The sequence below is a fragment of the Kitasatospora sp. NPDC091207 genome (assembly GCF_044768625.1).
Taxonomy (GTDB): domain Bacteria; phylum Actinomycetota; class Actinomycetes; order Streptomycetales; family Streptomycetaceae; genus Kitasatospora.
Genome location: NZ_JBIVVS010000011.1, coordinates 55114 through 112784, shown reverse-complemented (window position 1 = coordinate 112784; position 57671 = coordinate 55114). Strand labels below are relative to the sequence as shown.

The following is a 57671-nucleotide window of genomic DNA, read 5'->3' as shown; positions in this document are numbered from 1 at the left end:
GAACTCCAGGCTCATCCGGCAACTCCCGTTCCGAAGTGGCGTCCGACCTGGGCGACCGTACCGCATCCGGGTGGGCAGTCGAAGGGAGCTTGCACGGCAACTACGCCGTGGCCGGGGCACGTTCGCGCGGGGTGCGGCTCGCTCCCGCCAACGTCCCGGGTCACCGCGGCGGAGAACAGGTGGCCGCCCCAGCGCTTGGCCCGCGCCGACCACAGGTGGACGTTGCCGCCCGTCCTTGACCACCTGCCGGTGACTGGCGATCACGGCGTCCACCTCGGCGCGCACCACGTCGATCAGGCCAGCGGCCGGCCGAGCTGCCTCACCCGCTGAGCGGGCGGTCGCACCGAGAGGGCGGTCTGTGAGCTTGTGGCCGTTTCGGCCAGCAGATCGCGTCAGCCGGGCAGGACACTTGGCCGATGGTTCACCCGCCGATTTGGAAAGGCAGTCCGCGATCGTTGCCCAGCGACCGTCGTATGCCGTTGACGAGTCGTATCTCTGCCTGGGCCGGTTCTTGTCTGGCCGCGTGGAACTCCTCGGGGCTCAACGGATTCCTCAGCGGATCGGCCCGCCTCGCTACTTGCTCCAGGAAGCCATCGACGGCGTGGCCGAACTCGTCGATCGCTGTCGCCACATCGTTGGGGGCTACCAGGCTCACGCGTGTCAGGGCCGAACTCCACTCTCCCCAGTCGTCATCCCAGCCCCGGCGGTCGGCATGCGCCCGGCCGATCTCCATCGTGAACTTGGCGTAGTGGCTGAACAGCTCCTGGTAGGCGGCCAACTGTCGATCGCGGAACCACTGCCGGTCCTGTGCACACCGCGTGACGATGCCCCCGACCATGACGCCGATCGTGGCGGAGAGAGCCCCGGCCGCAGTTGTCACCAGCGTATCGAGTACTGCACCCCCGCCGTTCCGCGTCAGCGACTCAACCATTGATGGCGACCGTAGTGGTGATCAGCGTTCCGCGGCAGCGATATGTGCTGTGAGCAGGGTGTTCTGTGATGGGTCATCAATGTCGGTTCGAGCTGGTGTCGGGTGCCGCCGACATCGGCTGGGGCAGGATGACCAGGCCGGGTTCGGGTTCGGGCTCGGGCTCGGATTCGGGTTCGGTGAGGATGCTGCGGTTTCACGAGGCGCTTCAGCTTGGCGCGGATGCCCACGGTGCGCCGCGGTTCCAGCCCGATGCCGAGAGCCTGGCCAACATCCCTGGCCCGCAGGCTCACCCGTCCTGCTCGAAGGCGGCGAGGACTTCGCGATAGCCGGGCGGCAGCAGATCGGGCAGCGAGGTACCGTCCTCGGCCGCCGGCTCCAGCACGGTCTCGCGAGTGACCTGAAGGCGTTGCAAGGCGCGCTCGGCTGCGGCGAGTTGCTCACTGGGCAGGGTGATCTGCTCACGCGGTCGGTCGACCGTGTCCTGGACCAGCTGCTGCCGGGCCTCGACCTTGTCCAGGAGGTCCCTCATCGATACTCCCGCTCCTTGAAGGTGTCGGGCCCCGCTGACGCCCGGGTCGAGCCCTCCGACCGTCAGCAGCAGCCAGACCTAGACAACAGGGCCTCCGACAGGCCCAGCCGCGGCCGGTGCATCGGGCAGGCACAACAACACCCGCCCGGTCTCGCGGGGCACCGTCGTGCTGCCACGGCCGCGGTCGGCAACAGGGGACGTCTCCGGGCCCTGGGCCCGGTCGGCCGGGGCATACGGCCGCGTCCCCGCCCCGGAGCGGTGCGATCACCGGTCCGGGGCGGGGATGCGCGGGCTACGGATGCCAGCGGAGGACTTCCGGCCTGCCGTAGCCCGCGAGGCCGCGGAGCATGAGCTCACCCACGACGATCCCGCTGTCGGTGATGAAGTAGGCCGTGGAGTAGGGGTACACCGACGCCCACTCGGGAAGCGCGGTGACGGACCCGTCCGGTTCCCAGCGCTGCGCGTAGAACTGGGCGCGGGCCGGCGGCGGGTCGCTGGTGTACCCGACGATGGCGCCCTGGTCGTTGATGCCGGTGGCAACGCTGGTGAGCGTGCTCGGCGCGAGCGGCAGAGGCGTGCCATCGGCGGACCACCGCGCGGCCTGTCCCCCGAGGTTGCCCACCACCGTGCCACCGTTGTTCACGGCCCGCGCCCGACTTCCCGCCCCCAGGTCGGCGACGGCGCCGGCGGCGTTCCAGACCAGGGCGTGGTCCGCACCCGTCGGAGCGCCCGGCCGCCCGGTCCCGATGATGATGCCGGAGTCGGTGATACGGGTCGCGCTGCTCGTCACGTACCCCGCCGGCGCGGCGAGCGCGGTGACGGTGCCGTCGGGGCCCCACACCACCGCCCGTTCGGAGCCGATACCACCGGCCGGATACGAATACCCGACCGCCGCACCCGAGCTGTTGACGGCCACGGCCACGCTCTCGGTGTCACCCGGCAGCGGCGGCAGGGCGACGGGTGCGCCACTCGCCGGCCACGCCACGGCGTGCACCGAGGCCGCGCCCCGGGAAGAGCCCACCGCGGTGCCGTTGTCACTGATCGCGGCTGCAGTCGCCGCCGTGTCCCCGGGCAGCGGAAGCAGTTCGCTCGGCGTGGACGGCGAACTCCATCGCACCGCGTGCCCCTGGGTTCCGGCGCCCGGCGAAGTGGATGTCCCCACCACGGTGCGGGCGTTGTTGATCCCGGTCGGGCTCCCACCGACGTCCCCGGGCAGCAGGGTCAGCTCGGAAGCCCGCCCGTCCACCGGCCAGAGCATGGCGAACGTCCTGATGTACTCACCACGGGAGAGGTCCCCCACGATGACCTCGGAAACGCTGTCCCCGTTGGCGTTGGCAGCCTTGAACTCACTGGAGTACACGCCGGGTTCGAGGGACGGGAACTGGATTGAGGCACTGCCCGGGTACGGGGCAGCCGCCGCCGGGACCGAACTCGTGGCCAACGCCGCAGCCGTGGAAACGGCGACGGCAAGGACCACGGAAACCGTGCGAGAGGTGCGCTTGCTCATGAGATGTGCAGCTCCTGTCTCTCGTTGACGTCGCGGAGGCTCCAGCGAGCCGATGGCACGCCGCTTCCCCGCCCCCGCGCCGCGCACCAGTCTCCGTCAGCCCGGTGGGGGCGCGCAGCCCGACCGATGATTTGCCCCCGTCCGATTCGCCGCCGAACCAAGGTCACCTCACCGAGAGGAAGCGAGGACGGTCGAACCAGGCCTCCCGCCGACCGGCGGCCCGTCCCACGGACGCCCGACCTTCACGCACCACAACGGCACGTCGTCGGCGATCTGGTAGTCACGCGACGGCACGGGGAGCAGACCACCAAGGTCGTCGTACCTGGGGTGTCCGGGACCATCCCCGCTGACGCGGGGAGCAGGGTGCCGATCAGCGGGCGAACGGCGGCGAGGTGGGACCATCCCCGCTGGCGCGGGGAGCAGTCGAAGCTCAAGGGCGTCGAGGAGCCGCAGCTGGGACCATCCCCGCTGGCGCGGGGAGCAGTGTTGTATCTCCGGAACCTGTCGTGAAGCGCAGGGACCATCCCCGCTGGCGCGGGGAGCAGTCAGGGACCGGCTCCCTGCCGGGGAGCACTACGGGACCATCCCCGCTGGCGCGGGGAGCAGTAGCAGATGCCCGCGGACAGGGACACGGTCATGGGACCATCCCCGCTGGGGCGGGGAGCAGGCTCGATGAACTCAAGGTCGAACTTCGCCGTGGGGACCATCCCCGCTGGCGCGGGGAGCAGGAGAACGTCGTCGATGCCCGCAACTGGGCCCTGGGACCATCCCCGCTGGCGCGGGGAGCAGCCGGGTCCTTCTCGACGACGAGGGTGTGGCTGGGGACCATCCCCGCTGGCGCGGGGAGCAGCCGGGTCCTTCTCGACGACGAGGGTGTGGCTGGGGACCATCCCCGCTGGCGCGGGGAGCAGGGGTTCGTTGAGACGGATCGGCACGCGACTGGGGGACCATCCCCGCTGGCGCGGGGAGCAGTACGAGAGGGCCGCCCACACCGAGGCCGGCCTGGGACCATCCCCGCTGGCGCGGGGAGCAGCAACGATTCTTTATCGGGCGGGCGAGCAGCAGGGGACCATCCCCGCTGGCGCGGGGAGCAGAGCCACTAGAACGGAGGCTCCTCCGCGTACTTGGGACCATCCCCGCTGGCGCGGGGAGCAGTCTGCGCGGAGCCGCAGGCGGTCCACGTCCGGGGGACCATCCCCGCTGGCGCGGGGAGCAGCGGGCCGGCGGCTCGGTCGGGGAATCGACGGGGGGACCATCCCCGCTGGCGCGGGGAGCAGGCCTCGCCGGCCTGGGCCTGGGCGGCGGCCGCGGGACCATCCCCGCTGGCGCGGGGAGCAGCCACATTCCATGGACGGGTACTCGCGCGAGCGGGGACCATCCCCGCTGGCGCGGGGAGCAGCGCATCAGCGCGAGGGCCTCGGCCGCGTGCCGGGGACCATCCCCGCTGGCGCGGGGAGCAGGCAACTCCTTCAGGAGGTCCAGCAGATGAGGGACCATCCCCGCTGGCGCGGGGAGCAGGGCTCGGCCCGCAAGCGGGGTCTCGTGGCGCAGGGACCATCCCCGCTGGCGCGGGGAGCAGCCTCCGCAGCCCGGCCAGCAGGACGGCGCGCTGGGACCATCCCCGCTGGCGCGGGGAGCAGACGAGCTGCTGCCCGAGCTGGAGGATCGCGTCGGGACCATCCCCGCTGGCGCGGGGAGCAGACTGCGTGACCTGGGGTTTTAGCCGGCTGCGGCGTAGAACTCAGCCACTTCCACTGATTCGGACAAAAGCAACATAGCCGCTGTTCCTCTCTTGAATGTGGCCTTGTCCATCGCTGGAGCAGTATCGGGCACTATCGTCGATCATCCATCCTGCCGCTGACAACAACCAGCCCCTTCGGCCCGGTAGCCGATCAACTGCCGTGGTGCGGCTGGTCCGGAATGTTGGCGGAACGGGTCCGTCCACCCCCGGTGGCAGTTTCCCTGGCCAGCATGCACCGTCAGCGCGGAAACATGTCGGGCACAGGGGTCCGGTCCGCCGGCGGCCGGGTCGAGGCCGGCTTCCAGCCGCCTTACTCGACCCGCCATAGGACGAAGGTCGGTGGTGACGCAGTTCGCCGGCGATACCGACAGGCGCGATCGATGGCGGAGAATCCACCTCACGGGCTCCGCAGTCGGCCTGGACGTAGACGCCGGCCCCGCGCCCGGTCACCTCGAACGTCCCGTCGTCGGCGACCTGCAGCACTCCGGCAGCGCGTCCCAGCACCGGGCCAGGGCTTCCGCTCAGCTCGAACGACGACCGCCCACCACCACCCCCAACCGCCCACCACCAGTCCCCGGCGGCCCACCACATCCGACGCGCGGGAGCGCTCCCACAGATATCCGCCCAACGCCTTGACGCCCCCGAGCGTTCATGGGTTGATAGCGAAGAGCCCGAGGCTCACACTCATCTCACCGTTACAGCAGCTGAATTGAAGGCCCTAATAGCCTCACTCGGCCGCTTCGACCGCCCACTGGAGAAGCCGCACGAGGATCGTCTCCCGACCACAAGTGGGAGCGATCCCACGCTCCGGCTGGGCCGACACACTTCCCTTGGGTCCCCCACCCGAAAGGACTCCCCCATGCCTTCCGGCCACCACAGCAGCGGGCGCCCCCGCCGCAGGCCTCTGCCTCTGCTCCACCGGCTGCGCGCCCTCGCCGCGGTCGCGGCGCTCGGCGCCGCCACGCTCCTGCCCGTCGCCACCGCCGCCCCGGCACAGGCAGCCGCCCGCGTCGACAACCCCTACGCCGGCGCGGGCGTCTACGTGAACCCCGAGTGGGCCGCGAACGCCGCCGCCGAACCCGGCGGCAGCGCCGTGGCCGGCCAGCCCACCGCCGTCTGGCTCGACCGCATCTCGGCCATCAGCGGCACCTCCGGCCACCTGGGGCTGCGCGGCCATCTGGACAACGCCGTCCGGCAGGCCGCGGGCAAGCCCTTCGTGGTCCAGCTCGTCGTCTACGACCTGCCCGGCCGCGACTGCGCCGCCCTCGCCTCCAACGGCGAGCTGGGCCCGACCGAGATCGGCCGCTACCGGACCGAGTTCATCGACCCGATCGCCGCCGTGCTGGCCGACCCCGCCTACGCCGGCCTGCGGATCGTCACCACCGTCGAGATCGACTCGCTGCCGAACCTGGTGACCAACGCGGGTGGCACCGCCACCGCCACCCCGCAGTGCGACACCATGAAGGCCAACGGCAACTACGTCAACGGCGTCGGCTACGCGCTGGCCAAGCTGGGCGCCATTCCGAACGTCTACAACTACGTCGACGCCGGCCACCACGGCTGGCTCGGCTGGGACTCCAACCTCGGCCCCGCCGTCGACGTGCTCCACCAGGCCGCGACGGCCGCCGGCTCCACCACCGCCAACGTGCACGGCTTCATCGTGAACACCGCCAACTACTCGGCCCTGAAGGAGCCCTACTACACGGTGGACGACTCCGTGAACGGCACCTCGGTGCGTCAGAGCGCCTGGGTGGACTGGAACCGCTACGTCGACGAGCTCTCCTACGCCCAGGCGTTCCGGCAGAAGGCCGTCGCCGCGGGCTTCGACCCGGCCATCGGCATGCTGATCGACACCTCGCGCAACGGCTGGGGCGGCGCGGCCCGCCCGACCGGCCCCGGCGCCCGGACCAGCGTCGACAGCTACGTGGACGGCGGCCGGACCGACCGCCGGTTCCAGACCGGCAACTGGTGCAACCAGTCCGGGGCCGGCCTCGGCGAGCGCCCGCGGACCGCACCCGAACCGGGCATCGACGCCTACGTCTGGGTGAAGCCCCCGGGCGAGTCGGACGGCGCCAGCCGGCTCATCCCCAACGACGAGGGGAAGGGCTTCGACCGGATGTGCGACCCGACGTACACCGGCAACGCCCGCAACAACTTCCACCTCTCCGGCGCGCTGCCGAACGCACCGCTGGCCGGCGCCTGGTTCTCCGCCCAGTTCCAGGAGTTGCTGAAGAACGCCTACCCGCCGGTGACCGGTGACGGCACCGGCGACACCACGCCGCCGAGCACCCCGGCCGGGCTCCGCTCCACCGGCGCCACGGCCGCCACCGTCTCACTCGCGTGGACGGCCTCGACCGACGACGTCGGGGTCACCGGGTACGACGTCCGCCGCAACGGCACCCTGGTCGGCTCGACCTCGGGCGCCGCCGCCATCTCCTACACCGACAACGGGCTGACCGCCTCGACCGCGTACGGCTACACCGTGGCGGCGCGTGACGCGGCGGGCAACTCCTCGGCCGCCTCACCGGTCCTCACCGTCACGACGGCCGCCGGTGGCGGTGGCGGTGGCGGGAACACCGGCTGCACCGCGACCTACCGGGTCGGCAGCGACTGGGGCGGCGGCTTCAACGCCGATGTCACCGTCACCAACACGGGCACCGCCGCCGCCACGGGCTGGAAGGTCACCTGGACCTGGGGTGGCACCCAGCAGATCACCAACCTGTGGAACGGTGTCCTCACCCAGTCCGGCACCGGCGTGAGCGTCGCCAACGCCCCGTACAACGGCGCACTGGCGGCGGGCGCGAGCACCGGCTTCGGGTTCGGCGCCGGCTACTCCGGAAGCAACCCCGCGCCGACGCTGAGCTGCACCGCGAGCTGACACCCCGGCCGGCCGGTGTCGGCCCCGCCACGACGGCGGGGCCGGCACCGACGGCTGCGTTCAACGCTCATCCCACACAGTGACTCTGACGCCAGTTCAGCATCAGGCGGAGTCGCGTACCACCAGCTCCGTCGCCAGCACCACCTGTCGGCTGCCCCGGTGCCGGCCGGCGATCTCCTCCAGAAGGAGCCGGGCCATCGTCCGCCCCATCTCCTCGATGGGCTGACGGACACTGGTCATCGGCGGCTCGGTGTGCCGGGCCACGATCGAGTCGTCGAAGCCGATCACCGCGACCTGGTCCGGCACCCGCCGACCGGCGGCACGGAGCACCTGCATGGCCCCGGCGGCCATCACGTCCGAGGCGCAGAACACCGCGTCCAGGTCGGGCCGTCGCTCCAACAGGGCCCGCATCGCCTGCCGCCCGCCCTCCTCGGTGAAGTCGGCCGGCCCGACGAGGTCCTCCTCGTAGGTGTAGCCGGCCTCCTCCAGGGCGCGCCGGTAGCCGTCCAGCCTCGCCAGCGCCACCTCCATGTCCGGCGGGCCGGTGATGGTGGCGATCCGGGCGCAGCCGCGCCGCAGCAGATGCCGAACGGCCATCCGCGCGCCACCCGCGTTGTCGGCGTGCACATAGCTGAGGACCTCGTGGTCGTTGCGCCGGCCGGCCAGTACGGAGGGGATCTCCAGGCTTTCCAGCAGACCGGGCAGCGGGTCGTCCCGGTGCACCGCGACGAGCAGCACGCCGTCGACCCGCTGGGCTGCCAGGTAGGCGGCCAGCCGGTCCCGCTCGCGCTGGTTGCGGACCAGGATCAGCAGCAACTGCATGTCGGTCTCGCTGAGTTCGGCCGCGACGCCGCTGATGATGTCGGAGAAGTAGGGCTCGGAGAAGAGCCTGGTCTCGGCCTCCGGGACGACCAGGGCGACGGCGTCGGTCCGGGAGGTGACCAGGGCGCGCGCCGCCCGGTTCGGCACATAGCCGAGTTCGGCGATCGCCGCCTGGACGGCCTCACGGGCTTTGTCGCTCACCCGGGGCGAGCCGTTGACCACCCGGGAGACCGTGCCCCGGCCCACGCCCGCGAGGGCGGCCACCTCCTCCAGGGTCGGCCGTGCCGAGCCCCGCGGGCCACCGCCCGACGCGCCGGCCGTCCCGCTCGCCGTCTGTCCCATCGTCCACCTCTCCAAGACCTCGCCGCCCGGGACCGCCGCGCAGGGCGGGCACCCCGGGGACCATCCTCCTCCACCGCGACAACCGCGACACGACGCGGGTGCGAGGGGCGGAAGACCGCCCCGGCGGGCCATCGGCCGCAGGACACGTTCCCGCAACGGATGGCGCGATCCGCCTTGACACTCGGCCCGATCACCCAGCAACCTTCCTCTAGTGCTTGGGAGCGCTCCCACGGAGGTGCGTTCACCCTAGCGGCCCGCCGCGACCGGGGCCAGGGACCGGGCCTCCGACCCTCGCCGGAGACCCGAACGGTCCACCGGAGGGTCCGGCAACCCATCAGTGACTGATCGTCAAGTACCTGACAGCGCAGTCGAAACAGGCATCGGGGCCCGCGCCGGGCCGGCACCGAAGAACCCCGGCCAGCCCCACAGCCAGACGCCCCACAGCCCGATCCCCCAGGGCGCAGGACCCGAGCTTCAGCAGGACCCGAGCCCGGCGAACCAGAGCCCCGAAGCTCCGGCCACAGCACTTAGCCACCGAGCCCCCAACGCACCAAGCCACCAAGGCACCAAGGCACCAAGGCCCACAACACCGAAGCCCACAGCACCGACCACGTAAAGGCACCGAGGAGAACCCCATGCGTCCCACCACCCGCGCACGCCACCGGGCCGTCCCCGTCACCACCGCCCTGGCCCTCTCCGCCCTCCTGCTCACCGCCTGCGCCGGCGGCTCGGGCGCCGATCCGGCCGCCGGACCGTCCGCCGCGGGCGGCGGCAAGACCACGCTCTCCGTGGGCGACTTCGGCACCTTCGGCTACCGCGAGGCCGGCCTCTACGACGAGTACATGGCCGCCCACCCGGAGATCACCATCCGGTACGAGACCGTCCAGGACGGCCAGAAGTACTGGGACGCCCTGGCTACCCATCTGGCCTCCGGCAGCGGCCTCAACGACATCCAGGCCGTCGAGGTCGGCTACATCGCCCAGGCCACCGGCACGCTCGGCGACAAGTTCACGGACCTCTCCAAGGTGGAGGGCGTGCGGGCCGACGCCTGGCTGCCGTGGAAGGCCAAGCAGGCCACCACCGCCAAGGGCGCCCTGATCGGTCTGGGGACGGACATCGGCCCGATGGCCGTCTGCTACCGCAAGGACCTCTTCGAGCAGGCCGGCCTGCCCACCGACCGCGAGGCCGTCGGCAAGCTGTGGAACGGGGACTGGACGAAGTTCGTCGATGCCGGGAAGCAGTACCAGGCGAAGGCCCCGGCCGGCACCTTCTTCACCGACTCGGCGAGCGGCCTGTTCAACGCGGCCCTCTCCGCGGAGGCCCAGCAGTACTCGGACGCCTCCGGCAAGCTCGTCTACCGGGACAGTCCCGGCGTGAAGAAGGCCTGGACGACCGCCGTGGACGCGTCGCATGCCGGAATCAGCGCCGGGCTGCGGCAGTTCCAGGACGACTGGAACACCGCCTTCACCAACGCCAAGTTCGCCACCGTGGTCTGCCCCTCCTGGATGACCGGCATCATCAGCAAGTACTCCGGTGAATCCGGCCGCGGCAAGTGGGACATCGCGCAGGCCCCGGTGGCCTCCAACTGGGGCGGCGCCTTCCTGACCGTGCCCAAGGCCGGCAAGCACCAGAGGGAGGCGGCCGCCCTGGCCGCCTGGCTGACCGCGCCCGAGCAGCAGGCCAAGGTCTTCGCGAAGGTCGGCAACCTGCCCTCGACCACCGCGGCGCTCGCCCAACCCGCCGTCCAGAACGCCACCTTGGACTACTTCGGCACCACGCCGACCGGCCGGATCTTCGCCGCCACCGCGCAGAACATCGCGACGGCGCCGATCGGCGAACACGACGGCACGGTCAAGACCGCCATCACGGACAACGGGATCCTCGACATCGAGCAGCACGGCACCGACCCGGCCAAGGCCTGGGCCAACGTCACCAAGCTGATCGACGACAAGGTCAACGGCTGAGCGCCACCCCGTCCGGCCGTCCCGGCTCCGGACCCGTCGAGGGTCCGGACCGGCCCGGTCAGTCACTCCCGGAAGGACTCCCCGTGGCCACCACCCACCGGCCCGCGACCGACAGCGGCCCGCCCCCGCCGGCACCCGCGGGCCGCCGCGACGCCGCACCGCCCCGCCCGGCCTGGCGCTCACGCCTGCACCACCTCGACCTCAAGGCCTCCCCCTACGCGTACATCGCGCCCTTCTTCCTCTGCTTCGCGGCCTTCGGCCTGTTCCCCCTGCTGTGGACCGGCTGGCTCTCCCTGCACCGGGTCGACCTGCTCGACCCGGGCGTGATGGAGTGGCGCGGGCTGGGCAACTACACCCGGCTCTGGGGAACGGAGCAGTTCCGCACCGCCCTGCTCAACACCTTCACCATCGGGGTGCTCTCCACCGTGCCGCAGCTGCTGATGGCGCTCGGTCTGGCGCATCTGCTCAACTACCGCCTGCGCGGCCGGGGCTTCCTGCGGGTGGCGGTCCTGGCGCCGTACGCCACCTCGATCGCGGCGGCGACCCTGGTGTTCGTCCAACTGTTCAACCCCGACTACGGGTTGGTGAACTGGCTGCTCTCCCTGGTGGGCGTCGGCCGGACGGACTGGTACGCCGACACCTGGCCCGCGCAGATCGCCGTCTCCACCATCGTCACCTGGCGCTGGACGGGCTACAACACGCTGATCTACCTGGCCGCGATGCAGGCCGTCCCGAAGGACCTCTACGAGGCCGCCAACCTGGACGGCGCCTCCCGCCGCCAGCAGTTCACCCGGATCACCGTGCCGTCGATCCGCCCCACCATCCTGTTCACCGTGATCGTCTCGACCATCGGGGCCACTCAACTCTTCGGCGAGCCGCTGCTGTTCGGCGGCGGCGTCGGGGTCAGCGGCGGCTCGGCCCACCAGTTCCAGACGCTCGGTCTCTACATGTACGAACTCGGCTGGCCGAGCCGCCAGTTGGGCCGGGCGGCCGCGGTCGCCTGGACGATGCTGCTGATCCTGTTGCTGATCGGCGCCGTACAACTGCTGATCGCCCGCCGCAACCGTGCCAAGCAGGGGAGCTGACATGACCGTCACCCTCGACCCCACGCCGGCGGCGCGGCCGTCCCGTTCTGCCGGGCAGCCGTCCCCTCCTGCCGGGCAGCCGTCCAGCAGCCTCGCCGGGGCGTTCCGGGCCGCCCGGCGCCGGCTGCTCCCCGGCGCCGGGGAGCAGGACAAGGCCGGGCCGCTGACCTACGCGGTGCTGATCGCCGCCGCCGTGCTCTCGCTGTTCCCGCTGTACTGGACCTTCGTCGCCGCCTCCTCCACGGGGGAGCGGGTGGCCCAGGCACCGCCGCCGCTCCTGCCCGGCGGATCGCTGTGGTCCAACATCGCCACCGCCTGGGAGCAGGCCGACCTCGGCCGGGCGCTGCTCAACTCCACGGTCGTGGCGGGCTGCGTCGCGCTGAGCACCGTCGCGTTCTCCACCCTGGCCGGCTTCGCCTTCGCCAAGCTGGCGTTCCGCGGCCGGGGCGCGTTGCTGACCCTCGTCGTCGCCACCATGACCATTCCCCCGCAGCTCAGTGTCATCCCGCTGTACCGGATCATCACCGAGCTGGGCTGGGGCAACCAGTTGAAGGCCGTCGTGCTGCCGTCCCTGGTGGCCGCCTTCGGGGTGTTCTTCATGCGGCAGTACCTCGCCGAGGCGCTGCCGGTGGAGCTGATCGAGGCGGCCCGGGTGGACGGCGCCCACAGCCTGCGGATCGTCTGGCACGTCGTGCTGCCAGTGGCCCGGCCCGCGATGGCGGTCCTGGGGATGCTCGTCTTCGTGCAGTCCTGGAACGACTTCTTCTGGCCGTTCGTGGTGCTGACCCAGCGGAACCCGACCGTCCAGGTCGCCCTGTCCGCCATCGGCGGCGGCAGCGCCTACGAGGTCAACCAGGCCGTCATCATGACCGGCGCCCTGATCGGCACGCTGCCGCTGTTGCTGCTCTTCGCCGTCCTGGGCCGGCACATCGTCGGGGGCATCACCGCCGGCGCCGTCAAGAGTTGAGCCGCCCCGCCCACCCCACCCCCACCTCCCGGGAGCATCACGCCATGACCTCCACCGTGCCGCCCGCCCGCACCGCGACCAGCCCCTCCGCCGCCCGCACCCCCTCCGCCGCCCGCACCGCGACTACCGCCCGCACCGCGTCCGCAACGGCACCGACCGCCCGCGCCACCGCCGAATCCCCCTCGCCCGCCCACGCCTTCCCGCCCGCCTTCCGCTGGGGCGCCGCCACCGCCGCCTACCAGGTCGAGGGCGCCGTCCGCGAGGGCGGCCGGACGGCGTCGATCTGGGACACCTTCAGCCACACGCCCGGCCGGACCGCCGGCGGCCAGACCGGCGATCTGGCGGTCGACCACTTCCACCGGTTCCGCGAGGACGTCCGGCTGATGGCCCGGCTCGGCCTCACCTCCTACCGGTTCTCGCTCTCCTGGCCCCGCGTCCAGCCCACCGGCCGCGGCCCCGCCCTCGAAAGCGGCCTGGACTTCTACCGCGCCCTGGCCGACGAGCTCCGGGAACACGGCATCCGGCCGGTCGCCACGCTCTACCACTGGGACCTCCCGCAGCACCTGGAGGACGCCGGCGGCTGGCCCGCGCGCGACAACGCCGAACGCTTCGCCGAGTACGCCTCACTCGCGGCGCGGGCCCTGGGCGACCGGATCGACACCTGGGTCACCCTCAACGAGCCCTGGTGCAGCGCCTTCCTGGGCTACGGCTCCGGTGTGCACGCGCCCGGCCGCACCGACCCCGCCGACGCGCTCCGGGCCGCCCATCACCTCAACCTCGCCCACGGTCTCGCCGTCGGCGCCCTGCGTGCCGCGCTCCCGTCCGCCGCCGAGATCGCCGTCTCCCTCAACCTGCACGCCGTCCGCTCCCTCAGCGGCCACCCCGACGACCTGGCGGCGGCCCGCCGGATCGACGCGGTGGGCAACCGGATCTTCACCGGCCCGCTGTTCACCGGCGCCTACCCGGCGGACCTGCTCGCCGACACCGCCCACCTGGTCGACTGGGAGGCCCTGGTGCGCGACGGCGACCTCGCCGAGATCTCCCGCCCGATCGACCTGCTCGGGCTGAACTACTACACACCCACGGTCGTGTCCGCCACCCGGGACACCGAGGGGGCGACCCGCCACGACGGTCACGGCGAGAGCCGGCACTCCCCCTGGCCGGGCGCCGACGGCGTCGCCTTCCACCGCGCGCCCGGCGAACTCACCGCCATGGGGTGGCCGATCGATCCGACGGGCCTCACCGATCTGCTGACCTCACTGCACCGGGAGCACGGGCTGCCGCTGCTCGTCACCGAGAACGGCGCCGCCTTCGAGGACGTGGTCGGCCCCGACGGCAGCGTCGACGATCCCGAGCGGATCGCCTACCTCAGCGCCCACCTCGCCGCCGTCCACCACGCGATCGAGGCCGGTGCCGACGTCCGCGGCTACTACCTCTGGTCGCTGCTCGACAACTTCGAGTGGGCCTACGGGTACGCCAAGCGCTTCGGCGCCGTCCACGTGGACTACGACACGCTCGCCCGCACCCCGAAGGCCAGCGCCCACTGGTACGCCGAGGTGATCCGCCGGGGCGGCATCGACTGAGCACCGGACGGGCCCGGCCGGTGCGCAAGCCGGCCACCGCCGGCCCGGTTCACGCCCCGCCGGCCCGCTTCACGCCCCCCGGCCCACCGATCCGGCCCAGGACCCGAGGGCACTCCGGTGCACCAGGGCGACGGCCCGGCCGTCGGCCAGCACCAGTGCGGCGTCCTGGCCGGGCCCGAGCGCCTCCCGGGCCTCCGAGAGCGGCTGACCGACCCCGACCGTCGGCAGCGCGGGGCCCAGCACCGAGGTGACCGGGCCGTCCGGGGCGGCCCGGCCCTCGGCGACCGCACGCTCGACGGCGGCCGCGGAGAGGGAGCCGAGCACCTCCGTGGCGCTGATGCCGTACGGCCGGGCCGGGCGGGCCAGCACGACGGGCGCGATGCCGCCGGGCACCGCGCGCAGCACGGCCAGGGCCTCGGCCAGCGAGGCGTCCGAGGCCACCGTGACCGGCCCGCCGGGCCGACCCGCACCGGGCCCGGTACCGACACCGGCCACTGCCCCGGCGTGGAATCCCGCGGCGTCGAGCACGGCCCGGACGGTGGGTTCGGTGTCCTCGGCGCCGCGCGGCTCCTCCAGGAACCCCCACCGACGCAGCCAGTCGTCGCTGTACAGCTTGGAGAGGTAGGACCGGCCGGAGTCCGGCAGCAGCACCACCACGAGGTCCTCCGGCCCGAGCCGGCGCGCCACCCGGAGCGCGGCCGCCACCGCCGTGCCCGAGGACGGGCCGGCCAGCAGTCCCTCCTCCCGGGCCAGCCGCCGGGCGGTCAGCAGCGACTCCCGGTCCGGGATCCGCTCGAACCGGTCGACGGCCTCACGGTGGTAGGACTCCGGCCAGCGGTCCTCGGCCGTGTCCGGGTGGAGGAAGTGGCCGATGCTCTCAACGAAGTACGGGCTGCCGTCGCCCCCGGCGTAGCTGGAGGACTCCGGGTCCGCGCCGATCACCGTGACGCCGCCGCCGGAGGCCTTCTTGAGGAAGGCGCCGGTGCCGCTGATCGTGCCGCCGGTCCCGACCCCCGCCACGAAGTGGGTCACCCGGCCCCCGGTCTGCTCCCAGACCTCGGGCCCGGTGGTCCGCACATGCGCGTCGGGGTTGGCAGGATTGTCGTACTGGTTGGCCAGCCAGGCGCCGGGGATCTCCTCGGCGAGCCGCCGCACCACGTTGAACAGGTGGTCCGGGTCCTCCGCGGGCACCGCGGTCGGGGCGAGCACCACCTCCGCGCCGTAGGCCCGCAGGATGTCCGACTTCTCCGCGGCGGACCGGTCGGAGACGCAGGCGATCACCCGGTAGCCGCGCTGTCGCCCGACGATGGTGAGGCCGATCCCGGTGTTGCCGGAGGTCGCCTCGATGATCGTCCCGCCGGGGCGCAGCAGGCCGTCCCGCTCGGCCGCCAGCACCATGGACAGCGCGGCCCGGTCCTTCACGCTCCCGCCGATGTTCAGGAACTCCGCCTTGGCGTAGACGGGGGCGGCGAGGCCGGCACCGAGCCGGGCCAGCCGGAACAGCGGTGTCCCGCCGATCGCGTCGACCACCGATTCGTGGACCGTCATGCGACTCCTTGTCCCGTTACCCCGCCCCGCGCGACCGTCGCCGTGGCGGCCGCCACGAACGCTGCGGTCATGGCGAACGCTGGGGTCGTGACGAACGCTGCGGCCGTCGCGGCCGCCGGGAGGAAAGGCTTCCACCGGACGCTCGCCCGCCGCAAGAGGACCCGCTGGCGCCCCGGTGGGCCGGGTCACGCCTCCTGGGTGTCCAGCCAGTGCAGCAGGACGGCGCGCTCGGCGACGGTTCCGGTGGGGTTCCCGGGGTCCAGCGCCCAGTGCCGGATCCGCCGGACGGTCTCCAGGTCGAGGTCGAGGTAGAGCCGCCAGTGCGCGCGGGGGTGGTAGTCGGGGTCGTGCGGGTCGTCACAGCGGTGGCAGTGGGTGAAGAAGGCGTCCACCATCCGGTGCGCGATCAGCTCGTCGGACATGGAAGCCGCGTTCCCTCGCTCGATGCGTGACGCCGGCCTCCACGGGCCGGCGCTTCCCCTCCAGGGTGCGTGGCGGCCTGCCCCGGACGGGAGGGACGAACGTCCCGCGGACCACCCCGGACACGCCGAAGGCCCGGTACCCGTGGGGGTGGGTACCGGGCCGGTTCCGGGGCCAGGGGGGTGGCGGTCAGCCGCGGCCCGAGGACCGCTGGGTGCGGCGGGAGACCGAGTCCAGGACGACGGCGGCCAGCAGCACGGCGCCGGTGATCATGTACTGGATCGCCTGGGCGGCGTGCACCATGTCCAGGCCCGTGGTGATGGACTGGATGACCAGGATGCCGAGCAGGGCCGACCAGGTCTTGCCGCGTCCGCCGAAGAGGCTGGTGCCGCCGATGACGGCGGCCGCGATGGCGCTCATCAGCACGTTGCCGCCGCCCAGCGTCTTGTCCGCCGAGCCCTGCTGGGAGGCGATGAACAGACCGCCGAGACCGGCCAGGCCGGCCGAGATCATGAAGACCGAGATCCGGACCCGGGCGACGTTGATGCCCGCCCGGCGGGCGGCCTCGATGCCACCGCCGACCGCGAAGATCTGCCGGCCGTAGGAGGTGCGGCGCAGCACGAAGTCGGTCAGCACGACGACGCCCAGCAGGATCACCAGCGGCAGCGGCAGGCCGCTGTCCTGGTTGAGGGTGTAGGCACCGGCCAGGGCGAGCACCGCGAGGGCGCCGGTGCGCAGCGCTATCTCGCCGGTGGTGCGGGCGGGCAGGCCGGCGGCGGTGCGGCGGCGGGCGTCCAGGAGCTGGCCACCGAGGAACAGGACGATCGCGAGGACGGCGGCCAGCCAGGCGAAGGCGATGTCGCCGTCGCCGAGGAAGTAGTTGTCCAGGTTGGCGACGACCCCGTCGTTGATGTTGTTGACGGTGCCGAGCTTGCCGAGCACGTAGTCCTGCAGACCGCTCCAGGCGAGCATGCCGGCCAGGGTGACGACGAAGGCCGGCACGCCGATCCTGGCGAAGAAGAAGCCGTGCAGCGCGCCCATGGCCACCGCGGCGGCGATGGCGAGCAGGATCGCCAGCCCCTCGTTGAGCCCCTGGCGCACCGCCAGGACGGAGGTGATGGCCGAGCAGACGCCCGCGATGGAGCCCAGCGAGAGGTCGATCTCGCCGAGCAGCAGGACGAAGACCACACCGACCGCGATCAGGCCCGGTCCGGCGATCCACTTGGTGATGTTGGTCAGGTTGTCGGCCTGGAGGAAGTGGCCGGTGACGCTCTGGAAGATGACGGCGATGAGGACCAGGCCGATGACGACGGGCAGCGAGCCGAGGTCGCCGCTCTTGATCCTGCGGCGGAACTCCTCCAGGTAGCCGGCGACGCCGCCCTGGCGGACCAGCAGGCGCGGGTCCACCGCCGGTGCCGGGGCGTTGGTGGGGGTGGTCTGGCTGGTGCTCACTTCGCTTCCTCCGCGATACGTGCCTGGCGCCGGGTGACGGCGTTGTCGGTGGCGCCGGTGATGGCGGAGATGATCTCCTCGGGCGAGGTGCCGGCGACCGGGAAGACCCCGTTGTTGCGGCCCAGGCGCAGGACGGCCACGGTGTCGGCCACCGCCCGGACGTCCGCCATGTTGTGGCTGATCAGGATCACGCCGAGGCCGCGCCGGCGCAGCCGCTCGACCAGGTCGAGGACCTGGGCGGTCTGCTCGACGCCGAGCGCCGCGGTCGGCTCGTCGAGGATCACGACCTTCGGGTCGCCGACCAGGGCGCGGGCGATCGCCACGACCTGGCGCTGGCCCCCGGAGAGGGCGGCGATCGGGATCCGCACGCTGGGGATCCGGATCGAGAGGGTGTCCAGCAGCTCCTTGGCGCGCCGTTCCATGGCGACCTCGTCCAGCGTGCCGAAGCGGCGCAGCTCGCGGCCCAGGAAGAGGTTGGCGACGACGTCGAGGTTGTCGCAGAGCGCGAGGTCCTGGTAGACGGTGGCGACGCCGAGTGCCTGGGCGTCCTGGGGGCGGGTGACGCGCACCGCGCGCCCCTCCCAGGTGATTTCACCCTCGTCGATCGGGTGAACTCCTGCGATCGTCTTCACCAGGGTGGACTTGCCGGCGCCGTTGTCGCCGACCAGCGCGACGACTTCGCCGGCATGGACGTCGAGGTCGACATCGGTGAGCGCCTGGACAGCGCCGAAGCGCTTGGAGACCGCGCGCAGCGCCAGTACGGGTGCGCCTGTCACGTGAACCATCTCCTGCGGGGTAGTGCGTGGGGTGGGGTGGGGTTCCGGCGCGGGCAGGAGGGCCGGCGCTCCCCGGGTGGGTCGGGGAGCGCCGTGGCCGTCGTGCCCGGCGGGCGCGCTACTTGACGCCGGCGGCGGTGCAGGCGGCGGCGAAGTCCGCGGTGCAGATGTCGGCGGCCTTGTAGAGGCCGTCGGCGATGACGGTGTCGTTGATGTTGGTCTTGGTGACGACCTTGGGCTCCAGCAGCTTGGCCGGGATGCCCTTGTCGGTGTCGCTGTCCACCGTGGTCGGCGCCGCGGCCTTGAGGTCCTTGCCCTGCAGGAGGTTCACGGCGAGCTCGGCGGCGCTGTCGGCGAGCGGCTTGTAGGCCTTGTAGATGGTGTACGCCTGGTCACCGGCGACGATCCGCTGGACGGCGTCGAGACCGGCGTCCTGGCCGCCGACCGGCACGGAGACGCCCGCGGCCTTCAGCTGGGTGATGATGGCGCCCGCCATGCCGTCGTTGGCGGAGTAGACGGCCTGGAAGCCGTCCTTGCCCAGCTGGGTGATGGCGGCACCGGTCTTCTGGCCGGCGACGGTGGGCTTCCACTCGCCGGACTGCTCGTAGACCACCTTCTTGACCTTGCCGTCGAGCACCTTGTGCGCGCCGGACTTGAACTTGGCCGCGTTCGGGTCGGCCTCGTCGCCGTTGATCATGACGATGTTGGCGTCGGCGGCCTTGGCGCCGAGCGCGTCCAGCAGCGCCTGGCCCTGCAACTCGCCGACCTTCTCGTTGTCGAAGGAGACGTAGGCCGAGACCGGGCCGGTGGCGAGCCGGTCGTAGGCGATGACCTTGACGCCCTTGTCCGCCGCCTCCTTCACCCAGGACTGGGTGGACTTGGCGTCGAAGGCGTCCAGGATGATCACCTTCACGCCCTGGGCGATCAGGGTGTCGAACTGCTGCTTCTGCTTGGCGGCGCTGCCCTCGGCGTTGCTGTACTGCACCTTGCAGTCCGGGCAGAGCGCGGTGACCTTGGCCTCGATGAACGGCCGGTCGAAGGACTCGTAGCGGGTGGAGGAGGCGTTCTCCGGGAGCAGCAGGCCGATGGACTTGCTGTCCCCGGAGCTCGCGCTGTCCTTCTTGTCACTGCCGGCCTTGCCGCAGGCGGCCAGCGAAAGGGCCATCGAGACCGCGGCGGTGCCAATGACGACGCGACGCACAGTTGCGTTCATGTGGGGAGTGCCTCCGTGACGGTGCCGCAGCGCTGCGGCGGGGTGGGAGGAGTTAATCCGGCTTCGGCATATGACGTCAATAAGTAAATCCAAGCCCTCACGAATCAGATCTGTTCGTTATCTTCATGAACGCCAACTCGTCATTGACGCTTGGAGGAACCTCCGAGTATCAATCTGGCAGGACATGACAGAACGGACAAATGACTACGGCCTGATGGCTTTCACCTGGTGCGAACCTCAGAAGTGGCCAGAGAACCCAGCCAGCCACTCGTCCACCCCTTGACCGCTGCACTCTTGACAAGAACAGAGCAAAGTGCCCTGTGTGTTCAAGAGTTAGATCAACAGGGGCGGAAGACTGCGGATCTGACGCCCAGTCGGCGGCAACCGGGAGCGGCGACCGGGCCCGGAACCGCCCGGGCGCGGTGCCGGACAGGCGGTGGAAGGCGCCGCGAGCGCGCACGGGGTGCTGTCACCGGCCCGCCGACCCCTTGGCGACGGCCGGGCCGGGCGCCCCGGAGAGGCCCCCTATCCCCGGCCGTCCCCCGCCGGCCGGGCCGGGCCCCCCTCGGCCGGCTCCGGACGTCCGGTCGGCAGGTCACGCACGGCGGTCAGCACGCGGACCTCGCCGCCCGGACGGCGAGGTCCGCGACGGCGAGGTCCGCAGCGAGAAGGTCCGCGACGAGAAAGGCGGCGATGAGAGAGGCGGCGGCGAGAAAGGCGGCGATGAGAAGGTGCGCGACGGCGGGGTCCGCGACGCGGCGGCGGTCAGCCCTCAGCCCTCAGCCCCACCACTGCTCCGGAACGGCGGCCGCCCCCGGCGGGCCGTCCGGCCGCGCCGCCTCCTCCCCCGCCCCCGGCCCGGCCGTCACCAGCAGCTCGCCGGCCCCGGCCTCGGCCACCCGGTAGCCGGACTCCCGGAGCACCACGGCGACCGCTCCGGTCATCGCCGAACGGATGCCCTCGGCCGGCGGGGACCCGGCACCCTCCCCCCGGTCCGTGCCCTCGGCCGCGCCGGGCTCCGCGTCCCGGCCGGCGTCCTGGTCCGCGCCCGGTGACCAGCCGACCACCACACCCTGGGGCCGGTGGCCGATCCGCAGGCCCGAGGGGCCCCGCTCGGTGTCGAACCCGGCACGGGCCAGGGCCGCTGTCACGTCCTCGAAGAGTTCCCGGTGATCCACCATTGGCGCAGCGTAGGCCGGGGACCGCGCCCTCCCCACGTACGGCGCGCGCCGAAACGGTTCACCGCCCCGGCAACAGCACCCGAGCGCACCATTCCCGGCCCTCCGACGGCCGGTCAGCGGCCCGGTCACCCCCGGACGCGCCGACACGAGCGGCCGTCCGGGCCGATGGACGTGCACAGTCGGCCCCCTGCCGACAGCATGACAGAGTAAGCGCTCCATCACTTTGAGCAACGGGGCCAGCGGGTCGGCGGATCCGCGCGCCGGCGACCCCGGCGGCCCCGTATCGAGAGGTCCCATGATCACATCACTCCGCCGGCCGGCAGCTCCGCAGGCGGGCTCCCCGGACGGTACGCAGCGGACGCCGGGGAGCCCGTCGTGAGAGCCGACCAGCAGTCGCGCCCGGGACCGGTCACCAGCACACGCTCGGCACCCGCGAACAAGGCCGAGGCCCTCGCCGACTGGGCCGACGGCCGGCTGGGCATCTACGCCCTGTCCAAGTCCAACCTGCGCAAGATCTTCCCGGACCACTGGTCCTTCATGCTGGGCGAGATCTGCCTGTACACCTTCGTCATCATCATCCTGACCGGCGTCTGGCTGACCTTCTTCTTCCAGCCGTCGATGGCCGAGGTGACCTACGAGGGCTCGTACATCCCGCTCCGGGGCATCCTGATGTCCGAGGCGTACGCGTCGACGGTCGACATCAGCTTCGACATCCGGGGCGGCCTGCTGATCCGGCAGATCCACCACTGGGCGGCGATCGTGTTCGTCGCCGCGATGCTGGTGCACATGATGCGCGTCTTCTTCACCGGCGCGTTCCGCAAGCCGCGCGAGATCAACTGGATCTTCGGCGCGCTGCTGCTGTTCCTCGGCATGTTCGACGGCTTCATGGGCTACTCGCTGCCCGACGACCTGCTCTCCGGCACCGGCATCCGGTTCATGGAGGGCGCGGTGCTGGCCGTCCCGCTGGTCGGCACGTACCTGCAGTTCTTCATCTTCGGCGGCCAGTTCCCGGGCTTCGTGATCGTGCCCCGGCTGTTCACCGTGCACATCCTGCTGATCCCGGGGATCATGCTGGGCCTGCTGGTGGCCCACCTGATCCTGGTCTTCTACCACAAGCACACCCAGTTCTCCGGGCCCGGCCGGAAGGAGGAGAACGTCGTCGGCATGCCGCTGATGCCGGTCTACATGGCCAAGGCGGGCGGCTTCTTCTTCCTGGTGTTCGGCATCATCAGCGCGATGGCGGCGATCGCCACCGTCAACCCGATCTGGGCCTACGGCCCGTACCGGCCGGACCAGGTCTCCACCGACGCCCAGCCGGACTGGTACATGGGCTTCTCCGAGGGCCTGATCCGAATCATGCCCGGCTGGGAGATCGGCCTCTGGGGCCACACCCTCAACATGGGTGTCTTCGTGCCACTGATGATCTTCCCCATGGTCCTGGTCGCCATCTGGTCCTACCCGTTCCTGGAGGCCTGGGTCACCGGTGACAGACGCGAGCACCACATCGCGGACCGCCCGCGCAACGCGCCCGTGCGGACGGGCTTCGGCGCCGCCTGGATCAGCCTCTACGTGATCCTGCTGATCGGTGGCGGCAACGACCTGATCGCCACCCACTTCCACCTGTCGATCAACGCCATCACCAACGCGGTGCGGATCGGCTTCTTCGTCGTCCCGGTGGTGGTCTTCGTGATCACCAAGCGGTGGTGCCTGGGCCTCCAGCGGCGCGACAAGGAGAAGGTGCTGCACGGCCGCGAGACCGGCGTCATCAAGCGGCTGCAGCACGGCGAGTTCATCGAGGTGCACGCGCCGCTCCCGCAGGGCCGGCTGTACACGCTCACCTCGCACGAGCAGCCGCAGCCGATGGAACTGCCGACCGAGGTGGACGAGAACGGGGTGGCCCGCCGGGCCGGCCTGCTCACCCGCACCCGGGCGAAGTTCTCGCGCGGCTTCTTCGGCCGGGGCAGCCAGATCGCCAAGCCGACCGCCGAGGAGCACGAGGAGATCACCAGCGGCCACGGCCACCACTGACCTCCGGCACCCCGTACGACCGGGCCCGCCACGCCGTCCAGCGCGTGGCGGGCCCGTCCCGTGCGCTCACCCCGGGCGGGCGCAGGGTCCGGGCACCCCGGACGGCCCGGGAGCGCGGTCGGATCAGGCCCGGGCGCGCGGCCGGGGCGGTCGGATCAGGCCCGCAGCGCGGCCGGCACCGCCGCGAGCAGGGCGGCGGCGAGCGCCACCGAGACACAGAGGGCCGCCCAGCGCGCGCAGATCCGCCGGCACTCGCTGCGGTAGCGGGCCGCCAACTGGCGGCACCGCTCCACCGCCCGGTCGACGACGTCCTCGGCATAGCGCAACCGGTCCGCCGCGTAGGCCCGTTCGAGGTCCTCCCGTTCGCCGGGCGACAGCCAGGGGAACCGGCCCGCGAAGGCCTGCGCGTCCCGCTCGGCCGCCGCCACCTCGGCCTCCCAGGCCAGATAGCCCTCCAGCCGGGCGATCTCCACCCGGGCGTCCACCCGTGGCCGCGCCGGCCCGGCACCCTTGCCCGGCCGAGGGCTCCGCCCTCTCGGCGGGCGCTGTCTGCCACCCATGACCGCTCCTTGTCCAGCACCCGGGCACCGCGGCGAGCAGCACTGCGGCAGCGGCGCGCACCTGTCGATTCGGCCGGCCGACCGCTCCGCCGGGGACGAGACCCGGAAGCCGATCGCGCCGCAACCACGCAACTACTATCAGTGACCTCCCGTGGCCAGCGGGACGACTCGCCGGTCCCGACCGGACGGCGGGGCGCCCGACCGGCGGCCCGCGCCGGGCCGATCGGCACGGCGCCCCCCATGAAGAGAGGCGCGACCCGAGGCATGCGGACCAGGTAGCGCGCACCCCGGGAACGAGCGACACGCTCCGCACATGAACGTGTACCATCAGCGATCACGGCGGCGCTCTGCCCGGCCGCCGGCCCGGCCTGCCCCGGCCCGCCCGGGGCGCGAACCAGGAGGTCAGCCATGCCCGACGCCGGTCGGTTCAGCGAGTTGGGCGAGCAGGGCTCGCGGGCGGTCATGGAGGCGGCCGCGGTGCTGGAGCGCGAGCTGTCCCTCGGGCTGGCGGACGCCAAGGCGGCCGGCGACCGGCTGACCGGTGAACACCGCGTCGACCAGGAGGAGTTCGACCAACTGGTGCGCCGGGTGTCGGAGAACACCCATCAGTTGATCGACGCCGTCAGCACCCGACTGCTCGGCAGCACCACCGGCGACGCGGCCGAGCAGACCCAGCGGCTCGCCACCAACGCGCACGACGTCCTCGACCTGCTGCTCAACCTCAGCTCGCTGGCGCCCGCGTTCGCCAACCGGTCGATGGAGGGCACCTTCGGGCCCCGGCAGAGCCCGGCCGAGCACCCCGGCGAGGCGGAAGGCCGGCACGGGTGACGGCCGCCGCCAGGCCGCTCGCCGACCCCACCCCCCTGGTCGAGCGGCTCCTGACCCGGCACCGCGAGCGCACGGTCGCGGAGCTGCTGCGCCACATCCCCGAACAGAGCCCGCCGTACCTGTACGAGCTGGCGGCCGACTACCCGGCCCGGCCGTGCAAGGGGCTGCGGGCCGCGCTCTGCCTGGCCACCTGCGCCGCGTTCGGCGGTGACCCCGAGCGGGCGCTGAACCCCGCCGTCACGGTCGAGCTGTTCCACAACGGCTTCCTGATCCACGACGACATCCAGGACGGCAGCGAGCTGCGCCGGGGCGCGCCGACGCTCTCCGCCGAGCACGGCGTCGAGGTCGCGCTGAACGTCGGGAACGCGACCAACCTGCTCGGCCTCCGGCGGCTCATGGCCAACCGGCGCGAGCTGGGCGGCGAACTGGCCTGGCGGCTGTTCGAGGAGACCGAGCTGATGTACCGCCAGTCGTTGGAGGGGCAGGCCCTGGAGATCGCCTGGATCCGCGACAACACCTGCGACCTGGTGCCCGCCGACTACTACCGGATGTGCCTCAAGAAGACGTCCTGGTACACCTTCCTCTACCCGTGCCGCAGCGGCCTGCTGGTGGCCGAGGGCGCGAGCGCCGACGCCGCCCGGCTGGACCGGTTCGGCTGGTACCTGGGTGCGGCGTTCCAGATCCAGGACGACGTGCTCAACATCGTCGGTACCGAGGCGGAGTACGGCAAGGAGATCGCCGGGGACCTCTGGGAGGGCAAGCGCACCCTGCTGCTGATCCACCTGCTGGAACGCTGCGCCCCGGCCGAACGCACCCGCGTCGTGGAGTACCTCAGCCGCACCCGGGCGCAGCGCGGGCCCGACGCGGCGCAGGAGGTGGGCTGGCTGCTCGACCGGATGACGGCGTACGACTGCGTGGAGAGTGCCCGGCAGGCGGCGGCCGGGCTGGTGGACGCCGCCGAGCGGGAGATCACGGCGGTACTGGCGGCGGCTCCGGACCTCGTCGAGCCGTCCGGGGAGGCCGCCGAGGCGCGGGAGTTCCTGCTGGCCCTGCCCGACTTCACGGTGGCCCGCGGCCGCTGACCCGGCCGCCCGACCCCGTGGCGGCCACGCCCGTTGCCCCGCCGTTCACTTCGCCTCCCTAGGATCCGCGAGCCGGTTCCCCGGCCGGGGAACCGGCCGCGCGAGGATCGGCGTCACCGGGGACGACACCGCGTCCGTGCGGTGCGAACCTGGGGGTGGGGTGGCGGATGTCCATACGATCCGGGCTGCTCGGACTGGAGCGGCTCGCCCGGTCGCTGCCGGCCGGAGTGGACCTGTACCAGCTGCGGCCGGACGGCCGCGTCCTGATCGCCGACCGGGACGGCGCCCGGGAGTTGGGACCGGACCGCGCGCACGGGGCGGCCGGCGAGGAGCTGCTGCGCTTCATCGACGAGGGGCAGTTCGCCCACTACCTGGTGGGTGACGCCAAGACCTCGCCCGAGCGGCCGTCCAACGCCACCTACAAACTCGGCATCGTCGCCCCGCACAGCGCGTTCACCCCGCACGCCCACGGCGGCGAGCACCTGGTGCTGAGCCTCGGCCACGCCGCCTGCGGGCTGTACGACGCCGAGCGCCGCCGGGTGGTGGACGTCCCGCTGACGCCCGGGCTGCTGATCCGCATCCCCGAACTGATGCCGCACTCGTTCGCCAACCGGGGCTCCGGGCCGCTCAACATCCTCGCCGCCAACACCGGGTTCGGCATCGACCACGAGGACTACGCGATCACCGCGGCCGAGGCCGAACGCCGCGAGGACGGTCAACTGGCCGCCGCGCTCCGGGAGGTGGAGCGGAGCCGGCGCCCGGGTACGGTCGGTCCCAGGGAGCGGCTGGCCGCCCGGCTGCGCCGTTTCGCCGCGACGCTGGAGACCCCGCGATGATCTGCCCGCACTGTGAGAAGAACCTGCTGCAGCGGAACCGCTCCCGGCACACGTGCGGCTACTGCCGCAAGCCGTTCGCCCTGGACCCGAAGGTGGAGGGAGCCGGGCTGCACGACCTCCGGATCCGCCGGCTCACCACCAAGCTGACCGGCGCGGGCGAACTGGTCTGCACCGTCGACCAGTTGCACTACGCGGCCGAGCGTCGCGGGCGGCCCGACCCGGCCTTCCGGGGGAGCCGGGGCAGCGCGGGCTGCCTGGGCGTGCTCGGGGCCGGCGCGCTGATCGGCGCCCTGGCCCTGCACGGCACCGCGATCGCGCTGCTCGCGCTGGCCGGGGCCGCTCTGCTCGGGTTCGCCGTACGGCAGGTGGTGCTCTCCGACCAGCCGGCGCCGCCCCGGGAGCACGGCACGCGCTGGAGCGCCGGTGCCTTCCACGACGCCGTGGTGCCGCGTTGGAAGGAGGTGTACACCGACCTGCCCGCCGGGCTGGTCGAGGACGCCCTGGTCCACCCCGGACCGCCGGTGGCCGACCCGGCGTTCGTCCTGCTCTGCCCGGACCGCACCGTCACGGCCTTCCTGCACGCCAACCGCTACCCTCGGCGCCACCGCGCGCTGCTCGCCGCCGACCTGCGCGCCGTCCCCGGCGGCCTGCCCGTGGTCGTCCTGCACGACGCCTCGCCGCAGGGCTGCCTGCTGGTCGCCGACGTCCGGGCCCGGTACCCCGGCCGCCGGGTGCTCGACGCCGGGCTGCCGGCCCGCGCGGTGCTGGCCGCCGAGGCGAAGTCCGTCGTGCTGCGCGACCCGTTCCGCGCCCCCGAGTTGCAGCTCCGGCTGGAGCGGGACGCCACCTGGCTGACCCCGACCGAACTGGCGTGGTACGCCGAGGGCTGGTGGAGCCCGGTGGCCGCGGTGACGCCGAAGCGGCTGATGGCGATCGCCGTCCGGGCCGCCGAGCACGTCGTGGAGCCGGCCACCCGCGTCCCGCCACAGAACTCGCCGGTGCCGGGGGTGACGCGGGCCCGTCCGGAGGATCCGGCCGAGACCCGCCGCCGGGCCCTCGCCGTCGGCTTCCTGACCTGGCCCGAGACAACCTCCGGGCCACACCGAAAGGGCACCGCATGACCCTCCCGCCGTCACCCCGGCCCCCGCGCCGCCGGCCGCTGCGCCTGCTCCTGGACGGCGCCCTGACCGTCGCCGCCGACCGGGCGGGCGCGCCCGGCGGCCTGCGGTACACCGAGCGCCAGCTGTACTACGAGCTGTGCCGCGTCCTCCAGCCGCTGCACTCCGGACCGCGCCGGATCCCGTACACGCTGGCACCGCCGGTGCGCTACGCCCGGTTCGCCGAGGCGGTGGCGCAGCGCCGCGCCGAACTGCCGGGCCTGCTGCCGCCCTTGGCGCCGGTCGCGCCGGTCGCGGCGGTGGCGCGGGAGCCGCGGGCCGGCGCCGAGAGCGACCTGTACGACTACGGGCTGCCCCGGCTGCTGGTCTGCCAGAGCCGGGAGATCACCGCGATGCTGATCGCCAACGATCTGCACCTGGAGGCCGCCTGCCCGGTCGTCGCCGCCGCCGAGCTGCCGCTCGACCCACGGCTGGTCGCCGCCCTGGCGCGGGCCGGGGGCGCGGTGGTGCACGTGCTGCACGACGCCAGCCCGGCCGGGCTCGCCTGCTTCGAGCGGGTCCGCGACGCCTTGCGCGGGGCGGGCGGGCCGGGCGGCGCCGTCCGGGTCCGGTCGATGGGGCTGGTCCCCCGGCACGCCGTCACCCTGCACCTGACCGCCGGCCGCGGCCCGCGGCCGTACCGGGGGCCGCTGCCCGCCGGGCTGCGGCCCGAGGAGCGTGCCTGGCTCGGCAGCGGCCGGACCATCGAACTGGCCGCCGTCGGCCCCGCCCGGCTGCTGCACACCGTGATCCGCCAGCTCCGGGGCGGCGCCGCCGGACCCCGGCGGGCGCCCGTCCACCGCCGGGTCCGCGCCGCGCGCTCCACCGGCTTCCTGACCTGGCCCACCGCCTGACCCTCCGCCCGGCCCTCCGCCGGAGGGCTCCCGGACACTTTGAGGACTCCCGACCATGACGCAGCCACGCCACCTCGGCTACAGCGACGAACTGCTGGCGGACGGCACGGTGCACCGGCGCTACGAGGACGGCCGCAGCGAGTGGCGCCGGCGCGGGCCCGCGCGCCTCGTGCACTGGCACGACAGCGACGGCCTGGCCGGCACCGACGAACCGCTCGGCAAGGACCTGGTCAAGCGCCGCCACACCGACGGCACCGTCCGCTACGGCCGCGACATCGGCTACGGCCGGACCGTCTGGGCCCGCGGTGAGCTGGTCACCGTCAACCGCACCGCCTTCAGCGGCCGGCTCGGCGTGGTGCTCGGCGCGCTCGGGGTGGCCGGCGCCGCCGGCGTCGCGGTCTCCCAGTTCCCGCCGCTGGAGCTGAGCGAGGCCGAGGAGGAGCGGCTGCGCGAGCAGGCCCGCGCCCAGGCCGCCGGCTCCTCCGGCGGCGACGGCGGGGGCGGGTCCTCCGACGACAGCTCCTCCGACGACACCGGCGGCCCGGACGGCTCCGACGACGCCGACTTCGGCGGCGGCTGGGACGGCTCCTCCGACGACGGCTGGGACGGCGACGACTTCGGCTGAGCCCGCGCCCGCCCGCGCGCAGAGCCGGGCGCCCGGACCAGGGCCCCGGACCAGGACGCCCGGACCAGGACGCCCGACCACCGCCCCACCCAGTGAAAGGCAACCTCCCGCATGGCTCGCTGCTGCGCCTGCGCGGGCCCCGACCCCGATCGGGCCCGCACCCACCTCGCCACCCTGACCGGCGCCGCCCCCGGGCCCGCCCAGGCCGCCCTGATCGGCACCGAGCCCGGCTTCGCCACCGGCCCGTTCACCGCCGACGGGGTCACCGCCGTCGGCGAGGTGACCCTGCACAACCGCGCCGAGCTGCTCGCCGCCCTCGCCGCCGACGGCTCCCCGGCACCCGCCGACCGCCCCGACGGCGAGCTGCTGCTCCGGCTCTGGCGCCGCCTCGGCGCGGAGGGCGTCCGGCTCGCCGACGGCCTGTTCGTCCTGGTCGTGGTGGACGGCGCCGACCTCGTGCTGATCCGCGACCACGTCGGCGCCCGCACCGTCTTCTACGCCCGCGCCGACGGCTGCTGGGCCGCCTCCACCTCGCTGCGCGCGCTGCGGCACTGGCCCGCGCTCGGCACCGGCGTCAACCTGGCGGCCGTCCGCTCCTTCCTCACCTTCGCCTACCTGCCCGGCGAGGAGACCCTGCTGCGCGGCGTCCACGAGGCCCTGCCCGGCCGGATCCTGCGCCTGGCGGCGGACGGCACCGTACACCAGGAGCAGTACTGGGAGCCGGCCGAGCTGCTCCCCGACGAGGCCGACACCCTGCCGCCCGCGGAGTACGCCCGACAGCTGCGCCTCCTCCTGGAGCAGGCCACCGCCCGCCGGCTGCCGGCCGGCGAAGCCGTCGCGGTCCTGCTCTCCGGCGGCGTCGACAGTTCGCTCGTCACCGCGCTGGCCTCCCGGCTGCACGACCACCCGGTGCACACCTACTCGATCAGCTTCGGCGACGACCTCCCCAACGAGCTCGGCTACTCCGGCCTGGTCGCCGGGCACTGCGGCACCCGCCACCGGGTGCTCACCGTCTCCGGCGCCGAGGTCGCCGCCCGGCTGGCCGACACCGTCGCCCTGCTCGACAGCCCGGTCGGCGACCCGCTGACCGTCCCCAACCTGATGCTCGCCGAGGCCGTCGCGGGTGACGGCCTCGGCGTCTCGCTCAACGGCGAGGGCGGCGACCCGGTCTTCGGCGGCCCGAAGAACCTGCCGATGCTCGTCCACGAGATGCACCGCGACGACCCGGCGCCGGACGTCCGGGCCGAGGCGTACCTGCGGTCCTACCGCAAGTGCTACGAGGACCTGCCCCGGCTGCTCACGCCCGCCGCGCTGCGGGCCCTGGAGAGCGAACCGCCGCCCCGCCGGTTCGTCGCCCCCTACCTCGGGCCCGGCCCGATGCACTCGCTGCTGAACCGGCTGCTCCACTGCAACCTGCGGACCAAGGGCGCCCACCACATCCTCACCAAGGTCGAGCGGCTCACCGCCTCGCAGGGCGTCCAGGGCCGCTCCCCGCTCTTCGACCGGCACGTGATCGACCACGCCTTCGCCACCCCGCCGACGCTCAAGCTCCACGGCACCGTCGAGAAGTGGGTGCTCAAGGAGGCCGTCCGGGACGTCCTGCCGGCGACGGTCACCGACCGCCCCAAGAGCGGCATGCGGGTACCGGTCCAGCAGTGGCTGCGCGGCCCGCTGCGCGACCTCTCCGGTGAGCTGCTGCTCGGCCGCACCGCCCGCGAGCGCGGCCTCGTCCGGCCCGAGACCGTCCGCACCTGGATGCGCCGCGAGGGGACCTTGCTGCCGCGCCAGGGCGGCAAGCTCTGGCTCGTCCTCACCCTCGAACTCTGGCTCCGCGCCTACGACCTGTGAACCCGCTCCATGAGAGGCCCCCGCGTATGGACCTGATCGACCCCCGCACCGGCGCCGTCCGCGGCAGCCTGGACCCGGCCCGCGCCGAGCGCGTCACCGAGACCGTCGCCGCCGCCCGGCTCGCCACCGCGCCCTGGCGGGCGCTCACCCCGCGCGAGCGCGAGCGCCGGCTGGACGCCCTCGCCGACCTGATCGAGCGGCACCTCGGCGAGTACACCGAGCTGGAGCGGGCCGGCACCGGCAAGCCGGCGGACGAGGCGGCCGGCGAACTGCGCGACGTCGCCGACCTGTTCCGGTTCTACGCGGGCGCCGCCCGGGCGGGGACGGCGCCCGCCGCCGGCCGCTACCTGCCCGGCCACGAGAGCTGGGTGCGCTGGGAGCCGGTCGGCGTGGTCGGGGCGATCGTCCCGTGGAACTACCCGCTGCTGATGGCCGCCTGGCGCTGCGCCCCGGCGCTGGCCGCCGGCAACACGGTGGTCGTCAAGCCCGCCGAGACCACGCCCGACTCGGTCGCGCTGCTCGCCGAACACGCGGCGAAGGCGCTCGGCGACGGCGTGCTCACCGCCCTGCCCGGCGACCGGGAGACCGGACGGCTGCTGGTCACCAGCGATGTCGACATGATCGCCTTCACCGGCAGCGCGGCGGCCGGCGCCGACATCGCGGCCCGGGCCGGCCACCGCCGGGTCAGCCCGGAGCTCGGCGGCAACAGCCCCGTCCTCGTGCTGCCCGACGCACCCGCGCACACCTGGTCCGCCCTCGCCGAGGCCTGCACCTACAACGCGGGCCAGAGCTGCGCGGCCCCCGCCCGGGTGATCACCCTGGACGAGAACCACGAGCAGGTCGTCACCGCGCTCGCCGCCGCCCTGGCCGGGCGGTGGGCCGGCCGGGACTTCGGCCCGCTCAACAACCCCGACCAGGCGGCCCGCTACGACCGCGTCCTGGCCGCCTCGGCCGCCGGGCGCTCGATCACCGCTCCCGGCCGCACCGACGGCCTGTGGCGGCCGGCCACGCTGCTGGCCGACCTGCCCGACGACGATCCCGCCGTCCTCACCGAGGCCTTCGGCCCGCTGCTGACCGTCCAGCGCGCCGCCACCCCCGACGACGCGCTCGCCCTGGCCAACGGCGTCCCGCAGGCCCTCGCCGCCAGTGTCTGGACCGCCGACCTCACGGCCGCCCTCGACCTCACCGCCCGGCTGCACGCCGGCGAGACCTGGCTCAACTGCCACCTCGTCCAGAGCGCCGAACTCCCCCACAGCGGGCGCGGCGCCTCCGGGCACGGCACCGACCTCTCCATCCTCGCCCTCCAGGAGTACCAGCGGCCCAAGACGGTGACCGTCCGGCTCTGACCGGCCCGGCCGCGCCGTACTCCCCGGGGAGTACGGCGCGACTGAGTACGTCGACCCACCGGAACTGAGTACCCGGCCGCTGTCCGGGGCGGCGGCCGGGCGGCCAGGATCGGGGCATGACCGAAACCGCCTCCGGGCCCCGCGCGAACTGGCGTCGCGCTCCGCTGGCCTCCACCCTGGTGACGGGGTTCTGCCTGCTGTTCGTCCTGCCGTTGCGGGGGCTCGCCGAGATGGCCACCGACCCGTGCGCCGGGCCCGGGTCCTGCCCGGCCACCCGGGCCCAACTCGTGCTCTCGGACCAGCTGTTGATGGCCACCGTGGTACTGATCGTGGTCCAGTGGCCGGTGGCGTACCTGATCCGGCCGGCCCGGGTCTGGGCGGCGCTGGCGCCGATGGCGGCGCTGCTGTCGGTGGTGGCCGCGATCTTCACCATCAACCCGGGCACCTGAGCGTCAGGCGAAGGCCGACGGCCGGCCCAGGGCGACCAGACGGTGGTCCTTCGTCCCGACGTAGATCCGGCCCTTGTCGGTGGCCGGCACCGAGAACTTGCTGACCGTGCCGAGCGGGAAGGAGCGGCGCAGCTTCAGGGTGCCGCCGACCGGGACGGGGTCGTAGGCGCGCAGCTCGCCGCCCTCGCCGTACGGGCCGGTGCCCGACCAGATCACCCACACCAGGGCGGAGCCGGACCGGGCGCCGTCGGAGGTGACGACGGGTGAGCCGGACATCTTGAGGAAGTCCTCGGCGCTGGTGCCGGCGCTGGTCAGCTGCGGGGTGCCGGCCGCGGTGACGCCGTACTTGAGGGCGCGCAGCTTTCCGTAGTTCTCGACGGTGTAGACATAGCCGCCGTCACCGCCCCAGACCGCCGGGTGGCCCCAGACGCCGCCGTAGGGGCCGGTGACGCCGACGGCCTTGTCGCTGCCGCCGGGCCCCTGGCCCATGCCGCCGAGGTCGTCCCGGTCGAGCAGGAAGATCCGGCCGTCCTTGCCGACCTGGACCAGCAGGCGGGGGTGGGCGGGGGTGCCGAAGCGGTCGGCGGGGAGGGCGACCGGGCCGCCGGAGCCGAGGTCGGTGTCCCGCTTGTCGAGGGTCGCGTTGTTGGCGGGGCTGAAGAAGTCCTTCGGGGTGAAGGTGCCGTCGCCGTTGACCGCGAAGCGGATCACCGACTCGCCGAGACCGCCGGGCGGCCTGGATCCGGGCCCCTGGGCGGGCGAGGCGCCGGCACCCTGGCCGTTGGCGGTGGTGAGGATGATCCGGCCGGGGCCGTCCGAGACCAGCCCGCTGCCGGCCATCCAGATGGAGGCCCGCTGGGTGTCGGAGCCGGCGACCGTCGACCAGAGGGTGAGCGCGCGGGTGCGGGTGTCGAGACCGGCCAGGGTGCCGATGTAGTCGCCGATGCCGCAGAGCGAGCCGAAGCCGAAGTAGACGTGCCCGTCGAGCAGCAGCAACCCGGGCCGCTGGAGCGAGCGGTAGGCGTTGAACGGCTTGCCGGGGGCGTTCACCGGGTCACCCTGGACGGTCACCGGCCAGCCGCTGCGCTCCGCGCCGGTCTGGGCGTCCACGGCGTGCACGTAGTAGTGGGGGTGCCTGTCGTCCGGGCCGTCGTCGACCTTGCTGGTCAGGTAGACGGTGCCGGTGGCCGGGTCGTAGACGGGGGTGGAGGTGGTGCCGACGTTGGGGCCCGGGTCCGAGCAGCCGATCGCGGCGGAGGCCCAGGCCGGACCCATCGCGCGCTGCCAGCTGATCCGGCCGGTCCTGGCGTCGACACCGTAGACGTGGTTGGTCTCGGTGGCGACGACCACGGTCGGACCGATGACCAGGGGCTGGGCGAACACCTGGCCGTCGAGCGGGGTGGTGAAGCGGACGCCGAAGTCGGACGTGCCGACCTCCGCCGGGGAGAGCCCCGGTTCGTCCTGGTCCCAGGCGGTGCGCTCGGTGGTGACGGAGACGGTCGTGACGTCCGCGCGGGCGGTTCCGGCGGGGGCGAGCAGGGCGATGCCGACGAGCAGGGCCGCCGCCCGGGCGGACGGTCTGTTGGTTCGGTTCATGGCGCCCATGCTTCGGGGGTGACCGCGCGGCCACCAGCGGGCGTGGTCCAGTCGGCGGACCCGACCCGCCCGGCCGACCGCCGGACGCGGCGATTCGCCGGACAGCCGGAGCAAGTCGATCTATCGTCGTCGCGGCACGCGCCACGGGGCGCGCGACGGCAGAGGGCGAGGCGCGGTGCGATTCGGAATCATCGGCACGGGTACGGTCGGGCAGACCCTGGCGGACAAGCTGGTGGCACTGGGCCACGAGGTGACGCTGGGCTCGCGGAGCAAGGACAACGAGAAGGCCGTCGCCTGGGCCCGGCAGGCGGGCGAGAACGGGCACCACGGCACGTTCGCCGACGCGGCCGACTTCGGCCAGGTGGTGCTGAACGCCACCAGCGGGACGATCGCCCTGGAGGCGCTGCGGGCGGCCGGCGCCGAGCGGCTGGCCGGGAAGCTGCTGGTGGACATCTCCAACCCGCTGGTGTTCTCCCCCGAGGGTGAGGTGACGCTGGACCCGGTGAACACCGACAGCGTGGGCGAGCGGATCCAGCGGGAGTTCCCGCGGGCCCGGGTGGTGAAGGCGCTCAACACGCTGACCGCGCCGCTGATGGTGGACCCGGCCCGACTGCCCGGGGCGCACAACCTCTTCATCGCCGGCGACGACGACGGCGCGAAGGCCGAAGCGGTCGCGCTGCTGGGCGAGTTCGGCTGGCCGGCGGAGTCCGTCATCGACCTCGGGGACATCTCCGGCGCCCGGGCGATGGAGATGATGATGCCGTTCTGGCTCCGCCTGATGCGGTCGTTCGGCACGGCCGAGTTCAACTACTCCATCCGGCGCGCGGAGTAGCCGTTCGGAGCCCCCCGACGGCGATGCCCCGCCCCCGACGCTGTCGGCCGGGGGCGGGGCATCGCGGCAGCCCTAGCGGGAGCCGGGGCCGGCTCCGGCCGGGACGCGGCGCTCGGGCTCGTCCTCGACCGGCTCCGGGGTGCCCCGGGCCGGCCGGGGCACCCGAACCCCGGGGGCCCCGGCCGCACCGGCCGCACCACCCGCGCCGCCCGCCCGGGCCGCCTCGGTGAGCGCCAGCAGGCGGTCCGCCTCGGCCTGGATGGCGTCCTTGTCACCGATCTCGGCGTCCGGCAGGGCGTCCGGCAGCAGGTCCTCGATCAGTCGCAGCGGCCGGTAGGCGAGGCCCAGCAGGCCCCAGACCGCCAGGACGAGGCCGACCAGGACCAGCAGCAGGCCCGCGCCGCGGCCCGGCCCGGTACCGATCACCAGGCCGACCGAGTCGGCGAGCGCCCCGCCCGGCCGCATCAGCGGCTCGAAGACGTGGTCGGAGAGCGGCCCGGCGGTGAGGAAGCCGAGCGGCATCATCGACATCGCGAGCATCTGGTTGGTGGCCAGCACCCGGCCCTGCAGCTCCATCCCGACCTTGGTCTGGATCAGCGCCATCCAGTGCGAGTTGAGGATCATCAGGGCCGCCCAGAGGCCGAAGAGTCCGCAGGCGGTGAGCGCCGCCTGCGGGCGGCAGCCGGTCACGATCGCGGCCACCCCGACCACCGAGGTGAAGCCGATCATGCCGACCGCGCGCCGTCTGGTACCGCCCCACAGGGCCATCACCAGCGCGCCGGTCAGCGCGCCGACACCGCCGACGGCGGTGATCACACCCAGCTGCACGGCCGAGCCGCCCGCCAGCACCATCGGGGTGACCAGCACCGTCGCGACGGCGAACAGGTAGTTGAACACCACGAAGAAGACCACCATCGCGACCAGGCTGTGCCGCCGCACGATGTAGCGCCAGCCGGTGACCACCTCGCGCAGCAGCGGCTCCTCCTGCCGGTCGAACAGCGCGTCCGGGAAGCGGACCAGCAGCAGGCAGGTGACCCCGGTCAGGAAGGTCACCATGTCGAACAGCACCACACCGTGCAGACCGATCAGGGAGACCAGCACACCGCCGGCCAGGACGGCCATCATGTCACCGGCGCCGGTGCCGAGCTGGGCGAGGCCGTTGGCCTGCCCGAGGTAGCGTTTGGGCACCAGCTGGGTGATCGCGGCCAGATAGGCCGGGCGTTGGAAGGCCGAGCAGACCGCCCCGACGCAGGCCACCAGATAGATGTGCCAGACCTCCAGACTGCCGACCCAGAGCAGGACGCCGAGCGAGAGCATGGCGGCCGCGGCCACCGTGTCCGTGACGATCATGATCTTGCGGCGGTCGATCCGGTCGGCCAGCGCGCCCGCGATCGGCAGCAGCAGGACGGCGGGCAGGACCGCGACCACCGAGATCATCGCGAAGTCGAAGGCCGAGCCGGTCTGCTGGTACACCCAGACCCCGAGGGCGAAGGTGGACAGGCTGGTACCGATCATCGAGACGAACTGGCCGATCGCCACCTTGGCGAAGGTGCCCAGCTCGGCCCGGGCCGCCGGCCGCTTGGCCGCGACCTGCTCGGCCACCGCGCCGGTGGCGGTGAACTCGGATATCACCCGGGCGAGTTCGTCGGCCTGGTGCTTGAGGAAGTAGTGCCCCGCACGCGGGATCACGGCCAGGTCGACGGTGTCGCCGAAGTGCTCCCACTCGGCGTACCGCTCCTCGTACAGCTGGGTGGCGCGGTCCTTCTCGCCGACCACGCAGAGGATCGGTGCCGCGAGCCGCGGCGGGCGGCCGTCCCCGTACGCGCGGGTGTAGAAGTCCTCGGCCTGCCGGACGTCGTGGCGCAACGCCCGTACCAGGAAGTCCTGTTCGTCCTGGTCGTAGACGTCGGTGAAGCCGCCCATGGCGCGCAGGTAGTCGAGGTAGGAGCGGTTGGAGAGCATCCGGTCACCGGGCAGCCGCCGGGCCATCCACTCGGCGAACCGGCCGGGCAGCCGGGCCGCCGGGAACGTCCCGCCGAGGGCGAGGCCGCGCAGATCGACCCCGGCCGCCTCCAGCCGGGAGCCGAGCGCGGTGGCGAGCGCGCCGCCGAGGCAGTGGCCGTAGAGCACCACCGGCCCGTCGATCCGTTCGGTGATCTGCTCGGTCAACCGGTCGGCCAGGGCTTCGAGTTCGACGAGGTCGTCGTCGATCCGGCTCGGATCGTGCCCGGGCAGCTCGACCGCGTAGAGGCGGTGGCCGGCCGGCAGCGCGTCGGCGAGCGGCTGGAAGGTGATCGGGCTGCCGCCCCCGTACGGGACGCAGACCACGCTCACCTCGGCGGGCGCCGCGCCGCGGGTGAGCCGGTGCAGCAGGGTGCGCGGCCCCTCCTCCCCGGTGCCGGCCGCCCTGGCGTCGAGCAGCGCGGCGAGTTCGCCGACGGTGGGGTGCTGGAACAGGTCGATCACCGAGAGGCCGCGGCCGATCAGCCGGACGGCGTGCACGGCGGAGAAGGAGTCGCCGCCGAGCGCGAAGAAGTCGTCCGCCGCTCCGAGCTCCCCGACCATCAGCACCGACCGGTAGGCGGCGGCCACCTCGTGTTCCGTCGCCGAGGACAACTCGCCCCCGCCCGGCACCGGTTGGGCGGCGACCGGCTCGGGCAGGGCGGCCCGGTCGACCTTGCCGTTGGCGTTCAGCGGCAGCGCGTCCAGCACCACCAGGGCGGCCGGCACCATGTAGTCGGGCAGCCGGGTGCGCAGCGCGGCGCGCAACTCGGCCGGGTCGGGAGCCTCGGCCGGGTCGGCGGGCACCAGGTAGCCGACCAGGGTGCGGGCGGCGCCCTCGCCGCGCGCGACCACCACGGCCTCACGCACCTGCGGACGGCTCGTGAGCTCGGCCTCCACCTCGCCGATCTCGACCCGGAAGCCGCGGATCTTCACCTGCTGGTCGATCCGGCCGAGGAACTCGACGGCGCCGTCCTCCCGGCGGCGGACCAGATCGCCGGTGCGGTAGCTCCGGCGTCCGTTCACCGGGCCGAACCGCTCCGCGGTGAGGTCGTCCCGGCCGAGGTAGCCGCGGGCCACCCCGGCGCCGGAGACGTACAGTTCGCCGGGGACACCGACCGGCACCGGGCGCTGCCGGGCGTCGAGGACGTGCGCGCCGACGTTGCCGAAGGGCAGGCCGAGCGGCGCGGTGGCGGCGTCGCCGAGGTCGGCCGGGACGGCGGCGCCGAGCATCGACACCGTGGTCTCGGTCGGGCCGTAGTGGTTGTGCAGCAGCAGGTCGGGCCGGGTGGCCCGGATCCGGGCTACCAGGTCGGGCCGCAGGGCCTCGCCGGCGCAGATCAGCAGCCGGCCGGGGAGGATGCCGCCGAGCCCGGCGCCGTGCGCCGCGAGACCCTCCAGGTGGCTGGGGACGAGCTTCATCGCGTCGATCCGGTGCTCGGCCGCGTAGGCGGCGAAGGCGTCCGGATCGGTGGCCTGGTCACGGGTGAGCAGGTGCAGGCAGCCGCCCCCGGTGAGCGCGCCGAACACGTTGGTGGTGCCGAGGTCGGCGGCGAAGGTGGAGACCAGCGCCCAGTTCCAGCCCCGCTGGTCGCCGCCGGTCCGCTCGCGCAGCCCGTGCAGGTAGTTGCGGAAGTTGCGGTGCTCGACGGCGACGCCCTTGGGCGCGCCGGTGGAGCCGGAGGTGAAGACCAGGTAGCAGAGGTCGCCCGGGCCGACGTCGACCACGGGGGCCGGGCACGGCGCGACCGGGGTGCTGAGCGGCTCCGGGACGACGACCGGGGTGCCGGCGACCCGGCCGGCCAGGTCGTCGGTGGTGACCACGGCGGCGGCCCCGGCGGCCGTCAGCAGCCCGCGGATCCGCTCGTCCGGGTAGACCGGGTCGAGCGGCAGGTAGGCGCCGCCGGCCTTGAGGATGCCGAGCATGCCGACGACCAGCGCGGCCGAGCGCTCGACCAGCAGCCCGACCGGGCGGTCCGGGCCGACGCCGAGCGCGCGCAGCCGGTGGGCCAGGGCGTTGGCACGGTTGTCGAGTTCGGCGTAGTCCAGGAGACCGTCGGCGCCGCGGACGGCCGGCGCGTCGGGGGTGCGCCGGGCCTGTTCCTCGACCAGGCCGTGCAGGGTGGTACCGAGGTCCCAGTCACGCGGGGTGTCGTCCCACTCGGCGAGCCGGCGCTGCTCGGACGGGGTGAGCAGCGGCAGCTCGGCGAGCGGGCGGTCGGGGGCCGCGGCCATCGCGTCGAGCACGGTGGTGAGATGGCCGAAGACCCGCTCTACGGTCGGCTCGTCGTACAGCTCGGTGCGCCAGGTCAGGTCGGCGGTGAGGTCGCCGCCGTGGTCGACGACGGCCACCGAGAGGTCGAACTTCGCGGTGTCGGTGCCGACCGGCCGCCAGTCGGCCCGCAGGCCGGGCAGGTCGAGGGTGGCCTCGGCCTGGTTGTGGACGTTGAGCATGACCTGGAAGAGCGGGGTGTGCGCGAGTTCGCGCTCCAGGCCGAGGGCGTCGATCAGCCGCTCGAACGGCAGGTCCTGGTGCGCGAAGGCGCCGAGGGTGCCCTCCCGGACCCGCTCCAGCAGTTCCCGGACGGTCGGGTCGCCGGAGAGGTCGGTGCGCATCGCCAGGGTGTTGACGAAGCAGCCGACCAGGGGTTCGGTCTCGCTGCGGGTGCGCCCGGCGACGGGCGTGCCGACGACGACGTCCTCCGCCCCGGTGTAGCGGGACAGCACGGTCTGCAGCGCGGCCAGCAGGACCATGTAGACGGTGGTCCCGGTCTGCTCGGCGAGCGCCCGGACCCGGCGGGTGCGCTCGGCGCCGAGGCCGGCGGTGAACCGCCCGCCCCGGGTGCCGGCCACCGCCGGGCGGGGCCGGTCGGTGGGCACCGTGACGGTGGCGGTGGCACCGCGCAGGCGCTCCTGCCACCAGGCCTGCTGGCGGGCCAGCTCCTCGGCCAGGCCGGTCTGCTGCCAGTGCGCCACGTCGGCGTACTGGACGGGCAGCGGCTCGAAGGCCGGCGCCCGGCCCTCCCGGCGGGCCGCGTAGGCGGCGGCGAGGTCGGTGAAGAGCACGCCGATCGACCAGCCGTCGGCGGCGATGTGGTGCAGCACCAGGCTCAGCACGGCGCCCTCGGCGGTGCGCAGCAGGGTGGCGCGCACCGGCAGGTCGACGGCGAGGTCGAACGGGCGGCGGGCGTCCTGCGCCAGGTGGTCGTCCAACCGGTCGGCGGGGACGTCGGCGGTGGCGAGGGCGAGGCGGGCGGCGTCCAGCGGCTGCGGCCGGACGTCCCCGTCGACGGTCGGGTAGACGGTGCGCAGCACCTCGTGCCGGTCGAGGACGTCGGTGAGCGCCGCGCGCAGGGCGTCGGTGTCGGGTTCGCCGTCGAGGTGGAGGGCGAGCGGGATGTGGTAGGCCGCGCTGTCCGGCTCGTACTGGGCGAGGAACCACATCCGGCGCTGGGCCGAGGAGAGCGGTGCCGGGGTGCCCTCGGGGCGGGGCTCGATGCCCGGCCGGGTCGGTGCGGCGGCGCCGGCGTCCTTGGCCGCCTTCAGGGCCTTGGCCTTGGCGAGCCTGCGGTGGAGCAGTTCCTGGCGTCCGGCGTGCTGTCCCGGCCGGTCGCCGGTGGTGGGCTGGTCGGTCATGCCGTCTCCCCCGTCAGTGCGCCGGCGGCGTCCCGGTGGCCCAGGTCGTCCGTCCCGCTTGTCCTGCCTGTCCCGTCTGTCCTGCCTGTCCCGTCGATCTCGCCTGTCCTGTCGATCTCGTCCGTCCCGTCGATCTCGTCGATCTCGTCGAGCAGGAGGTCCTCGATGCGGCGGGCCATCGCCGCCACGGTGCGGGCCTCGAAGACGGTGCGCAGCGGCAGATCGGTCTCGAAGATGTCGCGGACCCGGGCGGTCAACCGGGTGGCGAGCAGCGAGTGGCCGCCGACCACGAAGAAGTCGTCGTGCCGGGAGACCCGCTCCAGGCCGAGGACCTCCTGCCAGAGGTCGGCCAGCAGTTCCTCGCAGTCGCCCTCGGGCGGGGCACCGGCACCGCCCGACCGGGGGGCGGGCAGCGCGGCCCGGTCGACCTTGCCGCTGGGGGTCAGCGGCAGGCTGTCGAGCAGGACGAGCGCGGCGGGCACCATGTAGTCGGGCAGCCGCTCGGCGAGGGCCGTCCGCAGGGCGTCCTCGCCGACGGCGCCGCCGGTGACGGCGTACCCGGCGAGGAGCGGGCCCGCCGGGCCGTCGGTCAGGCGGACGGCCCCGGCGGTGACGCCGGGGACGGCGGTCAGCGCGGCCTCGATCTCGCCGAGCTCGATCCGGAACCCGCGCAGCTTGACCTGGGCGTCGGTGCGGCCGTGGTACTCCAGCCGGCCGTCCGCGCGGCGGCAGGCGAGGTCCCCGGTGCGGTACATCAGCGCGCCCTCGGCGGCGCCGGGTTCGGGGACGAACCGCTCCGCGCTGAGGTCGGGGCGGCCGTGGTAGCCGAGCGCGACGCCCTCGCCGCCGATGCAGAGCTCGCCGATCCCGTTGACCGGGACGGGCCGGCCGACCGTGTCGAGCAGGTGCAGCCTGGTGTTGGCGATGGGCTCGCCGAGCGCCACCACGCCCTGGTGGGCGGCGAGTTCGGGCGTGACCCGCTGGGCGGTGGACCACACGGTGGTCTCGGTGGGCCCGTAGAGGTTCCAGAGCACGTCGGTGCGCTTCAGCAGCGCCTCGGCGAGGTCGGCGGTGAGCGCCTCGCCTCCGCAGAGCGCGGTCAGGCCGGGTCTACCTGGCCAGTCGGCCTCCAGGAGCATCCGCCAGGTGGCCGGGGTGGCCTGCAGGTGGGTGACCGCGCGCCGCTCCAGCCAGTCGGCCAGCGCGTGGCCGTCGGTGGCGGTGGCGCGGTCGGCTATCTCCACCCGGGCGCCGGTGACCAGCGGCAGCCAGAGTTCCAGGCCGGCGATGTCGAAGGTGACGGTGGTGACGGCGGCCATCACGTCGCCCTCGGCGAGCCCGGGTTCGCGGCCCATCGAGGTGAGGAAGTTGACGATCGCGCGGTGCGGGACGGCGACGCCCTTGGGCGCGCCGGTGGAGCCGGAGGTGTACAGCAGGTAGGCGCGGTCCTCCGGGCCGACCTCGACGGCCGGCGCCTGCAGGGCCGCGGCGGTCAGCGGTCCGTCGACCAGGACGACGGAGCGCCCGTCGAACAGGGCGTCCCCGGCGGTGGCCTGTTCGGCGACCAGCAGGGTGACCCCGGCGTCGTCGAGCACCGCCCGGTTGCGGGCGAGCGGCTGGTCGAGGTCGATCGGCAGGTAGGCGGCGCCGCCGCGCAGCACACCGAGCAGGGCGGCGGGCAGCAGCCGGCCGCGCCGGACGGCGACCGCGACCAGCGTGCCGGGGCCGGCCCCGTGCTCGGCCAGCAGGTGCGCCACCCGGCCGGCCGTGGCGTCGAGTCCGGCGTAGTCGAGGACGCCGTCGGCCGCCGAGACGGCCACCGCCCGCGGGGTGCGGGCGGCCTGGGCGGCGACCAGCTCGTGCAGACGGAGGTCGGGCACCGGCGCCGCGGGACCCTCGGCCGGCTCCGGGCGGCCCGGCTCGGCGGCCGAGAGCATGGCCAGCTCGCCGAGCGGCCGGTCCGGTTCGGCGACGGCGGCGGCGAGCAGCCCCGTCAGGTGGTCCAGCGCGGCCCGCACGGACCGCTCGTCGTAGCGGGAGGTGCGGTACTCGGCGGAGAGCAGCGGGCCCTCGGCCGGGAACTCCAGGAACAGCGAGAGATCGGTCTTGGCCGTCCCGTTGCACACCTCGGCGACGAACTGCAGGCTCAGGCCGGGGAGTTCGAGTCCGGCCACCGGGTGGTTCTGGACCGCCAGCAGGGTCTGCGAGATCGGCGAGGCGGTCAGTCCGGCGGAGCCGCCGACCCGGCGGGCGTGCTCCAGGAACGGGTAGCCGCTGTGCTCGGCGGCGTCCAGCACCACCGGCCGCACCCGGGCGACCAGCTCACGGAAGGTGTCGGTACCGGCCGCGTCGAAGCGGAGCGCGACGGTGTTGATCAACGAGCCGAGCACGTGCTCCAGCTCGGGCACCGGACGGACCGAGAACGGGCTGAGCACCGCGAGGTCGGTCCGGCCGGTGTAGCGGTGCAGCACGCCGCCGAGCGCGGCCAGGACGGCCATGTAGAGGCTGGCGCCCTCCTGGGCGGCCCAGCGCTCGACGGAGCCGACCAGCTCGGCGTCGAGCCGGCGGGCGATCCGCCGGCCGGCGATGTCGTGCGGGTTGGGGCGCGGGCGGTCACCGGGCAGGTGCTGGTCGGCGTCGAGGCCGAGCAGCCGCTCGCCCCAGCGCATCGCGCCGTCCCGGGCGGCCGCGTCGGCGCGCTCCTCCCAGCGGGCGATGTCGGAGAACTGCAGGTCCGGTTCGGCGAGTTCGCCGTCCTGGTAGGCGCGGCCGAGCTCGGCCAGCAGCAGCCCGGCGGCCCAGCCGTCCATCGCCGCGTGGTGGACGGTGATCAGCAGCTCGTGCCGGTCCGCTCCGGTGCGCACCGCGAGGGCGCGCAGCAGCAGGCCGGCGGCGAGGTTCAGCGGCCGGGCGGCCTCGGCGCGCAGCGCGGCGTCCAGTTCCTCCTCGCCGGCCCCGGTCAGGTCGAGCAGCGGGACGTCGACGGGGTACGGCGGGCGGATCTCGGCGGTCACCTCGCCCTGGTGGCCGCCGAGCGCGGTGCGCAGCACCTCGTGCCGGCGGACCACCTCGGTCAGCGCCCGGCCGAACGCGGCGGGGTCCAGCGCGCCGACGGCGCGGATGCGCAGCGGCACGTTGTAGACCGGGCTGCCCACGTGCATGGACTCGTGCAGCCAGAGTTCGCGCTGGAAGCCGGTGGGGCGGGCGGGCAGCGCGGCCTCCCGCACGGGCGGGGCCACCGAGGGGCGGCCGCCACCGCCGTTGGCGACCCGGACGGCGAGCGCGGCGACGGTCGGCGCGGCGAAGAACTCGGCCAGCGGGACGCGGGTGCCGTACTCGCGCTCGATCCGGGCGAGCAGTCCGGTGGCGAGCAGCGAGTGCCCGCCGAGGTCGAGGAAGACGTCGTGCACACCGACCCGCGGGACGCCGAGCAGCTGTTGCCAGAGCTCGGCGATCCCGGTCTCGACCGGGGTGCGGGGCGCGACGAACAGCTCCTGGCCGCCCCGGCTCCGGGCGACGGGCGGCAGCGCCCCGCGGTCGGTCTTGCCGTTGGGCGTCAGCGGCAGCCGGGTCAGCACGGCGACGGCCAGCGGCACCATGTAGCCGGGCAGCGCGGCGGCGCAGTGGGCGCGCAGTCCGGCCGCGTCGGGTTCGGCGACGCCGGGCGCGGGCTGGACGAAGGCGGCCAGGTAGGCGCCGGACTCGTCGTGCTGGACGACGGCGGCGGCGGCCTCGACGGCCGGGTGGGTGGCGAGCACCGCCTCGATCTCGCCCAGCTCGACCCGGAACCCGCGCACCTTCACCTGGTGGTCGACGCGGCCGTGGTACTCCAGCTCACCGTCCGGCAGCCGCCGCACCAGGTCCCCGGTGCGGTAGCAGCGCTCGCCGTCGACGGTGACGAACCGCTCCTCGGTGAGGTCGGGACGGCCGTGGTAGCCGCGGGCGAGGCCCTCGCCGGCGAGGTACAGCTCACCGATGCCGCCGTCCGGCACGGCGGTCCGCCGCTCGTCCAGCACATGGCCGGTGGTGCCGGGCAGCGGACGGCCGATCAGGGGCTCGCCGCCGCCCTCCCGGCCGACCAGCGACCAGGTGGAGTAGACGGTGTCCTCGGTCGGCCCGTAGAGGTTGTACAGCCGCTCGACCCGCGGCTCACCGTAGACCTGGTCGGCCAGCCGGCGCGGCAGCGCCTCGCCCGCCAGGTTGACCACGCGGACGCTGCCCGGCAGGCCCCTGCCGCCGGGCAGGCCGCCCCCGCGCAGCAGCGCCGCCATGGCGCTCGGCACGGTGTTGATCAGGGTCACCTCGTCGCGGGCCGGCAGCTCGGGCAGCGCGAGGACGTTCTGCGCCACCACGACCGTGCCGCCGACGGCGAGCGGGAAGAACAGCTCGTAGACCGAGATGTCGAAGCAGACCGAGGTGCCGAACAGCACGCCGGCCACGTCGGCCGGGCCGTAGGTCCGGGCGGCCCAGCGGAGCATGGCGTTGACGCCGCGCTGGGTGACCGCGACGCCCTTGGGGCGGCCGGTGGAACCGGAGGTGTAGAGGACGTAGGCGAGGGCTTCGGCGCCGCCGCCCGGGGCGAGCGGCGCGCGGGGGCCCTCGGCGTCGGTGTGCAGCAGGGTGGCGCCGGCGCCGGCCAGCAGGTGCTCGTGCGCGCGGTCGGTGAGGACGACGGGCGCCTGCGCGTCGCCGATCACCAGCTCCAACCGGTCCCGCGGGTAGGCCGGGTCGAGCGGTACGTAGGCGCCGCCCGCGCGCAGCACCGCGAGCAGTGCGATCACGAGGTCCGCCGTACGCGGGAGGCAGACCGCCACCAGGGTCTCGGCGCCTACGCCGGCGGCAGCCAGCCGGCCGGCCATCGCGTCGACGGCGGTGGTCAGTTCACGGTAGGTCAGACGTCGGTCGCCGTCGATCACCGCCGTGGCCTCGGGTGTCCGTCCGGCCTGTGCATCGACCAGATCGGCCAGCGATGCCGTCGGATCCAGTGGAGGAAGTCCCGTCGAACTCATCAACTCTCCTGAGGGATGGCCCTGCGCCGACTTGTGGTCGGCTGGAAATGGGCGGTGTGCCCTGGGAGATGGTGGGGTAAAGATCTCCGGATGACCAGCACATTTCCGTCACTCGTTCGATATGCCGGAAAGATCACCTTCTCATCACCACGCAGCGGCACGACCAGGTGACAGTTCGTCGACGATTTCCCACGAAGTGCCAGGCCCCGTGACATCGGCGCGCACGGCCGATACGGTTCATCACAGCAGTCGACGGTGCATCAGCTCCGTGGCCGCGCAGGCCTTTCGGCACCGCCCATCTTGACCTGACCTCGTCATTCGCCCGGCGGGGCACCGCCCCCGGCGACCGTCCCGCGCCGTCACGCCGGGGCCCCACCGAGTCCGGGCCGCCACCCGTCGCGAACCGAACAGCGCGACCCGCCCGGCGCGTTTTCGACAGACCCGGTCTTCATGAATTGCACACATTCATCTTCATCGGCCTTCATCGGCCGGACACTCCGACGGGCACTCCGACGGGCACCGGTCTCGGACTCGCCCCGGCCGGACACCGTCGGCGCCGGATTCCCGGCGGATCCGGACATCCGCGGCCGGGCGGCGGCCCCGGACGGCGGCACCCCGGCCAGGGGTGACAATGGACGCCATGTCCCGACGCCGCTCCGCGCCCCGTGCCGCCACCCCCGCACCCCGTCTGCTGCCCTCCTCCCCGTGCCCCTGCGGCCTGTCCGCCGCGTACGGCGACTGCTGCGGCCGCTACCACCGGGGCCTGGCCGCCGCGCCGACCGCCGAGGCGCTGATGCGCTCGCGCTTCAGCGCCTTCGCCGCCTACGACGAGGCGTACCTGCTCCGCTCCTGGCACCCCGACACCCGGCCGGCCTCGATCGACTTCGAACCCGCGCTGCGCTGGACCCGCCTGGAGGTGCTCGCCACCACCGACGGCGGCCGCTTCCACGCCGAGGGCACCGTCGCCTTCCGCGCCCACTACACCGAGGGCCGGGAGCAGGGGATCCTCACCGAGCACAGCCGCTTCGTCCGCCACGAGGGTGCCTGGGTCTACCTGGACGCCCTCCCGCCGGCCTGACCGGCCGGGGCGGCCGGCCCCGGCCCCGGCCCCGCGGCTACAGGTAGTCGTCCAGGCGGGCGAGGGCGAAGCCCTGCGCGGTGACCTCGTTCACGACCTTGCGGAGCAGGTCGGGCATGGTGCCCGGCCACAGGTCGGTGCCCCGGAAGTGGGTGAGGATGATGTCCCCCGCGTGCAGCCGCTGGTCGTCGTAGCGGTACTCCATGTGGTCCGGGAAGGCCTCCTCGTTCCAGAGCGGCACCGCCTCGATGCCGCAGGAGCCGGCCGCCCGCAGGGTGTCGTCGTTGTACTCGCCGTACGGGGGCCGGAACAGCCGGGGGCGGGTGCCGATCTGCTGCTCCAGCTGGTCCTGCTGGCGGCAGATCTCGTCCCGCTGCTGGTCGTAGCCGAGCACCTTGAGGTTGCGGTGGTTGATGGTGTGGTTGTTCACGGCGTCGCCCTGGGCGGCGAGCCGGCGGAAGTACCCGTAGTCCTCGCGCGCGAGGTAGTCGGCGACGAAGGTGCTGAGCGGGATCCCGAGCTCCGCCGCCATCCGGGAGAACTCCGGGTCCTTCTCGGCACCGTCGTCGACGGTCAGGAAGACGATCTTCTCGTCGGTCGGGACGCGGTAGACCACCGGCGGCCGTCCGTCCTGGAGCTTCACCCCCTGCACCGGCGTCAGCTCCGGCCTGGACACCGGCCGCTGGGGCGCCGGCAGTGGCAGCTGCTCCACGCCCCAGCGGTGCGCGGTCTCCAGCGCCGTGCGGACGACTGCCTCCCGGCGGGCCACCGCCTCACCGCTGCTCTCCTCCTCCGACCGGGCCAGGCCCGGCAGAGCCAGCGGCACGGCCGGCGGCCGGGGCCCGCCCCGGTCGGCGGCCGTGGCGGTGGACGTCGCGCCGTCCGGACCGGCCGCGGCGGGGGCGGCGCTCATGCCGGCCCGCGAGGACGGGGCCTCTCGCCCGGTCGGGGCGGCGCAGCCGGCGACCACCGCCGCCAGGCAGACCGCTGCCACGAGGCCGCTTCCGGCCCGGTGACGTCCCCTCAGTCCCCCATTAATACGATGATCTGATGGTGTGTCCATGGAGCACTGCTCCCCCGACACGCCGGGCGGCCAATCCCCCCATCACCCGCCCGGCCCACCGCGCCCTACCCCCGGCGGACACCTCGGGCCCGGCCCCGGCGCCCGCTTCCACCGTGCCCCCGGCGGCCGCGGTGCGGGCGGGCCACCGTCACCGGGCCACCCCGACCGCACCGTTCGTACCGGCACCGAACGCGCCGAGGAGGCCGCGCGCGGTGGCCGGTCCGCCGGGCCGCCCGCCGCGGAAATCCGTTCGCGGCGGGCACGGCCCGGCGCCGACAATGCGCGGATGACGATCAGCACGACACGGACGACCGATCCCTGGAGCGTCGCACCGGCCGAGGTGGGCTCCGCGGCGGCGCTGGCACTCCTGCGCGACTACTACCTCGACGTCGCCAACCGCTACTACCGGCTGCGCCTGGGCCGGGACGGCACGCCCGAGGAGATCGAGTCCGGCCTGGCCGACGCCCCGAGCGATGACCTCGCCGGGCCGAGCGGCCTCTTCCTGCTCGGCCGCCACGACGGCGCGCCGCAGGCCTGCGCCGGCCTGCGGGTGATCGGGGACCGCACGGTCGAGCTGACCAGGGTCTTCGTCCGGCCCGCGGTGCGCGGCACCGGCGGCGGCACCCGCCTGCTCGCCGCCGTGGACGAGGCCGCCCGCACGCTCGGCGCCGAACGGATCGTGCTGGACACCCGGCTCGACCTGGTCGAGGCCCGCGCGCTCTACACCCGGCACGGCTACCGCGAGATCCCGGCCTACAGCAGCGGCCCGTACGCCCAGATCTGGTACGGCAAGGACCTCAACGGGACGGCCGCTGAAGCAGGTTGAGCCCGGTGCCGGTGCTCCGGCCGAACGGCCGCCGGCCCGGGCGGCCGACCGCGGCGAGCAGCCGGAGGACAGGACAAAGACGGCCGAGCCGGAGGACCGCCGGACGGATCACGGCGATGCGGGGGCCTTGACCCCGACCGCCCCGGCCGCCCTCGCCTCGCCGGCCGCCCTCGCCGGCCGGGACGCCGGGCGTCGCCGCCCGCTCGGGAGTCGCCCGACGGGCAGGGATGAGAACATGAGGAACGGCCGCCGGACCTGGCCAGGTACTCCGACGGCCGTGGCCCCGTCCGTCAGGGGGCGGGGCACCTCGAACGCTATGACAGCCCGCAGCCGCTCGGCTACCACGGTGGGCCGTCCGGGGGACGCCGCGTGTCGCGCGGCGTCCCGGACCGTCCGACCCGTCCGCTACGATCCGTGCTCGAAAGGTCGCTCCGTGGCACCGGCCCGCGTCGGTGCCCCACCCGGGACACCCCACGAAAGCGGTGATCACCCTGGCCAGGCCGCGTTCCCGCCTCCTCCTCGCGCTGGCAGTCGCGACGGCGGTGTTCGGCGCCACCGTGCCGGCCCGCGCCACCGCGACGGACGCCCCGACGCCGGCCGGCGTCGGCGACCCGGTGTTCCCCCTGCTCGGGAACGCGGGCTACGACGTGCTCGGCTACGACCTCGACCTCCGCTACCGCCCCGACAGCCGCACCGTGGACGGCACCACCGTGGTGACCGCCCGCGCGCTCACCGCGCTGCCGGGCCTGGAGCTGGACGCGCTCGGCCTCGACGTGCACGCCGTCCGGGTCGACGGCCGGCCCGCGACGTTCCGGGCGCACGACGAGAAGCTGACCGTCGTCCCGGCCCGGGCGGTGCGCCGCGGCGCCACCGTACGGGTGACGGTCGACTACTCGGCGGACCCGGCGGCGAAGCTGCCGCACACCGGCTGGGTGCCCACCCCCGACGGTTTCGCGGTGGCCGGTCAGCCCGACAGCGCGCACACCGTGTTCCCGTGCAACGACCACCCGAGCGACAAGGCCGCCTTCACCATCGCCGTCACCGCGCCGGACGGCCTGCTCGGGGTGGCCAACGGCCGGCTCACCGCCACCGAGCGGCACCCCGACGGGCAGACCACCCGCCGGTACTCCCAGGGGGCACCGATGGCGACCGAGCTGGTCCAGGTGTCGGTCGGCGACTACACGGTGCGCGAGCGCACCGGCCCGGGCGGGCTGCCGCTGCGGGACGTCGTCCCGACCGCGCGCGCCGCCGCGCTGGAGCCGGCCCTCTCGCTCACCCCCGGCCAGCTGGACTGGGCCGAGCAGCACCTCGGACCGTTCCCGTTCGAGACGTACGGGCTGCTGCCCGCCAACACCGACGACCCGGCCGCGTTCGACTTCACCGGGCTGGAGACGCAGACCCTGACCCTCTACAAGCCGAACTTCCTGCGCCAGGCCGAGCCGGTGATCGGCTCGCACATGATGCACGAGCTGGTGCACTCGTGGTTCGGCGACAGCGTCTCGCCGCGCACCTGGGCGGACCTCTGGCTGAACGAGGGGCACGCCGACTTCTACGGCCTGATGTACCGGTACGAGCGCGGCTGGCCGGACTCGGGCGGTTTCGGCACCCTCGCCGACCGGATGCGCGACGTGTACGCCAAGGGCGACCAGTGGCGCCACGACTCCGGGCCGGTCGCCGCGCCGACCGCGGCCGACCTCTTCGACAGCCAGCGGTACACCGGCGGCGCGCTGGTGCTCTTCGCACTGCGCGAGCGGGTCGGCGCGGCCGTCTTCGACCGGATCGAGCGGACGTTCCTGAGCCGGTACCGGGACGGCACCGCCACCACCGCGGACTACATCCGCACCGCCTCGCAGGTGTCCGGTCAGGACCTCTCCGCCTTCCTCGGCGACTGGCTCTACGGCGACCGGACCCCGGCCATGCCGGGCCACCCGGACTGGACCGTCACGCCGGTCACCCCGGCCGACGGCGCGGCCGACCGGCTCACCCCCGCGCCGCACGGCACCGGGACGCTCTGAGCCGCGCCCCGGGGAGTCCGGGACCCGAGGACCCCGCCGTAGGACCGGCGCGCCCGTCCGGTGCGCCTGGGCGCCCACCGCGCGCCCCTGTACGGCCTGGGGCCCCAGGCGCATCGTGGACCCACGGCCCGCCCGCCGCCCGGCCGAGTTCCGGCCGGCGCGCGGGCCGTCCAAGTCCGCGCCGGCCCGCGACGCACCCGTCCGGCCCGCCGCGCACCCGTCCGTGCACCGCTCCGGTCCGGCCCCGCGCCCAGGACCGGGGCCGCCGTGCCGGGCCCGTGACGCGCTGCTGGAAAATAGGCGGCCCCGGCAGGCAACCCGAACGGCCTCCCATCGCGTTCAGCAGCCGTGAGAAGGACAACGACGACTCGGCCGCGGCGGCCGGCGATGACGGCGGGAACGACGGGAGCACCATGGCGGGGGCGGCACGATGAGGGATGCGACACCGGACTTCGAGGAGTTCGTCGCCGCCCGCAGCCCGCGCCTGCTGCGCATGGCCTGGCTGCTGACGGGCGATCCGCATCTCGCCGAGGACCTGCTGCAGACCGCGCTGGCGAAGGTCTGGCCGCGGTGGGAGAGGATCTCCATCGACCGGCCGGAGGCGTACGTCCGTCGGGTGCTGGTGAACTCGCACGTCTCCTGGTGGCGCCGCCGCTGGCACGGCGAACTGCCGCACGGCGAACTGCCGGAGCAACCGACGGGCTCGGATCCGTTCGAGGAGCTGGTGGTCGGCCAGGTGGTGGCGGCCGCCGTCCGGGCCCTCCCGCCGCGGCAGCGCGCGGTGGTCGTGCTGCGGTACTTCGAGGACCTGAGCGTCGAGGAGACGGCCGAGGCACTGGGCTGCACCACGGGCACGGTCAAGAGCCAGACGCACCGGGCCCTGCAGGCCCTGCGCGGCAAGCTGCCCGCCCGGGAGCTGCTGCTGGACGGGGGACGGCGTGACCTGGTCTGACGTCGACCGCGCCGGTCCGGACCGCACCGGCCCCGGCGAGCCCTGGCGCCGCGACCCCTGGCCCGACGACCGGGACGACCCCCGGATGGCCGACGCCGAGGTGGAGGACGAACTACGGGTCCTGCTGCGCCGGGCCGTCCCCGACCTTCCGACGCCCGACGACCGGATGGACCGGGTCCGCGAACGCGCCGCCCGCAACCGCCGCCGGCGCCGGGCGGCCGGTCTCGGGGCCGGACTGACCGGTGGCCTGCTCGCCGCCGCCCTGGCCGCCGCGCCGGCCACCGCGCCCTCACCGGGGCCCACCATCCTGCGCCCCGCGACCGGCGGACCGACCGCGGCCGGGGCCCCCGCCGGGGTCCCGTCGCCGAGCCCGCCGCCGACGGCCGCGAGCCACCTGCCGAGCGTCTCGCCGAGCGGTGTTCCGAGCCCCTCCGACGGCTCGCAGGCCGTGCTGTTCCCGGAGCTCCGCGGGGTGATCCTCGACGTGCCGAGGGGCTGGTCCACCCTGATCATGCCGGCCGGCGGACCGCTGAGCGGCACCGGGTTCACGGCCAACCAGCCGCTGAAGGTCGCCCCCTACTGTCCGCCATGGCAGGTCGACTGCGCGCCGCTGGAGGCGTTGAACACCGACGGCGTGCTGGTCGCCGTGACCCTGTTCGACGACCCGGCGCACACCCAGAAGCTGGCCTGGACCGCCGCCGCGGCCGAGGACACCGCGCTCGCCAAGGACTGCGGCCTGCGCGGTGGCACCCGGCAGCTCACCGGCCACCGGACCGTCACGGTGGCCGGCGCGGTGACGGTCGTCGAGCTGACCGCCTGCCTGAACCGCCCCTCCGCCCGGACGGTGGAGCTGGTCCAGCGGGTCGTCACCTCGGTCCGCGTCACGGGCGGCGCCTCCGTCGTCGCCACCGGAAGCTCGCACAACTGATCGTTCCCCCTCGCCTCCCCTGCGTCCCGAAGGCGGTCCCGCCATGGCCCTGCTCCGTCGGATCCTCGTCGGCCTGATGCTGTTCCTGGTGGGCTGTGCGCCCACCGGGCCGACCCCGGCCACCTCCTCCCCCTCCCCGGCACCGAGCCCCCGGGCGTGCCGCCCGCCGTCCCAGCGGGTCTGCGCCCGCCGCCGCCCGAGCAAGGGCGACCGGCCCCGGCGGGACTGCCGGGGCGCCTACCCGCCGCCGGACCGGGGCTGCTCGCGGTGATCCCGCGGCCGGGGAGGGCCGTCGCGTGCCCCGCGCGGCCGCCCCGGCGACGGCCGGGGCCCGGCCGGTGGCGTCCGGCCGGGCCCGTGGCGGGTGGTGGTCAGTAGCGCGGGACGGCGGCGGTCAGTACCGCAGGACGGCGGCGATCCGACCGCGGCCGGCGAGCTCCCCGGAGGGGACGAACTGCACCTTGGCGCCGGTGTCCAGGGCACGCTCGACGATCTCGTCGACCATGTCGTCGCGGACGTCCGGCTCACCGGAGGCGGCGGGCACCAGATGGCTGTCGGTGACCCGCACCGGCTCCCAGTAGTCCTCCTCGACCGCCAGCAGGGCGGCCCGGCCCTCGCTCACGCTCTGCCAGACCTCGTCGATCCCGGCGGCGAGCCCCTTGACGCTCTGGGCCGAGTCGAGCCGCGTGTGCAGCTCGGCGACGGCCTGCTGCCCCTGCTGCGCCACGGTGGGGCGGACGGCCTCGGCGACGGCGGCGGCGGCCGCGTGGCCGAGGCCGCCGCGCGGCACCTGGGCGCTGGCCCGCTTCACGGCGGTGCCGACCTCGTCCAGCAGCGCGAGCGCCGCGGCCTCGCCGAGCACGTACAGCGGGCGCGCGTCCGCCTCCAGCACGGCGGCCAGAGCGGTGTCCGCCTCCCGCAGGAAGCGGCGGGTCTCCTCGTCGCGGAAGGTGCTCGGGACGTCGCCGATCCGCTCCTTTCGCTCGACGTCCCAGTCCGGACCGACCTGGTCCCGCGGGAAGCCGCCCGCCGTGTGCTCCACCAGCCGGGGGCCCGTCCCGCCGAACAGCGCGACCCGGTCGGCGGCGACCGTCAGCACCCAGTAGGGCGCGCCGGCGGTGTAGGCGGAGACCAGGTTGCGGGTCAGGAAGGTCTCGGAGAACACCACCCGGGCGGCGACGGTCCGCGGCAGCGACCAGACCTGGTGCTCGCCGGGCGCCGCGAAGATCGCCAGACCGTCCTCGGCGTGCACCAGGTCGACCTCCCGCAGGGCCCGGTCCAACTGCTCCACCACGTCCAGCCGGTCCGCCCGGGAGACCGCCTCGTCCGCGTGCAGCCGGTTCTTGGCCTCCGCGATCAGGTTCCGCAGGCGCACCGGGTCCTGCGTGTTGTCGGGCTCGCTGCGGTGGGTCGGCAGCAGGACGGAGACGGCCGGGTAGCGCCGGGGGCGGCGCAGTTCGGCGAGGACGGCAGGCGTGAGCTCGGCTGCGTGCATCGGATGCCCTTCTTGTCGCGGTTGCCTCGACATACTCGACAGAATCAGACTCTCCTATGTTTTGCCAGGTTTGCCGGATTTGCCTCCCCACCCCTCCCCATCCAAACGCCCTCCTATGCCCGCCGCCACCGAAAAGCCGTCCGCATCCGGGGTGGGACCGGGCGCACCGGACCCATGGGGAGGACCGGCCGGAAGCTGAGACCGAATCAGAACCCTTTGATCATCGGATAGTTATGTCGCCCCGCTGGTCCACCCCCCTACGCTGAACGCTGCCGTACATCGAGACCGAGGGGGGTCACAGGTGAGGGACGTCATCACGGTGGATCTCGGCGGGGGCGCGCTCGTCCACGCCGAGGTGACGGCGCTGCGGTGCTCTACGACTTCCGCCCCGGAGTCCGCGGCAGGCTGCTGTCCACCCTGACCAGGGGCGAGTCCGCCGAAGTGCTCCGGGTGCTGGCCGGGGTCTCCCACTCGGTCGCCAGTACCTTCGGCACCCTCGACTTCCGCGCGCTGGCGGCACTCGCCGACACCGCCCGCACCGGGGCTCCGGTGCTGCCCGCGCACAGCGTCCCGTTCGCCGAGGTCGCGGTCGAGGTCCTCCGCGGCCTCGGTGGCGCGGACGGCGCGCTGGCCGAGCGGCTCGCCGTCACCCTGCCGGCGGGCGCCCGGGTCGGGCCGGCCGCCGAGGCGACGGACACCCGCCACCGCCCGGCCGGACAGCTCGTCGTCCCGATCACGGCCCAGGACATCCTGCTGGAGGCCCTGCCGCAGCCGGCCCGCCGCCGCTGGTGGCAACGCGGCGCCGCCGCGCCGGCCCCCGTCCCGCAGAGCACGGGCCGGCCCGCCGAGGCCGGGCCGACCTGGAGCAACCTGCCACCGGACCGCCCCGACATGACCGGCCGGGAGAGCGAACTCGTCGAGGTCGAGCGGATCCTGCACCCCGGGAGCAGCGCCTCCGCCGCCCGGTCCGCCGACCGCCCCGCCCCGCCCCCGAGCGCTCGCTCTGCGTCGTCCAGGGCCCGCCCGGGGCCGGCAGGACCGCACTGGCCCTCGCCTACGCCCGTCTGCACCGGGAGTCCTACTCGCTGGTCTGGTGGGTGGACGGCAGCAGCCACGAACGGCTCGCGCGGTCCTTCGCCGAGCTCACGACCCTCCAGGGCCTCGCGGTGACCGCGCCGGGCACCCCGGCCGACCAGCGGCCGGAGGCCGGCGCCGAGCCGGGGCGGTGGCTCACCGAGCACCCCGGCTGGCTCGTCGTCATCGACGACCTCGGCGGGGAGATGCCCGAGCAGGAGCGCTGGATGGCCGGCTACTCGCCGCGCACCCTGGTCGGCGACCACTGGCCGCCCGATGGCTACGGCAGCGTGCTGATCACCACCCGGATCGAGAGCTCCGACCGCCGCGCGCTGGAGGACCACGCCCTGCCCCTGCGCGGCGGCGGCCGGCACCGGTCCGGGGCGACCGGTCCGGCGGCCGACCCCCGAGGACGACCCGGCGGCGCTGCCCGGACTGCTCGCCCGCGCGTCCGAGAGCACGGCCGTCCGGGCCGCGAACCCGGCCGCGCCCGGTGCCCGGCCCGAACCGACCCTGCCGTACCGGTCACTGCTCGACCGGCTCGCCGAGGGCGACGGGCGGGGCCTGGCCGTCCTCTCGGTCTGCGCCTTCCTCGCCCCCCAGGGCCTCAGCCTCGAACTGATCACCCAGGGACTGCTGGCGGCCGCCGGCCACCCCGACACCGGAGCCGCCGCCCCCGACGGCCTTCCGCTGACCGATGTGCTGACCCGGCTCTCCGCCGACCGGCTGCTGCGCATCGCACCCGACAGCCGCAGCGGCTCGATCGCCATCCACGTCCACGAGCAGCTGCAACGCGCCGTCCGGGCCGGGATGACACCCACTCAGCGGCGCGGCTGGGCACGGGCGGCGCTGCAGGCCGTCCTGGCCTGCCCCCCGACCGGACGTCACCGCAGCACCGGGCGGCCTGCACCGCGCTGCTGCCGCACGCCCACGTCGTCGTCCAGCGGACCGACGACGACCCGGCCGACGGTGCCCGGCGCTCGACGCTGCTGCACCGGCTGGCCCGGTTCCGCGCGCGGCAGGGCGACCTCGGCGCCGCCGAGGCCTACCTCATCTACCAGGGGTCACTGCGCCGGCGGAGCACCCCGGTCGGCGAGGAGGAGCTGGACTCGATGCTGCTGCTCGCCGAGGTGTTCCGGGTCGGCGCCCAGTACCCGGCAGGCCCGGGCGCGGACGCGGCAGGCGCTGGCGAACCTCTCCGGGTGGCCGCCGGGATCTGCCGGGACCTGGGCGACCCGGCGGGCTCGCTGCGCGAACTCCGGGCCGCCGGTCGCGCCCTCGACCGCCCCGGCGGGGCGGAGCACACCGGCCGGGAGGCCCTGCCGCGGCCGGCTGCCGCCCTCGACCGCGAGCGGGCCCTGACCGGCGTGGCGATCGACCGCGAGCTGGCGTTGACCGAGCTGGAGGGCGGCCGGCTCGACCTGGCCGCGGACCGCCTGGACCGCGCGTGGACGGAACTGCTGCGCCTAGGCTCGTACCTGCTCCGGGTGCCGAGCGTGCTGGAGGTCGTGATCCGGCAGGACCGCGCCCGCCTGTCCCTGCTCCAGGGCCATCCGAGCCTGGTGGCGTGCGAGTTGCTCGCGCAGAGCCTGCGCAGGGCCGGCACCGACCAGGACGTGGAGTCGCTGGACCTCGTGATGGAGGCCAGCGAGACCCTGGTCGACACCATGCGCGCGTACTTCGAACAGTTGGAGACCCCGGGGGCGGGCCTGCCGGACACCTACCACCAACTGCGGGCCCGTCAGCTCGTCTCGGTGGCCGCCATCGACGAGGCGGTGCTGACCTACCGGCGTGGCCGGGCGGACCGGCGGCCGCACCGGCTGGCCGCCGCGCTGGACGTGTCCGGGATGCTGCTCGCGGCGCGGGGCCGCCGGCCGGAGGCGCTGCGGGCGCTGGCGGAGGCGGCGGAGCTGCACGAGCGGGTGCACGGCCGCGACCACCCCGCGTGGGGGGAGAACCGGTGGCGGCTGGGCCGGGTGCTGGCGGCCGCCGGGGAGGACGACCGGGCGCGCGGGCTGCTCGTCGAGGCGCGGACCGTGCTGGCCGCCCGGCTCGGCCCGGACCACCCCCGGCTGGTCCGGATCGACGCCGCGCTCGCCGGGTTGGGCCCGGGCCGGGACGACGAGAACGGGTGAAGCCGCCGGACCACCCGTAACCCGGGTGGCGCAGTGTCGTTGGGCGGGACATGAAGAAGCGCAGCATGCTCGCCGTCGCCTCGCTCGCCGTGGGTGTCGTGGCCTCCCTCACCGCTCCCGCCGCGCACGCCGGCGCGATCGGCGGCCAGGGGGACCTGACCGGCCCGCTCCAGCAGGGCGGCACCCTGACCACGGCGCCGGACGCCGTCCAGGGGCAGGTCGGCGACGCCGGCGGGGTGGTCGGCGAGGCCACCGGCCACGTGACCGGGCAGGCGGACGGCCTGATCGGGCTGCCCTCCTGACGGCCGCCGGACCGGCCCTCGTCGCCGCCGGCGGTCAGCCGAGCGGGGCGCCGAGGTCCTGCGTCCAGTAGAGTCCCGCCGGCCCGGTGGCCACACCGATGCCGACGTCCTTGAAGCCGCAGTCCAGCATGTTGGACTGGTGGATCCCGCCGTCCATCCACCGGGACACCACGGTGC

The 57671-nt window shown here is 74.2% G+C and carries 43 protein-coding genes and 1 CRISPR repeat array (1 of these 44 running past the window's edge); of the genes, 25 read left to right on the top strand and 18 right to left on the bottom strand.

Translation table 11 applies throughout. From position 1 onward, the window contains the following. Positions 1-421: 421 nt before the first annotated feature. From ACIQTO_RS20025 to ACIQTO_RS20015, 3 genes are all read right to left on the bottom strand, one after another. Positions 422-931: a hypothetical protein gene (locus ACIQTO_RS20025; RefSeq protein ID WP_402389528.1), complete on the bottom strand. Its 510-nt coding sequence runs from the start codon at positions 929-931 to the stop codon at positions 422-424. A gap of 286 nt (positions 932-1217) precedes the next feature. Then, positions 1218-1460 (bottom strand): hypothetical protein, encoded by a 243-nt coding sequence (locus ACIQTO_RS20020; protein WP_402389526.1) that lies wholly within the window; start codon positions 1458-1460, stop codon positions 1218-1220. 292 nt (positions 1461-1752) lie between these two features. After that, positions 1753-2820 (bottom strand): hypothetical protein, encoded by a 1068-nt coding sequence (locus ACIQTO_RS20015; RefSeq protein ID WP_402389523.1) that lies wholly within the window; start codon positions 2818-2820, stop codon positions 1753-1755. Positions 2821-3241: 421 nt separating this feature from the next. Further along, positions 3242-4668: direct repeats of the CRISPR family, unit length 29 nt; unit sequence GGGACCATCCCCGCTGGCGCGGGGAGCAG. 899 nt (positions 4669-5567) lie between these two features. Between ACIQTO_RS20015 and ACIQTO_RS20010 the strand changes: the two genes are divergently transcribed. Beyond that, positions 5568-7586: a glycoside hydrolase family 6 protein gene (locus tag ACIQTO_RS20010; protein WP_402389521.1), complete on the top strand. Its 2019-nt coding sequence runs from the start codon at positions 5568-5570 to the stop codon at positions 7584-7586. 102 nt (positions 7587-7688) lie between these two features. Here the strand turns inward: ACIQTO_RS20010 and ACIQTO_RS20005 are convergent, their stop codons facing one another. Beyond that, positions 7689-8750 (bottom strand): LacI family DNA-binding transcriptional regulator, encoded by a 1062-nt coding sequence (locus ACIQTO_RS20005; protein WP_402389518.1) that lies wholly within the window; start codon positions 8748-8750, stop codon positions 7689-7691. Positions 8751-9385: 635 nt separating this feature from the next. On the opposite strand from ACIQTO_RS20005, the gene ACIQTO_RS20000 reads away from it, so the two are divergent. The 4 genes from ACIQTO_RS20000 to ACIQTO_RS19985 all read left to right on the top strand — a co-directional run bounded on the left by ACIQTO_RS20000 (position 9386) and on the right by ACIQTO_RS19985 (position 14349). Next, positions 9386-10714 (top strand): ABC transporter substrate-binding protein, encoded by a 1329-nt coding sequence (locus ACIQTO_RS20000; RefSeq protein ID WP_402389515.1) that lies wholly within the window; start codon positions 9386-9388, stop codon positions 10712-10714. Between the two features lie 83 nt (positions 10715-10797). After that, positions 10798-11799 (top strand): carbohydrate ABC transporter permease, encoded by a 1002-nt coding sequence (locus tag ACIQTO_RS19995; protein WP_402389512.1) that lies wholly within the window; start codon positions 10798-10800, stop codon positions 11797-11799. Position 11800: 1 nt separating this feature from the next. Further along, the gene (locus tag ACIQTO_RS19990; RefSeq protein WP_402389510.1) at positions 11801-12766 is read left to right on the top strand and encodes a carbohydrate ABC transporter permease; all 966 of its coding nucleotides are present in this window, start codon (positions 11801-11803) and stop codon (positions 12764-12766) included. 44 nt (positions 12767-12810) lie between these two features. Then, entirely contained in the window at positions 12811-14349 is a 1539-nt protein-coding gene (locus tag ACIQTO_RS19985) for a GH1 family beta-glucosidase (RefSeq protein WP_402389507.1), read from the top strand. Positions 14350-14418: 69 nt separating this feature from the next. Here the strand turns inward: ACIQTO_RS19985 and ACIQTO_RS19980 are convergent, their stop codons facing one another. The 6 genes from ACIQTO_RS19980 to ACIQTO_RS19955 all read right to left on the bottom strand — a co-directional run bounded on the left by ACIQTO_RS19980 (position 14419) and on the right by ACIQTO_RS19955 (position 20939). Further along, positions 14419-15897, bottom strand: a complete 1479-nt coding sequence (locus ACIQTO_RS19980) for a pyridoxal-phosphate dependent enzyme (protein ID WP_402389504.1) — start codon at positions 15895-15897, stop codon at positions 14419-14421. Between the two features lie 185 nt (positions 15898-16082). Further along, entirely contained in the window at positions 16083-16319 is a 237-nt protein-coding gene (locus ACIQTO_RS19975; protein ID WP_402389501.1) for a hypothetical protein, read from the bottom strand. 187 nt (positions 16320-16506) lie between these two features. Beyond that, positions 16507-17769, bottom strand: a complete 1263-nt coding sequence (locus tag ACIQTO_RS19970; protein ID WP_402389499.1) for a sugar ABC transporter permease — start codon at positions 17767-17769, stop codon at positions 16507-16509. Then, entirely contained in the window at positions 17766-18554 is a 789-nt protein-coding gene (locus ACIQTO_RS19965) for an ATP-binding cassette domain-containing protein (protein ID WP_402389496.1), read from the bottom strand. The genes ACIQTO_RS19970 and ACIQTO_RS19965 overlap by 4 nt, the downstream gene beginning before the upstream one ends. Before the next feature lie 109 nt (positions 18555-18663). Further along, positions 18664-19758 carry a sugar ABC transporter substrate-binding protein gene (locus ACIQTO_RS19960; RefSeq protein ID WP_402389494.1) on the bottom strand — a complete coding sequence of 365 codons (1095 nt, stop codon included), beginning with the start codon at positions 19756-19758 and terminating at the stop codon, positions 18664-18666. Between the two features lie 779 nt (positions 19759-20537). Next, positions 20538-20939: a hypothetical protein gene (locus tag ACIQTO_RS19955; RefSeq protein ID WP_402389491.1), complete on the bottom strand. Its 402-nt coding sequence runs from the start codon at positions 20937-20939 to the stop codon at positions 20538-20540. A gap of 375 nt (positions 20940-21314) precedes the next feature. Here ACIQTO_RS19955 and ACIQTO_RS19950 point away from each other — a divergent pair, with 375 nt between their 5' ends. Next, entirely contained in the window at positions 21315-22967 is a 1653-nt protein-coding gene (locus ACIQTO_RS19950; protein WP_402389489.1) for a cytochrome bc complex cytochrome b subunit, read from the top strand. Between the two features lie 155 nt (positions 22968-23122). Here ACIQTO_RS19950 and ACIQTO_RS19945 read toward each other — a convergent pair whose 3' ends face one another. Further along, positions 23123-23527: a hypothetical protein gene (locus ACIQTO_RS19945; RefSeq protein WP_402389488.1), complete on the bottom strand. Its 405-nt coding sequence runs from the start codon at positions 23525-23527 to the stop codon at positions 23123-23125. A 408-nt stretch (positions 23528-23935) separates the two neighbouring features. Between ACIQTO_RS19945 and ACIQTO_RS19940 the strand changes: the two genes are divergently transcribed. The 9 genes from ACIQTO_RS19940 (at position 23936) to ACIQTO_RS19900 (ending at position 32552) form a co-directional block, all read left to right on the top strand. Next, entirely contained in the window at positions 23936-24355 is a 420-nt protein-coding gene (locus ACIQTO_RS19940) for a hypothetical protein (protein WP_402389485.1), read from the top strand. Continuing rightward, the gene (locus ACIQTO_RS19935) at positions 24352-25437 is read left to right on the top strand and encodes a polyprenyl synthetase family protein (RefSeq protein ID WP_402389482.1); all 1086 of its coding nucleotides are present in this window, start codon (positions 24352-24354) and stop codon (positions 25435-25437) included. The genes ACIQTO_RS19940 and ACIQTO_RS19935 overlap by 4 nt, the downstream gene beginning before the upstream one ends. A gap of 167 nt (positions 25438-25604) precedes the next feature. Further along, positions 25605-26273, top strand: a complete 669-nt coding sequence (locus tag ACIQTO_RS19930; RefSeq protein WP_402389479.1) for a cupin domain-containing protein — start codon at positions 25605-25607, stop codon at positions 26271-26273. Beyond that, entirely contained in the window at positions 26270-27394 is a 1125-nt protein-coding gene (locus ACIQTO_RS19925; RefSeq protein ID WP_402389477.1) for a hypothetical protein, read from the top strand. The genes ACIQTO_RS19930 and ACIQTO_RS19925 overlap by 4 nt, the downstream gene beginning before the upstream one ends. Next, positions 27391-28284 (top strand): hypothetical protein, encoded by an 894-nt coding sequence (locus ACIQTO_RS19920; protein WP_402389474.1) that lies wholly within the window; start codon positions 27391-27393, stop codon positions 28282-28284. The genes ACIQTO_RS19925 and ACIQTO_RS19920 overlap by 4 nt, the downstream gene beginning before the upstream one ends. Positions 28285-28339: 55 nt before the next feature. Continuing rightward, positions 28340-28909 (top strand): hypothetical protein, encoded by a 570-nt coding sequence (locus tag ACIQTO_RS19915; RefSeq protein ID WP_402389471.1) that lies wholly within the window; start codon positions 28340-28342, stop codon positions 28907-28909. 111 nt (positions 28910-29020) lie between these two features. Continuing rightward, positions 29021-30757, top strand: coding sequence for an asparagine synthetase B family protein (locus ACIQTO_RS19910; RefSeq protein WP_402389468.1), 1737 nt, complete (start codon positions 29021-29023; stop codon positions 30755-30757). Positions 30758-30783: 26 nt separating this feature from the next. Next, a complete protein-coding gene (locus ACIQTO_RS19905; protein WP_402389466.1) occupies positions 30784-32103 on the top strand; it encodes an aldehyde dehydrogenase family protein in 1320 nt (439 codons plus the stop codon). Positions 32104-32219: 116 nt separating this feature from the next. Beyond that, positions 32220-32552: a hypothetical protein gene (locus ACIQTO_RS19900; protein ID WP_402389463.1), complete on the top strand. Its 333-nt coding sequence runs from the start codon at positions 32220-32222 to the stop codon at positions 32550-32552. Positions 32553-32555: 3 nt separating this feature from the next. Here the strand turns inward: ACIQTO_RS19900 and ACIQTO_RS19895 are convergent, their stop codons facing one another. Further along, complete coding sequence (locus ACIQTO_RS19895; protein ID WP_402389460.1) at positions 32556-34148, bottom strand: PQQ-binding-like beta-propeller repeat protein; 1593 nt, start codon at positions 34146-34148, stop codon at positions 32556-32558. Between the two features lie 175 nt (positions 34149-34323). Here ACIQTO_RS19895 and ACIQTO_RS19890 point away from each other — a divergent pair, with 175 nt between their 5' ends. Further along, on the top strand, positions 34324-34980 hold the full coding sequence (locus tag ACIQTO_RS19890; protein WP_402389458.1) for an NADPH-dependent F420 reductase: 657 nt from the start codon (positions 34324-34326) through the stop codon (positions 34978-34980). Between the two features lie 72 nt (positions 34981-35052). On the opposite strand, the gene ACIQTO_RS19885 is transcribed toward ACIQTO_RS19890, so the two are convergent. Both ACIQTO_RS19885 and ACIQTO_RS19880 read right to left on the bottom strand, forming a co-directional pair. Further along, positions 35053-40617, bottom strand: a complete 5565-nt coding sequence (locus ACIQTO_RS19885) for an amino acid adenylation domain-containing protein (protein WP_402389455.1) — start codon at positions 40615-40617, stop codon at positions 35053-35055. Then, complete coding sequence (locus ACIQTO_RS19880; protein WP_402389452.1) at positions 40614-45626, bottom strand: amino acid adenylation domain-containing protein; 5013 nt, start codon at positions 45624-45626, stop codon at positions 40614-40616. Before ACIQTO_RS19880 ends, ACIQTO_RS19885 begins: the two co-directional genes overlap by 4 nt. Positions 45627-46266: 640 nt before the next feature. On the opposite strand from ACIQTO_RS19880, the gene ACIQTO_RS19875 reads away from it, so the two are divergent. Beyond that, positions 46267-46704, top strand: coding sequence for a YchJ family protein (locus ACIQTO_RS19875; protein WP_402389450.1), 438 nt, complete (start codon positions 46267-46269; stop codon positions 46702-46704). A gap of 37 nt (positions 46705-46741) precedes the next feature. Here the strand turns inward: ACIQTO_RS19875 and ACIQTO_RS19870 are convergent, their stop codons facing one another. Beyond that, on the bottom strand, positions 46742-47698 hold the full coding sequence (locus tag ACIQTO_RS19870; protein WP_402389448.1) for a polysaccharide deacetylase family protein: 957 nt from the start codon (positions 47696-47698) through the stop codon (positions 46742-46744). 355 nt (positions 47699-48053) lie between these two features. On the opposite strand from ACIQTO_RS19870, the gene ACIQTO_RS19865 reads away from it, so the two are divergent. From ACIQTO_RS19865 to ACIQTO_RS19845, 5 genes are all read left to right on the top strand, one after another. Beyond that, on the top strand, positions 48054-48593 hold the full coding sequence (locus tag ACIQTO_RS19865) for a GNAT family N-acetyltransferase (RefSeq protein ID WP_402389446.1): 540 nt from the start codon (positions 48054-48056) through the stop codon (positions 48591-48593). Positions 48594-49075: 482 nt separating this feature from the next. Further along, positions 49076-50608, top strand: coding sequence for a M1 family metallopeptidase (locus tag ACIQTO_RS19860; RefSeq protein ID WP_402389443.1), 1533 nt, complete (start codon positions 49076-49078; stop codon positions 50606-50608). A gap of 430 nt (positions 50609-51038) precedes the next feature. After that, the gene (locus tag ACIQTO_RS19855; protein WP_402389441.1) at positions 51039-51560 is read left to right on the top strand and encodes a SigE family RNA polymerase sigma factor; all 522 of its coding nucleotides are present in this window, start codon (positions 51039-51041) and stop codon (positions 51558-51560) included. Next, entirely contained in the window at positions 51547-52488 is a 942-nt protein-coding gene (locus tag ACIQTO_RS19850; RefSeq protein WP_402389439.1) for a hypothetical protein, read from the top strand. Before ACIQTO_RS19855 ends, ACIQTO_RS19850 begins: the two co-directional genes overlap by 14 nt. A gap of 43 nt (positions 52489-52531) precedes the next feature. Next, positions 52532-52759, top strand: a complete 228-nt coding sequence (locus ACIQTO_RS19845) for a hypothetical protein (protein ID WP_402389437.1) — start codon at positions 52532-52534, stop codon at positions 52757-52759. A 123-nt stretch (positions 52760-52882) separates the two neighbouring features. Here the strand turns inward: ACIQTO_RS19845 and ACIQTO_RS19840 are convergent, their stop codons facing one another. Beyond that, positions 52883-53983, bottom strand: coding sequence for a chemotaxis protein (locus ACIQTO_RS19840; RefSeq protein WP_402389435.1), 1101 nt, complete (start codon positions 53981-53983; stop codon positions 52883-52885). A 369-nt stretch (positions 53984-54352) separates the two neighbouring features. Between ACIQTO_RS19840 and ACIQTO_RS19835 the strand changes: the two genes are divergently transcribed. Continuing rightward, a complete protein-coding gene (locus tag ACIQTO_RS19835; protein ID WP_402389433.1) occupies positions 54353-55153 on the top strand; it encodes a hypothetical protein in 801 nt (266 codons plus the stop codon). Positions 55154-55582: 429 nt separating this feature from the next. On the opposite strand, the gene ACIQTO_RS19830 is transcribed toward ACIQTO_RS19835, so the two are convergent. Further along, positions 55583-55849 carry a hypothetical protein gene (locus ACIQTO_RS19830; protein ID WP_402389430.1) on the bottom strand — a complete coding sequence of 89 codons (267 nt, stop codon included), beginning with the start codon at positions 55847-55849 and terminating at the stop codon, positions 55583-55585. A gap of 320 nt (positions 55850-56169) precedes the next feature. On the opposite strand from ACIQTO_RS19830, the gene ACIQTO_RS19825 reads away from it, so the two are divergent. Beyond that, positions 56170-57192, top strand: coding sequence for a tetratricopeptide repeat protein (locus ACIQTO_RS19825; RefSeq protein WP_402389428.1), 1023 nt, complete (start codon positions 56170-56172; stop codon positions 57190-57192). A gap of 50 nt (positions 57193-57242) precedes the next feature. Then, positions 57243-57494: a hypothetical protein gene (locus ACIQTO_RS19820; protein WP_402389426.1), complete on the top strand. Its 252-nt coding sequence runs from the start codon at positions 57243-57245 to the stop codon at positions 57492-57494. Positions 57495-57528: 34 nt separating this feature from the next. On the opposite strand, the gene ACIQTO_RS19815 is transcribed toward ACIQTO_RS19820, so the two are convergent. Beyond that, a protein-coding gene (locus ACIQTO_RS19815) for a sigma-70 family RNA polymerase sigma factor (RefSeq protein ID WP_402389424.1) crosses the window boundary here: on the bottom strand, positions 57529-57671 show its end. The gene runs 1444 nt beyond the window's last position; only the last 143 of its 1587 coding nucleotides appear in the window; its start codon lies off the right edge, out of view — the gene reads right to left on this strand; it ends in the stop codon at positions 57529-57531.

What these genes read in the sequence shown, in the direction of transcription:
- ACIQTO_RS19820 (WP_402389426.1), top strand. Translation starts at nt 57,243, where the DNA reads ATGAAGAAGCGCAGCATGCTCGCCGTCGCCTCGCTCGCCGTGGGTGTC.
- ACIQTO_RS19880 (WP_402389452.1), bottom strand. Translation starts at nt 45,626, where the DNA reads ATGAGTTCGACGGGACTTCCTCCACTGGATCCGACGGCATCGCTGGCC.
- ACIQTO_RS19845 (WP_402389437.1), top strand. Translation starts at nt 52,532, where the DNA reads ATGGCCCTGCTCCGTCGGATCCTCGTCGGCCTGATGCTGTTCCTGGTG.
- ACIQTO_RS19985 (WP_402389507.1), top strand. Translation starts at nt 12,811, where the DNA reads ATGACCTCCACCGTGCCGCCCGCCCGCACCGCGACCAGCCCCTCCGCC.
- ACIQTO_RS19920 (WP_402389474.1), top strand. Translation starts at nt 27,391, where the DNA reads ATGACCCTCCCGCCGTCACCCCGGCCCCCGCGCCGCCGGCCGCTGCGC.
- ACIQTO_RS19930 (WP_402389479.1), top strand. Translation starts at nt 25,605, where the DNA reads ATGTCCATACGATCCGGGCTGCTCGGACTGGAGCGGCTCGCCCGGTCG.
- ACIQTO_RS19825 (WP_402389428.1), top strand. Translation starts at nt 56,170, where the DNA reads ATGCTGCTGCTCGCCGAGGTGTTCCGGGTCGGCGCCCAGTACCCGGCA.
- ACIQTO_RS19975 (WP_402389501.1), bottom strand. Translation starts at nt 16,319, where the DNA reads ATGTCCGACGAGCTGATCGCGCACCGGATGGTGGACGCCTTCTTCACC.
- ACIQTO_RS19905 (WP_402389466.1), top strand. Translation starts at nt 30,784, where the DNA reads ATGGACCTGATCGACCCCCGCACCGGCGCCGTCCGCGGCAGCCTGGAC.
- ACIQTO_RS19855 (WP_402389441.1), top strand. Translation starts at nt 51,039, where the DNA reads ATGAGGGATGCGACACCGGACTTCGAGGAGTTCGTCGCCGCCCGCAGC.
- ACIQTO_RS20025 (WP_402389528.1), bottom strand. Translation starts at nt 931, where the DNA reads ATGGTTGAGTCGCTGACGCGGAACGGCGGGGGTGCAGTACTCGATACG.
- ACIQTO_RS19875 (WP_402389450.1), top strand. Translation starts at nt 46,267, where the DNA reads ATGTCCCGACGCCGCTCCGCGCCCCGTGCCGCCACCCCCGCACCCCGT.
- ACIQTO_RS19885 (WP_402389455.1), bottom strand. Translation starts at nt 40,617, where the DNA reads ATGACCGACCAGCCCACCACCGGCGACCGGCCGGGACAGCACGCCGGA.
- ACIQTO_RS19900 (WP_402389463.1), top strand. Translation starts at nt 32,220, where the DNA reads ATGACCGAAACCGCCTCCGGGCCCCGCGCGAACTGGCGTCGCGCTCCG.
- ACIQTO_RS19980 (WP_402389504.1), bottom strand. Translation starts at nt 15,897, where the DNA reads ATGACGGTCCACGAATCGGTGGTCGACGCGATCGGCGGGACACCGCTG.
- ACIQTO_RS19840 (WP_402389435.1), bottom strand. Translation starts at nt 53,983, where the DNA reads ATGCACGCAGCCGAGCTCACGCCTGCCGTCCTCGCCGAACTGCGCCGC.
- ACIQTO_RS20005 (WP_402389518.1), bottom strand. Translation starts at nt 8,750, where the DNA reads ATGGGACAGACGGCGAGCGGGACGGCCGGCGCGTCGGGCGGTGGCCCG.
- ACIQTO_RS19940 (WP_402389485.1), top strand. Translation starts at nt 23,936, where the DNA reads ATGCCCGACGCCGGTCGGTTCAGCGAGTTGGGCGAGCAGGGCTCGCGG.
- ACIQTO_RS20010 (WP_402389521.1), top strand. Translation starts at nt 5,568, where the DNA reads ATGCCTTCCGGCCACCACAGCAGCGGGCGCCCCCGCCGCAGGCCTCTG.
- ACIQTO_RS19925 (WP_402389477.1), top strand. Translation starts at nt 26,270, where the DNA reads ATGATCTGCCCGCACTGTGAGAAGAACCTGCTGCAGCGGAACCGCTCC.
- ACIQTO_RS19960 (WP_402389494.1), bottom strand. Translation starts at nt 19,758, where the DNA reads ATGAACGCAACTGTGCGTCGCGTCGTCATTGGCACCGCCGCGGTCTCG.
- ACIQTO_RS19910 (WP_402389468.1), top strand. Translation starts at nt 29,021, where the DNA reads ATGGCTCGCTGCTGCGCCTGCGCGGGCCCCGACCCCGATCGGGCCCGC.
- ACIQTO_RS19965 (WP_402389496.1), bottom strand. Translation starts at nt 18,554, where the DNA reads ATGGTTCACGTGACAGGCGCACCCGTACTGGCGCTGCGCGCGGTCTCC.
- ACIQTO_RS20000 (WP_402389515.1), top strand. Translation starts at nt 9,386, where the DNA reads ATGCGTCCCACCACCCGCGCACGCCACCGGGCCGTCCCCGTCACCACC.
- ACIQTO_RS19945 (WP_402389488.1), bottom strand. Translation starts at nt 23,527, where the DNA reads ATGGGTGGCAGACAGCGCCCGCCGAGAGGGCGGAGCCCTCGGCCGGGC.
- ACIQTO_RS19990 (WP_402389510.1), top strand. Translation starts at nt 11,801, where the DNA reads ATGACCGTCACCCTCGACCCCACGCCGGCGGCGCGGCCGTCCCGTTCT.
- ACIQTO_RS20020 (WP_402389526.1), bottom strand. Translation starts at nt 1,460, where the DNA reads ATGAGGGACCTCCTGGACAAGGTCGAGGCCCGGCAGCAGCTGGTCCAG.
- ACIQTO_RS19915 (WP_402389471.1), top strand. Translation starts at nt 28,340, where the DNA reads ATGACGCAGCCACGCCACCTCGGCTACAGCGACGAACTGCTGGCGGAC.
- ACIQTO_RS19955 (WP_402389491.1), bottom strand. Translation starts at nt 20,939, where the DNA reads ATGGTGGATCACCGGGAACTCTTCGAGGACGTGACAGCGGCCCTGGCC.
- ACIQTO_RS19895 (WP_402389460.1), bottom strand. Translation starts at nt 34,148, where the DNA reads ATGAACCGAACCAACAGACCGTCCGCCCGGGCGGCGGCCCTGCTCGTC.
- ACIQTO_RS19865 (WP_402389446.1), top strand. Translation starts at nt 48,054, where the DNA reads ATGACGATCAGCACGACACGGACGACCGATCCCTGGAGCGTCGCACCG.